Origin of the sequence: Stenotrophomonas forensis, assembly GCF_028752115.1 — a bacterium.
Taxonomy (GTDB): Bacteria; Pseudomonadota; Gammaproteobacteria; order Xanthomonadales; family Xanthomonadaceae; genus Stenotrophomonas; species Stenotrophomonas forensis.
In genome coordinates this window covers 2147619-2205141 of record NZ_CP082270.1, presented here as the reverse complement: position 1 = coordinate 2205141, position 57523 = coordinate 2147619, and the positions used below count along the sequence as shown (strand labels likewise).

At 67.5% G+C, this 57523-nt stretch carries 50 protein-coding genes (2 of these 50 only partly in view); 12 read left to right on the top strand and 38 right to left on the bottom strand.

The features are described from left to right. Both K5L94_RS10490 and K5L94_RS10485 read left to right on the top strand, forming a co-directional pair. On the top strand, positions 1-325 hold the 3' end of the coding sequence (locus K5L94_RS10490) for a TonB-dependent receptor (RefSeq protein WP_274512556.1). Its footprint begins 2819 nt before the window's first position; only the last 325 of its 3144 coding nucleotides appear in the window; the start codon falls outside the window, past its left edge; its stop codon occupies positions 323-325. Positions 326-509: 184 nt separating this feature from the next. Then, entirely contained in the window at positions 510-704 is a 195-nt protein-coding gene (locus tag K5L94_RS10485; RefSeq protein WP_053449609.1) for a heavy-metal-associated domain-containing protein, read from the top strand. A gap of 79 nt (positions 705-783) precedes the next feature. Here K5L94_RS10485 and cueR read toward each other — a convergent pair whose 3' ends face one another. From cueR to hisS, 20 genes are all read right to left on the bottom strand, one after another. After that, positions 784-1239, bottom strand: a complete 456-nt coding sequence (cueR, locus tag K5L94_RS10480; RefSeq protein WP_274512555.1) for a Cu(I)-responsive transcriptional regulator — start codon at positions 1237-1239, stop codon at positions 784-786. 15 nt (positions 1240-1254) lie between these two features. Beyond that, positions 1255-3756 carry a heavy metal translocating P-type ATPase gene (locus K5L94_RS10475; protein ID WP_274512554.1) on the bottom strand — a complete coding sequence of 834 codons (2502 nt, stop codon included), beginning with the start codon at positions 3754-3756 and terminating at the stop codon, positions 1255-1257. Positions 3757-3907: 151 nt separating this feature from the next. Then, positions 3908-6865, bottom strand: a complete 2958-nt coding sequence (locus tag K5L94_RS10470; protein WP_274512553.1) for a TonB-dependent receptor plug domain-containing protein — start codon at positions 6863-6865, stop codon at positions 3908-3910. 297 nt (positions 6866-7162) lie between these two features. Further along, on the bottom strand, positions 7163-7705 hold the full coding sequence (locus K5L94_RS10465; protein ID WP_053451294.1) for a hypothetical protein: 543 nt from the start codon (positions 7703-7705) through the stop codon (positions 7163-7165). Between the two features lie 213 nt (positions 7706-7918). Further along, a complete protein-coding gene (locus tag K5L94_RS10460) occupies positions 7919-8650 on the bottom strand; it encodes a copper homeostasis protein CutC (protein WP_053449605.1) in 732 nt (243 codons plus the stop codon). Continuing rightward, positions 8647-9645 (bottom strand): glycosylasparaginase, encoded by a 999-nt coding sequence (locus tag K5L94_RS10455; RefSeq protein ID WP_274512552.1) that lies wholly within the window; start codon positions 9643-9645, stop codon positions 8647-8649. The genes K5L94_RS10460 and K5L94_RS10455 overlap by 4 nt, the downstream gene beginning before the upstream one ends. Before the next feature lie 51 nt (positions 9646-9696). Further along, entirely contained in the window at positions 9697-10719 is a 1023-nt protein-coding gene (locus K5L94_RS10450; RefSeq protein WP_053449603.1) for a glucokinase, read from the bottom strand. Positions 10720-10803: 84 nt separating this feature from the next. Then, the gene (locus K5L94_RS10445; RefSeq protein ID WP_006436871.1) at positions 10804-11088 is read right to left on the bottom strand and encodes a hypothetical protein; all 285 of its coding nucleotides are present in this window, start codon (positions 11086-11088) and stop codon (positions 10804-10806) included. A gap of 35 nt (positions 11089-11123) precedes the next feature. Then, on the bottom strand, positions 11124-12713 hold the full coding sequence (locus K5L94_RS10440; RefSeq protein ID WP_053449602.1) for a calcineurin-like phosphoesterase C-terminal domain-containing protein: 1590 nt from the start codon (positions 12711-12713) through the stop codon (positions 11124-11126). 99 nt (positions 12714-12812) lie between these two features. Continuing rightward, positions 12813-13433 (bottom strand): bifunctional phosphoribosyl-AMP cyclohydrolase/phosphoribosyl-ATP diphosphatase HisIE, encoded by a 621-nt coding sequence (hisIE, locus tag K5L94_RS10435; protein WP_053449601.1) that lies wholly within the window; start codon positions 13431-13433, stop codon positions 12813-12815. Further along, positions 13423-14199, bottom strand: coding sequence for an imidazole glycerol phosphate synthase subunit HisF (gene hisF / locus K5L94_RS10430; protein ID WP_053449600.1), 777 nt, complete (start codon positions 14197-14199; stop codon positions 13423-13425). Before hisF ends, hisIE begins: the two co-directional genes overlap by 11 nt. Then, positions 14193-14927 (bottom strand): 1-(5-phosphoribosyl)-5-[(5-phosphoribosylamino)methylideneamino]imidazole-4-carboxamide isomerase, encoded by a 735-nt coding sequence (gene hisA, locus K5L94_RS10425; protein ID WP_053449599.1) that lies wholly within the window; start codon positions 14925-14927, stop codon positions 14193-14195. The genes hisF and hisA overlap by 7 nt, the downstream gene beginning before the upstream one ends. Next, positions 14924-15526, bottom strand: coding sequence for an imidazole glycerol phosphate synthase subunit HisH (gene hisH, locus K5L94_RS10420; protein ID WP_008268504.1), 603 nt, complete (start codon positions 15524-15526; stop codon positions 14924-14926). The genes hisA and hisH overlap by 4 nt, the downstream gene beginning before the upstream one ends. Further along, a complete protein-coding gene (gene hisB / locus K5L94_RS10415; RefSeq protein WP_053449598.1) occupies positions 15523-16596 on the bottom strand; it encodes a bifunctional histidinol-phosphatase/imidazoleglycerol-phosphate dehydratase HisB in 1074 nt (357 codons plus the stop codon). The genes hisH and hisB overlap by 4 nt, the downstream gene beginning before the upstream one ends. Continuing rightward, positions 16593-17684 carry a histidinol-phosphate transaminase gene (gene hisC / locus K5L94_RS10410; protein WP_053449597.1) on the bottom strand — a complete coding sequence of 364 codons (1092 nt, stop codon included), beginning with the start codon at positions 17682-17684 and terminating at the stop codon, positions 16593-16595. The genes hisB and hisC overlap by 4 nt, the downstream gene beginning before the upstream one ends. Then, entirely contained in the window at positions 17681-18976 is a 1296-nt protein-coding gene (gene hisD / locus K5L94_RS10405; RefSeq protein WP_274512551.1) for a histidinol dehydrogenase, read from the bottom strand. Before hisD ends, hisC begins: the two co-directional genes overlap by 4 nt. Further along, on the bottom strand, positions 18973-19884 hold the full coding sequence (hisG, locus tag K5L94_RS10400) for an ATP phosphoribosyltransferase (protein WP_274512549.1): 912 nt from the start codon (positions 19882-19884) through the stop codon (positions 18973-18975). The genes hisD and hisG overlap by 4 nt, the downstream gene beginning before the upstream one ends. Before the next feature lie 34 nt (positions 19885-19918). Continuing rightward, a complete protein-coding gene (locus tag K5L94_RS10395; RefSeq protein ID WP_008267046.1) occupies positions 19919-20227 on the bottom strand; it encodes a YerC/YecD family TrpR-related protein in 309 nt (102 codons plus the stop codon). A gap of 422 nt (positions 20228-20649) precedes the next feature. Beyond that, positions 20650-20946 (bottom strand): hypothetical protein, encoded by a 297-nt coding sequence (locus K5L94_RS10390; RefSeq protein WP_274512548.1) that lies wholly within the window; start codon positions 20944-20946, stop codon positions 20650-20652. Further along, complete coding sequence (gene hisS / locus K5L94_RS10385) at positions 20943-22340, bottom strand: histidine--tRNA ligase (protein WP_053449593.1); 1398 nt, start codon at positions 22338-22340, stop codon at positions 20943-20945. The genes K5L94_RS10390 and hisS overlap by 4 nt, the downstream gene beginning before the upstream one ends. Positions 22341-22466: 126 nt before the next feature. On the opposite strand from hisS, the gene K5L94_RS10380 reads away from it, so the two are divergent. Beyond that, positions 22467-23219 carry a Crp/Fnr family transcriptional regulator gene (locus tag K5L94_RS10380; RefSeq protein WP_006436589.1) on the top strand — a complete coding sequence of 251 codons (753 nt, stop codon included), beginning with the start codon at positions 22467-22469 and terminating at the stop codon, positions 23217-23219. A 155-nt stretch (positions 23220-23374) separates the two neighbouring features. On the opposite strand, the gene thrC is transcribed toward K5L94_RS10380, so the two are convergent. From thrC to thrA, 3 genes are read right to left on the bottom strand one after another with little or no spacing between them, the layout of a single operon-like run. Continuing rightward, complete coding sequence (gene thrC / locus K5L94_RS10375) at positions 23375-24661, bottom strand: threonine synthase (RefSeq protein ID WP_274512547.1); 1287 nt, start codon at positions 24659-24661, stop codon at positions 23375-23377. Positions 24662-24690: 29 nt separating this feature from the next. Beyond that, positions 24691-25605 carry a homoserine kinase gene (locus K5L94_RS10370; RefSeq protein WP_053449591.1) on the bottom strand — a complete coding sequence of 305 codons (915 nt, stop codon included), beginning with the start codon at positions 25603-25605 and terminating at the stop codon, positions 24691-24693. Beyond that, positions 25602-28106, bottom strand: a complete 2505-nt coding sequence (gene thrA / locus K5L94_RS10365) for a bifunctional aspartate kinase/homoserine dehydrogenase I (RefSeq protein WP_274512545.1) — start codon at positions 28104-28106, stop codon at positions 25602-25604. The genes K5L94_RS10370 and thrA overlap by 4 nt, the downstream gene beginning before the upstream one ends. Positions 28107-28133: 27 nt before the next feature. Here thrA and K5L94_RS10360 point away from each other — a divergent pair, with 27 nt between their 5' ends. Beyond that, positions 28134-28454 carry a hypothetical protein gene (locus K5L94_RS10360; RefSeq protein ID WP_187299804.1) on the top strand — a complete coding sequence of 107 codons (321 nt, stop codon included), beginning with the start codon at positions 28134-28136 and terminating at the stop codon, positions 28452-28454. Positions 28455-28463: 9 nt separating this feature from the next. On the opposite strand, the gene K5L94_RS10355 is transcribed toward K5L94_RS10360, so the two are convergent. After that, positions 28464-29414: a DMT family transporter gene (locus K5L94_RS10355; RefSeq protein WP_053449589.1), complete on the bottom strand. Its 951-nt coding sequence runs from the start codon at positions 29412-29414 to the stop codon at positions 28464-28466. Between the two features lie 158 nt (positions 29415-29572). After that, positions 29573-30271, bottom strand: a complete 699-nt coding sequence (locus tag K5L94_RS10350; RefSeq protein WP_049457207.1) for a helix-turn-helix domain-containing protein — start codon at positions 30269-30271, stop codon at positions 29573-29575. 81 nt (positions 30272-30352) lie between these two features. On the opposite strand from K5L94_RS10350, the gene K5L94_RS10345 reads away from it, so the two are divergent. Further along, positions 30353-31135, top strand: coding sequence for a DUF6491 family protein (locus K5L94_RS10345; RefSeq protein WP_053449588.1), 783 nt, complete (start codon positions 30353-30355; stop codon positions 31133-31135). Here K5L94_RS10345 and K5L94_RS10340 read toward each other — a convergent pair. The 3 genes from K5L94_RS10340 to K5L94_RS10330 form a co-directional block, all read right to left on the bottom strand. After that, entirely contained in the window at positions 31132-32184 is a 1053-nt protein-coding gene (locus K5L94_RS10340; RefSeq protein ID WP_053449587.1) for a linear amide C-N hydrolase, read from the bottom strand. The two genes, K5L94_RS10345 and K5L94_RS10340, sit on opposite strands and share 4 nt — an antisense overlap. Positions 32185-32251: 67 nt before the next feature. Beyond that, entirely contained in the window at positions 32252-32665 is a 414-nt protein-coding gene (locus tag K5L94_RS10335; protein ID WP_053449586.1) for a DUF6691 family protein, read from the bottom strand. Beyond that, the gene (locus tag K5L94_RS10330; RefSeq protein WP_053449585.1) at positions 32662-33099 is read right to left on the bottom strand and encodes a YeeE/YedE family protein; all 438 of its coding nucleotides are present in this window, start codon (positions 33097-33099) and stop codon (positions 32662-32664) included. Before K5L94_RS10330 ends, K5L94_RS10335 begins: the two co-directional genes overlap by 4 nt. An 85-nt stretch (positions 33100-33184) precedes the next feature. Between K5L94_RS10330 and K5L94_RS10325 the strand changes: the two genes are divergently transcribed. Beyond that, positions 33185-33505, top strand: a complete 321-nt coding sequence (locus tag K5L94_RS10325) for an ArsR/SmtB family transcription factor (protein ID WP_053449584.1) — start codon at positions 33185-33187, stop codon at positions 33503-33505. 3 nt (positions 33506-33508) lie between these two features. Here K5L94_RS10325 and K5L94_RS10320 read toward each other — a convergent pair whose 3' ends face one another. From K5L94_RS10320 to K5L94_RS10300, 5 genes are all read right to left on the bottom strand, one after another. Beyond that, positions 33509-33937, bottom strand: coding sequence for a BLUF domain-containing protein (locus K5L94_RS10320; RefSeq protein WP_006436202.1), 429 nt, complete (start codon positions 33935-33937; stop codon positions 33509-33511). An 83-nt stretch (positions 33938-34020) separates the two neighbouring features. Further along, positions 34021-35154 carry a hybrid sensor histidine kinase/response regulator gene (locus K5L94_RS10315; RefSeq protein ID WP_053449583.1) on the bottom strand — a complete coding sequence of 378 codons (1134 nt, stop codon included), beginning with the start codon at positions 35152-35154 and terminating at the stop codon, positions 34021-34023. Continuing rightward, positions 35151-35726, bottom strand: a complete 576-nt coding sequence (locus tag K5L94_RS10310) for a chemotaxis protein CheB (protein WP_053449582.1) — start codon at positions 35724-35726, stop codon at positions 35151-35153. Before K5L94_RS10310 ends, K5L94_RS10315 begins: the two co-directional genes overlap by 4 nt. Beyond that, on the bottom strand, positions 35726-36550 hold the full coding sequence (locus K5L94_RS10305) for a CheR family methyltransferase (protein WP_274512544.1): 825 nt from the start codon (positions 36548-36550) through the stop codon (positions 35726-35728). The genes K5L94_RS10310 and K5L94_RS10305 overlap by 1 nt, the downstream gene beginning before the upstream one ends. Then, positions 36547-39660, bottom strand: a complete 3114-nt coding sequence (locus tag K5L94_RS10300) for a response regulator (RefSeq protein WP_274512543.1) — start codon at positions 39658-39660, stop codon at positions 36547-36549. The genes K5L94_RS10305 and K5L94_RS10300 overlap by 4 nt, the downstream gene beginning before the upstream one ends. A 151-nt stretch (positions 39661-39811) precedes the next feature. Between K5L94_RS10300 and K5L94_RS10295 the strand changes: the two genes are divergently transcribed. Both K5L94_RS10295 and K5L94_RS10290 read left to right on the top strand, forming a co-directional pair. Then, complete coding sequence (locus K5L94_RS10295) at positions 39812-40975, top strand: two-component system sensor histidine kinase NtrB (RefSeq protein ID WP_164087095.1); 1164 nt, start codon at positions 39812-39814, stop codon at positions 40973-40975. Then, the gene (locus K5L94_RS10290) at positions 40965-41324 is read left to right on the top strand and encodes a response regulator (RefSeq protein ID WP_053449578.1); all 360 of its coding nucleotides are present in this window, start codon (positions 40965-40967) and stop codon (positions 41322-41324) included. Before K5L94_RS10295 ends, K5L94_RS10290 begins: the two co-directional genes overlap by 11 nt. A gap of 66 nt (positions 41325-41390) precedes the next feature. On the opposite strand, the gene K5L94_RS10285 is transcribed toward K5L94_RS10290, so the two are convergent. From K5L94_RS10285 to K5L94_RS10275, 3 genes are all read right to left on the bottom strand, one after another. Further along, positions 41391-45080: a TonB-dependent receptor gene (locus K5L94_RS10285; RefSeq protein ID WP_053449577.1), complete on the bottom strand. Its 3690-nt coding sequence runs from the start codon at positions 45078-45080 to the stop codon at positions 41391-41393. Then, positions 45077-51136, bottom strand: a complete 6060-nt coding sequence (locus K5L94_RS10280; RefSeq protein WP_274512542.1) for a CshA/CshB family fibrillar adhesin-related protein — start codon at positions 51134-51136, stop codon at positions 45077-45079. Before K5L94_RS10280 ends, K5L94_RS10285 begins: the two co-directional genes overlap by 4 nt. A gap of 453 nt (positions 51137-51589) precedes the next feature. Further along, a complete protein-coding gene (locus tag K5L94_RS10275) occupies positions 51590-52153 on the bottom strand; it encodes a TetR/AcrR family transcriptional regulator (RefSeq protein WP_274512541.1) in 564 nt (187 codons plus the stop codon). 168 nt (positions 52154-52321) lie between these two features. On the opposite strand from K5L94_RS10275, the gene K5L94_RS10270 reads away from it, so the two are divergent. Next, positions 52322-53152, top strand: a complete 831-nt coding sequence (locus K5L94_RS10270) for a universal stress protein (RefSeq protein WP_274512540.1) — start codon at positions 52322-52324, stop codon at positions 53150-53152. Here the strand turns inward: K5L94_RS10270 and K5L94_RS10265 are convergent. Further along, a complete protein-coding gene (locus K5L94_RS10265; RefSeq protein ID WP_274512539.1) occupies positions 53100-53993 on the bottom strand; it encodes a helix-turn-helix domain-containing protein in 894 nt (297 codons plus the stop codon). The genes K5L94_RS10270 and K5L94_RS10265 overlap by 53 nt on opposite strands. A gap of 97 nt (positions 53994-54090) precedes the next feature. Further along, on the bottom strand, positions 54091-54555 hold the full coding sequence (locus tag K5L94_RS10260) for a GNAT family N-acetyltransferase (protein WP_274512538.1): 465 nt from the start codon (positions 54553-54555) through the stop codon (positions 54091-54093). A 163-nt stretch (positions 54556-54718) separates the two neighbouring features. Here K5L94_RS10260 and K5L94_RS10255 point away from each other — a divergent pair, with 163 nt between their 5' ends. The 3 genes from K5L94_RS10255 to K5L94_RS10245 all read left to right on the top strand — a co-directional run. Then, the gene (locus K5L94_RS10255; RefSeq protein ID WP_274512537.1) at positions 54719-55609 is read left to right on the top strand and encodes a dihydrodipicolinate synthase family protein; all 891 of its coding nucleotides are present in this window, start codon (positions 54719-54721) and stop codon (positions 55607-55609) included. Between the two features lie 198 nt (positions 55610-55807). Beyond that, positions 55808-56833 (top strand): acyltransferase family protein, encoded by a 1026-nt coding sequence (locus K5L94_RS10250; RefSeq protein ID WP_274512536.1) that lies wholly within the window; start codon positions 55808-55810, stop codon positions 56831-56833. A 406-nt stretch (positions 56834-57239) separates the two neighbouring features. After that, positions 57240-57523 carry the 5' portion of a hypothetical protein gene (locus K5L94_RS10245; RefSeq protein ID WP_274512535.1) on the top strand. It continues 217 nt past the right edge of the window, so only the first 284 of its 501 coding nucleotides appear in the window; the start codon lies at positions 57240-57242; its stop codon lies off the right edge, out of view.

Below are 57523 nucleotides of genomic sequence, written 5' to 3'. Positions count from 1 at the left end.
GCCGCTGGTAGGCAGTGCCAAGAACCAGGCCAACTTCACCATGTTCTACGAGAACGAGAAGTTCCTGGCGCGTGCCTCGTACAACCGCCGTGGCGTGGTGGTCGGTGGTCTCAACAATGGCTTCAGCTCCTACTCCGAGCCGTACGACCAGCTGGATCTGAATGCCGCGTACAACATCCGCGAGGATCTGGCGCTGACCGCGTCGGTACTCAACGTCACCAAGTCCGAGCAGCGCGTGCATCTGGGCAACGACACCAAGGCCCGCCTGCTGTCGAACACCTACTCCGGCCGCCAGTACTACGTCGGCCTGACCTGGAAGTTCTAAGCCAACACCGGGTTGCCCGGGCCTGCCCCGGCGCAATCCACGCCCCGCTCCGGCGGGGACGTTCCTCCACGGCAGCCGCGCTGGTACAGGTGGCTGCCGTTTTCACTTCAGCCCAGCGCTTGACCCTGCCATCGTTGGAAGGTGCACACTGGCTCCACCCCCAAGAGCACCGAAGGAGCTACAGATGGAATTCCATGTCGACGGCATGACCTGCGGCGGCTGCGCACGCAGCGTGACCCGCGCCATCCAGCAGATCGATCCGAATGCCAGCGTGGTCGCCGATCCGCCGACCGGCCTGGTCAAGGTGCAGACCACCGCATCGCAGGAGCAGGTCTTCGCCGCAGTGAACGATGCCGGTTTCCCGCCGCGTACTCCCTGACCTGCCACCCTGCCCCGCAACACCAGGCCCACCGGGTGCAACTGCACCCGGCGGGCTTTTTCATGCATGCGGTGTGGGTTCAATGCTTGTGCGCGCGCCGCCGCACCGCGCCGGTCTTCGCTGCATCGACCGGCACCGGCAACTCGTCGCCGTCACCCAGCCGCTGCAGGATCGGGCACTCCGGGCGCTCGTCACCCGCGCAGCAGCTGATCAGCGACTTCAGCGTGTCGGCCATCTGCCGCATGCTTTCGATACGCTGTTCCAGGTCGGCAATGTGCTGCTCGGCCAGGCGCTTGACGTCGGCACTGTGCCGCGAGGTGTCGTTCCACAGACCCAGCAGGTCAGTGATTTCGGCCACCTGGAAGCCGAGATCGCGGGCGCGGCGGATGAAACGCAGGCGGTGGATGTCCGCCTGCGAGTACGCGCGATAGCCCGACTCGGTACGATCGGCCGCAGGAATCAGGCCGATCTGCTCGTAGTAGCGGATCATCTTCGCCGAAACACTGGAGGCCTTGGCAGCTTCACCGATGTTCATGCGGCTCTCTCCTTTTCAATGGCTCGCGGCGGGGGCGTCCGCCATCGGCGCCTGGAAGCGGCGCAGGCGCAGCGCGTTGCCCAGCACGAACACGCTGGACAAGGCCATGGCACCGGCCGCGAACACCGGCGACAGCAGCACGCCCCAGACCGGGTACAGCACACCTGCCGCGACCGGGATCAGCGCGGTGTTGTAGGCGAAGGCCCAGAACAGGTTCTGCCGGATGTTGCCCAGCGTTGCCTTCGACAGCGCAATGGCATTCGGCACGCCCTGCAGGTTGCCCGACATCAGCACCACATCGGCCGACTCCACCGCGATGTCGGTGCCGGTACCGATCGCCAGGCCGACATCGGCCTCGGCCAGCGCCGGTGCATCGTTGATGCCGTCGCCGACGAAGGCGACGTGCCCATGCGTGGCCTTGAGCCGGCGCACCGCTTCGACCTTGCCTTCCGGCAGCACCTCGGCCACCACCTCATCAATGCCCAGCTGGCGTGCGATGGCCTGCGCGGTACCGGCATTGTCGCCGGTGATCATCGCCACCTTCAGGCCCAGCTGGTGCAACGCCGCGATTGCGGCCGGCGTGCTCGGCTTGATCGGGTCGGATACCGCGATGATCGCCGCCAGGCGTCCATCGATGGCTGCATACAGCGGCGACTTGCCCTGCGTGCCGAGGTCCGCCGCCAGCGTCGAGAACGCGGTGATGTCCACGCCAAGATCGCGCATGAAGCGATCAGCACCGACCTCGACCCGGGCTCCATCGACACGGGCGCGCACGCCCATGCCGGTGACCGATTCGAAGTCGAGCAGGGTCGACAGCGCAATGCCCTGCCCGGTCGCCGCATCAACAATGGCACGGGCAATCGGGTGCTCCGAGCGTGACTCCACTGCCGCCACCGCTGCCAGCACCGTGCTGCGATCGAAACCGTCGGCGATCTCGAGATCGGTCAATCGCGGACGCCCTTCGGTCAGCGTACCGGTCTTGTCCACCGCAACCACCTGCGCATCCTTCAGCAACTGCAGCGCTTCACCCTTGCGGAACAGCACGCCCATCTCGGCGCCTCGACCGGTACCGACCATGATCGACGTCGGCGTGGCCAGCCCCATCGCGCAGGGGCAGGCGATGATCAGTACCGCCACGGCATTGACCAGCGCGAAACTCAGCGCCGGCGACGGGCCGAAGATCAACCAGACCAGGAAGGTCGCCAGTGCGGCCAGCATCACTGCCGGCACGAACCACAGCGTGACCTTGTCGACCACCGCCTGGATCGGCAGCTTCGAGCCCTGCGCCTGCTCGACCATGCGGATGATCTGCGCCAGCATGGTCTGCGCGCCTACCGCCGTGGCTCGCACGGTCAGCGCCCCCTTCTGGTTGACGGTGCCGCCGACCACGCTGCTGCCCGGCTGCTTCTCTACCGGAATCGGCTCGCCGCTGATCATCGACTCGTCGATATAGCTGCGGCCCTCGACCACTTCGCCATCGACCGGCACACGCTCGCCCGGACGCACTTCCACCACGTCGCCACTCATCACCTCGTCGACCGGGATATCGACCGCGCGGCCGTCCCGGATCACATGCGCGACCTTGGCCTGCAGGTTGACCAGGCGCTTGATCGCCTCGGACGTGCGGCCCTTGGCGCGCGCCTCAAGCAAGCGACCGAGCAGGATCAGCGCGACGATCACCGCCGCGGCTTCGTAGTAGACGTTCACCGTGCCCGCCGGCAACAGCCTCGGCGCGAAGGTCGCCACCACCGAGTAGCCGAATGCCGCAGCGGTGCCCACCGCCACCAGCGAGTTCATGTCCGGCGCAAGCCGCAGCAGTGCCGGGAAACCCTTCTGGTAGAAACGGCGGCCGGGAATGGCCAGCACCAGCAGGGTCAGTACGAACTGCAGGTACCAGCTGGCCTGCATGCCGAGGGTGGCCATCACCCAGCCGTGCATGCCGGGAATCAGGTGCGAGCCCATTTCCAGCACGAACACCGGCAGCGCCAGCGCGGCGGCCACGATCAGGTCGCGCTTCAGTTGCGCGCGCTCGGCGTCCTTCTTTTCCGTCGCTTCGTCATCCGCTTGAACCCCAGCCTCGATGGCATGGGCGGCATAGCCGACCCTGTCGATGGCCGCCACCAGCGCGGCCACGTCGGCCACGCCACGCACCGTGGCGCGCTCGGTGGCCAGGTTCACGCTGGCTTCGCTGACACCGGGCACCGCGCGCAGCGCGCGCTCGACACGACCGACGCAAGACGCGCAGGTCATGCCCTCCACCGCCAGCTCGAGGGTCGCAGCGGGCACGTCGTAGCCCACCCGCTCCACCGCCTGGATCAGCGCGGCGCGATCGACCGGACCGGACGCACGGATATCCGCACGTTCGGTGGCCAGGTTGACCGAGACGCTGCCCACGCCCTCGACCTTGGACAGCGCCGCTTCGACCCGGCCCACGCAGCTGGCGCAGGTCATGCCCTCGATGGGCAGGCTGATGGTGGGCAGGCTGGCGGGGGCTGCGGTGGCGCGGGGTGTACTCATGATCGGATTCCCATGGATTCCTTCTGGATGCGGACAGGCTAAACCTTGCCATCGTGGGAAGGTCAAATCCAGCCTGTCCGCATTTCCTGAATGGGCATCCAGGTGTCCATATCCACGCATGGCGTGGATCTACCGCCGGAGGTGGGTCTCGTCAGAAGGTGAACACATACTCCAGTGCGAACTCGCGGCCGACCGCGCCGAGCAGGCGGGTCGGGGCGAAGTCGTAGTCCAGCTTGTACGGGTCCTTGTGGTTCCAGCTGGCCGAATTGAACGCGTTGTTGACGTAGACATTGACCTTGGCGCGTTCGGTCACCTGGTAACCCACGTTGAAGTTCCAGGTGATGAACGGCCCGACCCGGCCGTAGTAGCGCGCGGTCTGCTGGCCGGCGTTCGGGTTCGGATTGGGCGAGCCGTCCGGTCGGGTCGCCGGCTCCAGGCAGTTCAGCGACGGACTGTCACTGGGCACGTAACCATCGGCGAACGGCAGGCAGCCGCCGGGGTTGTCCAGGCGGTCGGTACCCCAGTGGTAGCGCACGCCCGGCACCGAGCCGATGCGGTCGGCATAGACATTGGCGTTCCAGTTGCCACGCTGCCAGGCCAGGCTTGCGCGCAGCTTGCTGCGCAGGTCGCGGTCGCGGCGTTCCGGGTTCGGGTCGGCGGCGTAGCGCTGTTCCTTGGTCGAGATCTGGTTGGTGTAGTTCACGCCCAGCTGGAAGCTGCCCCACTGCGCGGTCTCCAGGCGGTAGCGCGCGGTCAGGTCGATGCCGCGTACCTCGCGGCTGGCCAGGTTGAACGGGCCACGCTCGATCGACACCAGGCGTCCGTTGCTGTCACGGTTCACGCGCGCCAGGATGCCCGCGCAGTACTCGCCGCCGGCCGGATTGGCCCACGGCGTGCCGTCCATGTTCTTGCCGGTCAGGCAGCCGGCCTCGCTGGCCAGCACTTCGTCGGCACCGACGTCGACGATCATGTCTTCCAGCTTGATCGCCCAGTAATCGGCGCTGACCGACAGGTTCGGCATCACGTCCCAGACGAAGCCGACCGTCCACGAATCACCGGTTTCCGAGCGCAGCAGCGGCGTGCCGCGCCGGTTCACATCGAACGTGTACCAGACGTCGGTGTTGCCCACGCCGCAGTTGTTGACCAGGTAAGCACCGCTCTGGATGCAGCGCAGGCGGTCATAGGTCTGCACTTCGGAACTGCTCGGCTGGCCCAGCAGGTAGTGCATGTCCGGCGCGTGGAAACTGGTGGCATACGAGCCGCGCACCAGCAGCGATTCGACCGGGCGCCATTCCAGCCCGACGTTCCAGGTGGTTTCCTTCTGGCTGCCGATGTTCAGGGCCTCGGCGCTGTCGTCGGCCTTGTAGCTGCCATAGCGGTCATAGCGCGCCGCCGCGGTGGCGATCACGCTGTCCAGCAGCGGGATCTTGAACTCGATGCCGGCTGAGTAGCGCGTGCGCTCGCCGCCACCGCGGTCGACGTTCTGCAGGTCGAAGTCGATGCCGGCGCGTGGATCAGGACTGAGGTGATAACCCTGCTGCGCCACTTCGGCCACGGCGGCGAACGAAATCGGACCGGCCCAGCCCTGGACCAGTTCACCGGTGATGTCCGCCGAGGCCTGGTTGACCCACGAGCTGGCGCGATTCTTCGCCACGGTCCCCATCTGCCAGTACTGATCCGGCGTCAGCGGATTCCACCAGCGCGATTCGTTCAACGCATAGATCGCTTCACCCCCGGCGGTGGTGCCCAGACGTGGGCCGAGGAAGTAGTCGTAGGACTTCTGCTTGTCCACCACGTTCTGCCGTTCTTCCACGCGGTAGTACGAGCGCCCCACCGTCGCGCTCCAGTCGAAGCGATCGGCCAGGCGACCACGCAGGCCCGCGCTCCAATCCCAGGACAGTTCGCGGTTGGTGTTGCGCAGCGTGTCCAGGCCGCCCACTTCGTTCGGAGTGAACTGGCGCACGCCGAGGATCGGGCGGTTGCGGTTCGCATCCCAGTAGTAGCCATTGTCATCGTCGATCAGCGACACGCCGGGCGGGTTGGTGCCCCAGATGGCTTCGGAGTGATACACCGCCAGGTTGGTCCACGCCTGCAGGTCATTGCTGAAATCGAAGGTGGCGTACAGGTTGCCAGAGACGTTCTCGGCGCCGCCGGTCAACAGCCAGTTGGCGTAGTCGGCGCTCATACCGCACAGGCGGCCGGTGTTGGTGATGGTGTTGGCGGCGTAGTTGTAGACCAGGCGATCGGCGGTGTAGTACTCGCCGTTGAACTTCTCGCAGGTGCCTGCCGGCGGCGCCAGGCGCTGGCCGGTGGTGGGATCGATCAGCGCCAGGCCGGCGGTGGGTCGGAAGCCGACCTTGCGCTGTTCCATGTTCCAGGAGGGATACGGCGCGTCGTCGGCATCGTCCATCTGCGGGCGATCGCGGCCGAACAACGGATCGCGCTTGGTGTACTGCAGCGCGTAGGTCACGCTCCAGGTGTCGCCGGTCTTGCCGCCGGCCCAGGACAGGTCCCAGGTATCGCGGCCGCCTTCAGTGGAAGTACCGCCGCGCACGCGTACTTCGTCGCCGTCATAGTTGGTTTTCAGGATGACGTTGACCACGCCGGCGATCGCGTCCGAGCCATAGATGGCCGAGGCACCGCCCGTCAGCACCTCGATGCGCTCGACCGCCGCAGCCGGGATGTTGCCGTAGTTGGAGAAGTTGGTTTCACCGCCATAGGGCAGCGGGTAGTCGGCCACGCGACGGCCGTTGACCAGCAGCAGCGAGCGGTTCGGGCCCATCCCGCGCAGGTTCAGGCCGCTGGCATTGGGCGTATGCGAGCCCCACTGCGACGCCGCTTCGACGGTACCGGTTGCTTCGGTGAGGGTCTTCAGCGCGTCGTACACGCTGACAAAGCCCTCCTTCTGGATCTGCGCGGCGGTGATCACGTTGACCGGCGCCGGGCCTTCGACGCTGGCGCGCTTGATGCGCGAGCCGGTAACGGTGACCGCATCGAGATCCTTGGTGGACGAACTGGAACTTTCCTGCGCGCTGGCCGCCAGGGGCAACAGGGCCAGGACCAGAGCCTGGGACAGCAGGTGACGGCGCTTGCGGACGGACTGAGCCATGGGTGGTTGCTCTTCGAAGGTGTGGACGCACGGACGGGTGGTGGCGCGGCACTACGGCTGATCCGGGCGCCTGGATCGGTCCAGGACCGATGCGGCACCCTCCCCTGTGGATCGATCCAAACTAAAGCACAGCTGAACCACATCCGGCATGCGGCGACGCAGCAACAGGCCGCGGATTGCCGCTACCGGCCGCCGTTGGCCATGACAATCAAATAGTTGTCAGACAATGCTGAGAGAACGGCCCACGGATCGATGACACGATCGCGACAACCGCGCGCGGAACGGTTTTGTCCGCCCTCAGCGGCTTCCCTCGCCCGATTGAGCCGGGACAATACGGCCATTGCGAAGCACATAGCGGCTTGAGGCCTTTCCGTCGGGCCCGCCAGCCCACCACTTGATGGTGAACCCGTTGTTCTGCCAGACCACGGAGGAAAAGTCGGACTCACTGCCGGGTCGCCCTGAATTCTGGCTATCCAGAGACAACGCCTCAAGGCAACTACTGATCAGTATCCTGCCCCGCTCGACAGGCGTGGGCGGGATCAGTTCGTAGACGAAGAGATGAATCTCGTGCCCCGCACCGCAACGGCCCATCGGATTATCGGCGTTTGAATCGAATACCTGGTACACCGCCCGAAAGCGCTGGATTCCAACCGGATGTATGCGCGTGTCGACGAACGCACCTTTCGCAGCGGGAGTCAGCGTCACCCCGTCCACGACAGCGTCGATGCGGTTTCCCTCGGGACCGGCAGCCCTCCAGATCAATACGGGTGACTGCCCCTCTTCCGCAGCTGTTACGGCGGCGGGCAGCAAACACAGAAACAGCAAGAGCAGTCGAGGCATGCAGAAGGAGAATCGTTGCCACCAAGCGTTGGGCCCACTGTCGGCACTCCCAACCAGATCGTCCATCCCAAAGTACGGATGCCCCTGCATTCCGCTGTTTGGCGGACGGCCTGGCCATCCGCACGCGTCAAAAGCGTCACTTTTCGGCAACGCGTGCGTATCCGGGTGGGGTCAGAGCCCTGCTGCGAAGGGATCCGACCCCGGGGCTTGCGATCAGCCGTCCAGCGCTTGCCGTAGTGCCGCCACGGTCGCGGTGGCGGTCTGGCTCCAGTCCGGGTCCAGGCCGCGCAGCGCCGGATTATGGAACTGCATGGCCGAGCGTCGCAGGCCCTTGGCTGAAGCATGCAGTTCGGTACAGCCGCTGCGTCGCGCGACGCCCGCGATGTTGCCCGGGGCCAGCCCCGCGCCGGCCATCACCGTGATACGGCCAGCGGCCTGCGTGACCAGGCCCGCCAGCACCTCAGCCCCGGCCTCGGCGCTGACCTGGCCACCCGAGGTCAGCACCCGCTGGCAGCCCAGACCTATCACCTGCTCCAGCGCCGCCGGCAGATCGCGGGCTGCATCAAAAGCGCGATGGAAGGTCACCTGCAACGGCCCGGCGGCCTGCACCAGTTCACGGCACAACGGCAGGTCGATGCCACCCTGCACGTCCAGCGCACCAATCACTACGCCATCGCAGCCCAGCGCGCGGCACTGCGCGATGTCACGCAGCATCAGTTCGGTTTCCAGCGCGTCGTAATGGAAGTCGCCCGGGCGTGGCCGCACCAGCACGAACAATGGAATCGACAGGCGTTCGCGGGCAATCGCGATGCTGGCGAACGACGGCGTGGTGCCGCCCTCGGCCAGGTTGTCGAACAGCTCGATGCGGTCTGCGCCGCCGGCCTGGGCGGCCAACGCCGAAGCCAGCGAGTTGCTGGCGATCTCCAGGCTCAGTCGCGTGCTCATGCCTGGGTGCTCGTGTAGATCGATGGCGAATCGCGCAGGTCATCCTGGCGCTGCGCATCGCACACCGCGTAGACGAAGCCGCGGTGCAGTGCATAGGCACCCACCTCGCCCTGCTTGTTCATCGCCAGGAAGCACACCTGCAGCGTCCTGCTCGCTTCCGGGCGCTTGCGCACAACGCGGTCGATGGCTTCGCGGCAGGCCTGCGCCGGCGAGCGCCCCTGCCGCATCAGCTCGACCACCAGGAAAGAAGCGGCGTTGCGGATCATCTCCTCACCCACGCCCGACGCGGTGGCGGCGCCGACCTCGTTGTCGACGTACAGGCCGGCACCGATGATCGGACTGTCGCCGACCCGGCCGTGCAGCTTCCAGGCCATGCCACTGGTGGTGCAGGCACCGGCCAGGTGGCCCTTGGCATCCAGCGCGAGCATGCCGATGGTGTCGTGGTTGTCGCTGTTGCCGGGGATGCCCCGGCGCTCGGCATTGATCTGCGGCTGGTACTTCTCGGTCTTCAGCCATTCGCGCCAGGCGGCTTCGGCCTGCGGCGTCAGCAGATGTCTGCGCTCGAAACCCTGCTGCATCGCGAACTGCTGCGCGCCGTCGCCCACCAGCAGCACGTGCGGGCTGTTCTCCATCACTTTGCGCGCCACCGACACCGGATGCAGGATGTCCACCAGCGCGGCCACCGCACCGCAGCGGCCGTCACCGTCCATGATGCTGGCGTCCAGGCTCAGCACGCCGTCGCGATCCGGATTGCCGCAATGACCGACGGTGGGGTTGCACAGCTCGCTCTCGGCCCAGCGTGCGCCCGCCTCGACGGCATCCAGCGCGCTGCCCCCCTGGGCCAGCACTTTCCATGCGGCCTGGTTGGCCGGCACGCCGAAATCCCAGGTGGAAACCACCTTGGCCCCACCCTGCGTACGCGCCTGCACGCCCGGCAATGCCGCCATGCTTGCGGCCAGCGCACCGGCCTGCAGGAACTGCCTGCGATCCACCATATTCCCCTCCCAGTCTGCAATGCACGACCAGCCCGATGCCGGCCCTGCCGATCAGTCGTGCGTGGGCTGCCGTGCGGCGTGCCAGACCGCTGCACCGAGCACGCCCAGCTGGCCGTGCTCCACGCGCCATACCGGCACCTGGCGCAGCACCTCGCTCAGCACGCCCTTGTTGAGGAAGCGCGCGCGGAAGCGGCCATCGGCCAGGAAATCCTGCACATGCGCGGAAATGCCACCGGCCAGGTACACCGAGCGCGCGCCGACGGCGATCGCCGCGTCGCCGGCCAGGCTGCCCAACCAGGCACAGAACACCTGCAGGGTCTCCACCGCCAACGCATCCTCGCCACTGCGGGCGGCGCCGATCAGCGCCTCGGTGCTGGTCCACACCGGAGTGGCGCCGCGCAGTTCGCACAGGCACGGATACAGGTTCATCAGGCCACTGCCGGACAACACGCGTTCGTTGTCCACGTGCGGCCAGCGCTGCAGCAGTTTGCCCAGCACCTGCAGCTCCAGCGCGTTGCCCGCGCCGAGCGCGGCATGGCCGATCTCGCTGGCCAGCACCGGGCGTTCGCCATCGGCAAAGCGCAGTGCGGCACCGAGTCCGGTGCCGGCGCCCAGTACCAGTGCCGGGAACGCCTGCGCCGGATCGGCGTCGCCGTTCAAGGGCACCAGGGTATCGGCCTGCAGGTAAGGAATGGCCAGCGCCACCGCTTCGAAATCATTGATCAGCTGCAGTTCGTGCAGCCCCGACTGCGCGCGGCTGGCCGACAGCGACACCGTCCACGGCAGGTTGGAGTTGATCAGCACATCGCCATCGAGCAGGCCAGCAATGGCCACCACCGCGGTCTGCACCGGCTGACCAAGACCTGTGATGAAGTCGGCCAGGATCGCGGCCAGGCTTGGATACTCGGCGCAGGCATAGGTGCGATGGCTGCCCAGGCGCGGCGGCTGCCCGGCCAGCGTCTCGGCCAATGCCAGGCGAGCGAAGGTGCCGCCGACATCGGCGACAACGAGACGGCGCGGAAGACCGCCGCGGGCGGAGTCGGTGGAAACCGGGGACGCTGCTGCGATGGTCACGCGGGCCTGCTTGGATCGATTGAATCGCCCCGATTCTCAGGCATCGGGGCGGCTTTGCCTAGCACGCCGGTGGTTCAGGTTGGCCTACATGCCTTCCTGCTCGGCCACCTGCACACCATCCACCAGCACGCGCAGGCGCTGCGGGCGGAAACCGGCGAACAGCAGCGGCCGGGTACGTTCGACCAGCACTTCATGGCCGGCGATGTGGCGCAGCCACGACTGTACCAGCGAGAACGAGAAATGCGTGCCCGGGTGCCACGGATGCTGCACCCAGACCTTCTCGGTGGCGCTCTGCAGCAGCATCGCGCCGGTGAACCAGTGGCGGCTGAGGGTGACCGGCGTAGTGCCGGCCATGAAACGGATATCCATGCGGGTTCCTTTCGCTGGAGCGGCACTGCCGCGGGTCAGGGCTGGGCAGTCTGCAGGCTGTAGCTGGTGGTGGCCGTGAACACCGCACCGTCGGGCTGGGTGGAACGCACCTCGACCTTGTGGCTGCCCACGGACAGGTCGGTCGGCAGCGCGCCACGCCACAGGTGCGGCGACGCGGTGGCCTCCGGCGAGCGGTCATAGCCACGCAGCGTGACGGCCAGGTCGTCGGCAACGTTCTCCACCATCAGCCGCGGATCGGGCTGGCTGACCTGTTTCATCGGCTGCCAGGCGCCACCATCGACGCGGTACTCGACCACGCTGGTATCCTCACCCATGTAGACATTGGCGTAGATGCCCCACGCCGGGTAGGCGCCCTGGCGCAGTACCTTCGGTGCATGCAGGCCGATCTGCTCGCTGGCCGGCTTGCCGGCCACGCGGTACTGCAGGCGATAGCTGCCGTTGCCAGCGACGTCGAGCAGCGCGTAGCCCTTCGGCGTGCCATCGCTCATGGTGCTGTCCGGTACCCCGGCGGCATTCTTCACCCCCGACCAGAACGCACCGCAGTTGGCACCGACGTTGTATTCGTGCAGCGGCTTGTCGCCGTTCCAGCCCTCGGCCCTGCCGTGGTAGACGTGTTGCTGGGTGTGGCTGTGGCCGCTCAGCACCAGCACGTTGCGGAAGTCCTTGAGCAGGTCGAACAGGCGCTGGCGGTCGGCGTGACGGAACGTCTCGCGCCCCGGCGCAGCGTCGAATAGCGGGATGTGCATGCCCAGCACCAGCAGGCGGTCCTTGTGCAGGCCCTTCAGGTAGCTGGCAAGGAACGTGAACTGGTCTTCGCGCAGGCCGCCGACGTACTTCGGCTTGGCCTTGGGGTCATACACCACGTCGTCGAGGAACACGAAACTGGCGCCGCCCTCTTCCACCGCATAGGTGTCCGGGCCATAGACGTTGCGCCAGCTGTCCAGCGAATGCGCGTCGCTGGCCGCATCGAAGTCGAGATCGTGGTTGCCCGGCACATGGAACCACGGCACGCCCAGCGACGTGGTGACCTTGTTGATCGCCGGGTACAGGGCCAGGTCGTCGTTGACGATGTCGCCCAGCGTGGTGCCCATGCGCGCCTTGGTCTGGCCGACCAGCGGCGCCACGATCGACTGCTGGTAGTAGCCGATGTCCTTCAGGCTGGCAGTCTGCGAATCGGTGAACACCAGCATCTGGAAGCCACGGCGGCTGTCATGGCGGTCCGCCTGCAGGGCGAAATCCCAGTTGCGGGTGACGTCACTGGTGGCGGCGATGCCGCCGTACTTCAGCGCCGGCGAACCGTTCGGGCGATAGTGCCGCCAGAACGACGGCAGGCCGTCGGCCGCCTTCGGGAAGGCGTAGGCATCGGGCTTGATCACGAACACGGTCTGGCCATCGCGCACCGGCAGGCTGTAGCTGCCGTCGGCGGCGGTCTTGACGATGGTCTCGCCGTTGGAGACCTGCACCCCGGCCAGGCCCGGATCGGTCGCGCCCCGGCCCGGCTTGCCGTCGCGCTCCAGATAGACCTTGCCGCTGACCACGGTATCCGCGGCCCAGGCCGGCGAAGTCAGCAACAGGCAGCACAGCCAGGCGGCAGGCAGTTTCATGGGACGGTCCGGGAAAGAAGAAGACCCCCTATTGTAGAGCCGAGCCATGCTCGGCTGCATTGCAGAGGTGGGTGCGGACCGTTGGTCCGCACGCCTTCCTCAACGATGGCGCTTTTCCAGCACCGCCCGCGCATCGTCCAGCGACAGCCCGCGCGCGCGCAGCAGTACCAGCAGGTGATACAGCAGATCCGAGGCCTCGCCCAACAACGCCTCATCATCCTGCGCCACCGCCGCCAGTGCGGTTTCCACGCCCTCCTCGCCCACCTTCTGTGCGATACGGCGGATGCCGCCCTCGAACAGGCTGGTCGTGTAGCTGCCCGGCGGGCGCTGCGCCTCGCGCATCGCCACCAGCTGGCCCAGCCCGCCCAGGAAGTCCTTCGGCGCCTGGTCGAAACAGCTTTCGGCACCGGTATGGCAGGTCGGTCCCGCCGGACGTGCCATCACCAGCAGCGTATCGGCGTCGCAGTCGACACGGATCGACTGCACCACCAGCACGTTGCCGGACTGCTCGCCCTTGGTCCACAAGCGCTGCTTGCTGCGGCTGAAAAAGGTCATGTGACCGATCGCCAGCGTGGCCGCCAGCGATTCGGCGCTCACATAGCCCAGCATCAGTACCTGCAGGGTATCGGCATCCTGCACCACCGCCGGCAGCAGGCCCTCGCCCTTGCGCCAGTCCAGCGCCTGCAAGGCGTCCGGTGACGGCCTTACTTCAATAGACATCCCGCACCTCGATCTGCTGTCCGCGCAGGTAGCGCTTCAATTCCGGAATGGCGATGGCGCCGCTGTGGAACACACTGGCAGCCAAAGCGCCGTCGACGTCGGCCTGGTCGAAGGCCTCGGCGAAATGCTCCATCGCACCGGCACCCCCGGAGGCGATCAGCGGCACCTGGCACAGGGCCCGTGCCTGCTGCAGCTGGGCGATATCGTAGCCACGGCGCACGCCATCGCTGTCCATGCAGTTCAGCACGATTTCGCCGGCCCCTCGCTGCTGCGCCTCCACGATCCAGTCCAGGGTGCGCACCGGCACCGCCTGGGTCTTGTCCGGGTCGCCGCTGAAACGGCGCACCCGCCACTGGCCGTCAGCTTCGCGTACCGAGTCGACACCAACCACTACGCACTGTACGCCGAACTCGTCCGCCAGCTCGGTGATCAGCTGCGGTCGGCCCAGCGCCGGCGAGTTGATCGACACCTTGTCGGCGCCGGCGAACAGCACGCGGCGCGCGGTTTCCACGCTGTCGATGCCACCGGCCACGCAGAACGGAATGTCGATCAGGCGCGCGATGCGCTCGATCCAGGCCACGTCCACCGAACGTGCCTCGGGGCTGGCGCCGATGTCATAGAACACCAGCTCGTCGGCGCCCTGGTCGCGATAGCGCTGTGCCAGCTCGGCGATGTCGCCCATGTCGACGTGATCGCGGAAGCGCACGCCCTTGACCACGCGCCCATCGCGCACATCCAGGCAGGGAATGATGCGGCGGCTCAACATGCCAGCGCCTCCGCCAGGTCCATGCGCTGCTCCAGCAAGGCCTTGCCGAGGATGGCGCCGCCGCAGCCGGCATCACGCGCCTCGCCGACATCGGCTACGTCACGGATGCCGCCTGACGCCTGCACGGCCACGCCCGGCAATAGCGCCGAGAGGTGCGCGTACAGCCCGATGTTCGGCCCGGCCAGCATGCCGTCGCGGGCGATATCGGTGCACAGCAGGTGGCGCATGCCGGCACGCGCGTAGCGCAGGGCCAGGTCATCCAGCGTCACCCCCGCGTTCTCGGTCCAGCCGTGCACCGGCAGCTGCCACTGGCCCTGTGCATTCTGCCGCGCGTCCAGCGCAATGGTGATGCGTTCGGCGCCGAACTCATCGAGCCATCCGACCACCTCATCGGGGCGGCGCACCGCCAGCGAACCGACCACCACGCGACCGGCGCCGGCATCAAGAATGCGTGCCACGTCGTCGCGGCCACGCACGCCACCGCCGGTCTGCACCTGCAGCGTCGTCTGCGCGCGGATCGCCGCCAGCAACGCTGCCAGGGTGTAGCCACCGGCACGCGCCGCATCCAGGTCAACCAGGTGCATCCACTGCGCGCCCTGCGCGGCGAAGGCCTGCGCGCGCGGCAATGGATCATCGCCATACGAGGTCTCCTGCGCGTAGTCGCCCTGGCGCAGCCGCACCACGCGGCCATCACGGATGTCCAGCGCTGGGTAGACGATGAAGCTCATGCAGCAGTGCCCTCGAGGAAGTTGCGCAGCATCAGTGAACCGGTTTCGCCCGAGCGCTCGGGATGGAACTGCGCGCCGTAATAGCGCCCCTGCTCCACCACGGCCGTGAACAGGCCCCCGTGGTCGCAGGCGGCGACGGTGTGGGTGTTGAGTGGCGCGGCATAGCTGTGCACGAAGTAGGCGCTGGCGCGCTCCGGTACGCCCTGCAGCAGCAGCGATTCGCGCAGCGGCAGCAGGCGGTTCCAGCCCATGTGCGGCACGCGGATGCCGCAGGCTGGCACCAGCTTGCGCACTACCCCGGGAATCAGCCCCAGTGTCTCCACGCCCGCTTCCTCGGAACGCTCGAACAGCAGCTGCATGCCCAGGCAGATGCCCATCAGCGGCACCTCCAGTCGCTGCAACGGCTCCACCAGCCCCTGCGCATGCAGGCGCTGCATGCCCGGGCCTGCGGCACCCACGCCCGGCAGAATCACCCGCTGCGCGCCGACCAGGCCGTCCGCATCACGCACCAGCCGTACCGTCGCCCCCAGGCGCTCGAGCGCATAGCGCACCGAGCCCAGGTTGGCGCCGCCGGCATCGATCAGCGCGACGTCGCTCACAACGCCCCCTTGGTGCTCGGCAACGCCGTACCCTGGCGGGCCAGTGCCGGGCGCAACGCGCGCGCCAGGGCCTTGAAGCAGGCCTCCACTTTGTGGTGATCGTTGTCGCCGCGCACCTGCAGGTTGAGGTTCAGGCCACTGGCATCGCACAGCGAGCGGAAGAAATGCGGTACCAGCTCGGTTGGCATGTCGCCCACCCGCTCGCGCTTGAATTCGCCCTCGAACACGAAGTACGGGCGTCCGCTGAAATCCAGCGCGGCGCTGGCCAGCGTTTCATCCATCGGCAGAGTGAAGCCGTAGCGGCCAATGCCGCGTTTGTCGCCCAGTGCTTCGCGCAGCGCCTGCCCCAGGGCAAGACCCGTGTCTTCGATGGTGTGGTGCTCGTCGATGTGCAGGTCGCCCTCGGCCTGGATGTCCAGCGCGAAGCCACCGTGCTTTCCGATCTGTTCGAGCATGTGGTCGAAGAACGGCAGGCCGGTGGCGACGCGCGCATCACCGGCACGGTCCAGATCGAGTTCAACGCGGATCTTCGTCTCTTTGGTGTTGCGCTGGACCACTGCGGTACGCGGTGCGTCGGCCAGGGCGTGGGCGATGCCCGGCCAGTCCCACTCACCACCAAATTGTTCGGTGCGCAGCTGGAAGCCACGGATGTTCAGGTTGTCGGCGAACTGCAGGTCGGTGATGCGATCGCCGACCATGCCCGAACGCGCCCAATCGATGCTGCGGTCCTGCAGGTAAGCCGTCATCAGGCCGATGCCCGGCTTGCGGGTCGGCGCATTGTCCTGCGGCCAGCTGCAGTCGATCAGGACGTCACGGAAGGTGATGCCCTGGCTTTCGAAGATCTGCAGCATCAGGTCGTTGGGACCCTCGAAGCTGGCACGCGGATAGCTCTCGCTGCCCAGGCCATCCTGGTTGGTGACGATCACGAACTGGTAGCCGGCGTCGCGCAGCTTCAGCAGCGCCGGAATCACCTGCGGCACGAAGCGCAGCTTCTCGTAGGCGTCGATCTGGAAGTCGGCCGGCTCCTCGATGAGGGTGCCGTCGCGGTCGATGAACAGGATCGGGGTCATGCCGCGGCCCTCCGCGCCGACAGGGCCGCAAGCACGCGGTCATTGTCTTCGGGGCTGCCGATGCTGATGCGCAGCGCGTCGCCCAGCTGCGGCGCGGCGCGCTGGTCACGCACCACCACCCCGGCTTCCAGCAACGTGTCGAATGCGGCCTGCGCGTCGGCGAAGCGGACCAGCAGGTAGTTGCCGGCCGAGCGGTAAACACGGCGCACGCCGGGTAGACCTGGCAAGGCGGCAAACAGGCGCTTACGCTCGCCGATGACCGTGGCCACGCGCTCGGCGGTGCGCGCCAGAGCAGCCGGTTGCAGGGCCTGCACGGCCAGTTCCGCACATGGGGTCGGCACCGGGTAAGGCGCCTGGCAACGGCGCAGCACGGCGATCAGATCCGGTGCGGCAATGAGGGCTCCGACGCGCGCCGCAGCCAGTGCATGCGCCTTGGACAACGTGCGCAGCACCGCCAGGTTGGCATGCGCGGCCAACAGCGTAGTCGCAGATGCACGCTGCGCGTACTCGACGTAGGCCTCGTCCACGACCACCAGCGCTTGCCCACGGAGTGCAGTCGCCACGCGCTCGATCTCGGCCAGGCTCATATCGCTGCCAGCCGGGTTGGAGGGCGCACACAGGAAGACCAGCCTGGCGCTCTGCTCCCGTGCCGTGCGGATGACCGCATCGAGATCGGCGCGCAAGCCATCCTCGCCATCGACCAGCGGCACATCAATCAACGGCGCACCCTGCAGTCGCGCGCAGACGGCATACATGCCGAACACCGGCGAGGTCACCAGCACGCCATCGCGACCCGGCACGCACAGGGCGCGCACCAGCAGATCGATGGCTTCGTCACTGCCACGGCCGACCAGCAGCTGCTGCGGCGTCACGCCGTACAGCGCTGCCAGGCCCTCACGCAGCGCCAACGGCTGCGGTTCCGGATAGCGCCGGCTGCTGCCTGCGGCATCGGCCGGATTGGCCCAGGCCGATTCGTTGGCGTTCAACCAGACCTCACCCTGCACCGCCGCGCTGCGCGCCGAGCTGTAGCCGGCGAAGGCCTGCAGATCCGGGCGCACCAGCGCCAGCACATCGTCAATGGCGCTCATGCCGCCACCTCCATGCGCAGCGCCACCGCACGCTCATGCGCATCCAGTCCTTCGGCACGGGCGATGATGCGCGCGCAGCCACCAATCGCTGCCAGGCCGTCGGCGCTGGCACTCTGCACGCTGATCAGGTTCTGGAAGCTGGCCACGCTGACACCACTGTAGGCACGCGCGGCACCGGCGGTAGGCAGCACGTGGTTGGTACCACTGCAGTAGTCGCCCAGTGCTTCCGGGGTGTAGTCGCCGAGGAACACCGAGCCGGCGGCCTGCACCTGGCCCAGCCAGTCGCGCGGTTCGCGCAGGGCCAGGATCAGGTGCTCGGGCGCATAGCGGTTGCTGATCGCAAAGGCCTCGTCCAACGTCTCGACCTGGATCAGCCGCGACGCCGACAATGCCTGGCGCGCGATCTGCTGCCGCGGCAGCAATGCCACCTGGCGCTCTACTTCCGCCTCAACCGCGGCCAGCATCGCCGCGTCATCGGTCAGCAGCAGCACCTGCGAATCCGGGCCGTGCTCGGCCTGCGACAACAGATCGGCAGCGACGAACGCTGGGGTGGCGCCGGCATCGGCAATCACCAGCACTTCCGACGGGCCCGCCGGCATGTCGATGGCGGCGGCGCCGCCCTGCGCGACCTGCTGCTTGGCTTCGGTGACGAAGCTGTTACCCGGCCCGAACAGCTTGTCGCAGGCCGGGATGGTGGCGGTGCCATAGGCCATCGCGGCGATCGCCTGCGCGCCGCCGAGCTTGAACACGCGCTGCACGCCGGTCAGGCGGGCGGCTACCAGCACCGCCGGATCGGCGCTGCCATCGGCACGCGGCGGCGTGCACAGCACCACCTGCGGGCACCCGGCCAGCTGTGCCGGCACGCCCAGCATCAGTGCCGTGGACGGCAGCGGCGCGCTGCCCGCCGGCACATACAGGCCGACGCGGCCGATCGGCCGCAGCATGCGTTCACAGACCACGCCCGGCGCGGTCTCCACCGCGTATCCCGTGCCCATGCCGGCGGCGTGGAAGCGCGCGATGCGCTCGGCGGCGTCCACCATCGCCTGGCGCAGTTCGGCCGGCACGGCGGCTTCGGCAGCAGCGAATTCGGCTTCGGAAACTTCAAACGAGGCCAGCTCGACACCATCGAAGCGCGCGGTGATCGCACGCAGCGCGTCGTCGCCCTGTGCACGCACCTGCGCGATCAGCGCGGCCACGGCATCGCGGGTCTGCTGCGCCACGGTCTGCACCGGGCGGGTCAATGCCGCGCTGCGGGCGGGCTCATCAAGTCGGGACCAGATCAGACGGTTCATGCCAGCGACCGCTCCACGCTCAGTACCATCAGGCCCTGCGCACCGGCGCGCTCGAGTTCTTCCATGCGCTGCCAGCTCAACGGGCCGGGGCACATGGTCTGCAGGCGCAGCGCGCCGCCATCGGCCGGCAGCCGCACCAATGGTTCGGCATCAGCCAGCAGCTGTGCCAGCGCATCGACGCGATCCTCGCTGGCGCGGAACATCAGCAGCTTGCGGTCCTGGTGCTGCACCACGCCATCGAGGCGGCGCAGCAGCATCGCGCGCAGCGAGGCGCGCGCATCGTCCGGCTCGCGCACCGCACCGGCCAGCACCGCTTCGCTGTCGAGCAGGTTGTGCACCGGGGTCAACTGGTTGGCGCGCAGCGTGGCGCCGCTGGACACCAGATCGCAGATCAGGTCGGCGGTGCCCAGGCGCGGAGCGATTTCCACCGAACCGGACAGCTCGACCACCTGTGCGTCCACGCCCTGCTCGGCCAGCCACTGCGTGAGGATGGCCGGATAGCTGGTGGCGATGCGGGTACCGGCCAGCTGCGCCGGACCCTGCCACTGCCATTCCTCGGGCACCGCCAGCATCAGCCGGCACTGGCCAAAGCCCAGCCCGCGCAGCGCCTGGTAGGCGTCGGGCAGGCCGATCTGGCGGCGTGCCGCGGCCTGTTCGTCCAGCTCGTTGCGACCGACGATGCCGAGGTCGCAGACGCCGTCGGCGATCAGGCCGGGGATGTCGTCGTCGCGCACCAGCAGCAGGTCCACCGGCAGCGATTCGCCGTAGCAGAACAGCTTGTCACGGCTCTCGCGCCAGCTCAAGCCGCAGGCGCTGAGCAGGTTGCGGGCGGGTTCGGCCAGCCGGCCACTCTTCTGGATGGCGATACGCAACCGGTCTCGTGCCGGCGCTGCCTGGGTTGCACTCATGGGGGAGGTCTCGAAGGTCGGAACGGGGCGCGGATCAGCGCGAAGCAAGGCGGTCAATGGCGGCGGCATAGCCTCGATGCCCATGTTCGAGCGTGCGCGCCACCCGTCCGGTGGTGGTCACGCTGACGCCGGTGCGCTCGTGGATCTCGCGGTACGGCACGCCCTGCTGCAGTAGGGGCACCACCTTCCAGCGGTCGGCCATGGCTTCCAGCTCGGCCGGCGTGCACAGGTCGCGCAGGAAGGCCTCGACCTGTTCTGGCTCGCGCAGCGCGGCAAAGGCCTGGGCCAGGGCCTGCAGGTCGGCCTTCGGGTCTTTGGCGGCAATCTCGGGGCGGGCTTTCACGGGGTCGTTTCCATGCATCAATGTAATAGCGCGTTAGTACATTAACGCATTCTTGCGCAGTGCGTCAAATCGTGGATTGGGGGCATGGCAGGGCTGCCGCCCTGCACCCGCAGAGGCCTGAGCAACGGCAAAAGCCGGGCTACTGAAAGCCGGGCTACTGAGGGTTGGCGGGCTGGGTCCGGTGGCAGGGGACGCCGTGAACCCGTCCATGGGGGCTTGGTCGCGGCATCCATGCCGCTCACACCCCTGCCACCGGACCCACCCCGCCTTCGACAGTTTCCCGCGATCTTTCAGAACGGCGTGGGTCGGATCGAAACCGGCTTTTGTAGAGTCGAGCCATGCTCGACTGCTGTTTGCCCTGAAACGCAGAACGCCCACCAAAGGGCGGGCGTTCCTCTTTTAAATCAGCAATTTGGAAACAATCAGGGCGAACAGCGGATCTCCGCCTGCAGCGCGCCGCGCCGCAGGCACTCGCCGAACAGGCTGCCCTGCCGGCTTGGCACGGACTGGGTGTTCTCCAGCTCACCTGCGCCCGTCGGGCACTTCCGCGAGGCCAGGGCCCGCAGGTCCTCCTCCAGCTGCGCGTGATCGATCACATGGCAACGATCGACCTGCAACCGATAGTACGCCGGCCCGATCCGCGCGCTGTGCAGCACCGGATCACTCTGGCAACCCGCCAGCAGGAGCGCACTCAACGCTCCTGCGGCGGCTCGCTTCATGCCATCGCCTTCGACTGCTCCAGCTCCACCTGCAATGTGCTGGCCAGCTCATCGCGCGACACTTCGAACTGCTGCTCGCGCAGCAGGTCCTTTACCGCCACCACGCCGCGGGCCAGCTCGTCCTCGCCCGCCAGCACCACGAAGCGGATGCCGGCCTTGGCCGCGTACTGGAACTGCTTGCCGATCTTCTTCGGCTCCATCTGCACTTCGGTGTTGATGCCACCGGCACGCAGGCGGCGGGCGATATCCAGCGACTGCGGCATGCCCTGCTCGTCCATCAGCGCGACCAGTGCCTGCACGCTGCTGCCTTCGATGCCATCGATCAGGCCAGCCTCGCGCAGCTGCCAGAACAGGCGCGACAGGCCGATGGAGATGCCCACGCCCGGTAGCTTGGACTTGCTGTAGTGGCTGGCCAGGTCTTCGTAACGGCCGCCCGAGCAGATCGAGCCGATCTGCGGGTGGTCGGTCAGCGTGGTCTCGTAGACGGTGCCGGTGTAGTAATCCAAGCCGCGGGCGATGGAGAAATTCAGGCAGTACGCGGATTCCGGCACGCCCAGCGCCTGCACCAGCTGCAGCACTTCGCGCAGCTCGGCCACGCCGGTACGCAGGGTTTCCGACGAAGCCGCACCGGCCTCCAGCGCGGCCAGCTGCGCGAGCGCATCGGCATGGCCCTGCGAACGCACGGCGACGAAGGCCAGGATCTTCTCGACCTGCTCGGCCGGAATGCCGAAGTCCTCGCCCACCAGCGTCTCGCGCACGTAGTCGGCGCCACGCTTGTCCAGCTTGTCCACTTCGCGCAGCACCGCCAGCTGGCGTTCGCCCTCGGCCACGCCCAGGCTCTCGAAGAAACCGCGCATCAGCTTGCGGTTGTTCAGCTGGATGCTGAAGTCACCGATGCGCAGTTCCGAGAACACCGCGTGGATGACCGCCAGCACTTCGGCGTCGTAACGCACGCTCAGGCTGTCCTTGCCGATCACGTCGATGTCGCACTGGTAGAACTCACGGAAACGGCCACGCTGGGCGCGCTCGCCGCGATAGACGCGCTGCATCTGGTAGCGGCGGAACGGGAACGTCAGTTCATGCTCGTGCTCGGCGACATAGCGCGCCAGCGGCACGGTGAGGTCGAAGCGCAGCGCCATTTCCGGCAGCGAGCGGTCGCCCGATTCGGCGGCATTGGCCAGCGCACCGGTGGACTGCACGAAGTACACCTGACGCTCGGTCTCGCCACCGGACTTGGTCAGCAGCACGTCGGACAGCTCGAACACCGGCGTCTCCACCGGCAGGAACCCGAAGCGCTCGTAGTTGCGGCGGATCACGTCCAGCATGCGCTGGAACGCAATCTGCTCGCGCGGCAGCAGTTCAAGGGTGCCGGGCGGGGTACGGGGCTTGATCACGGGCGGAACTCCTGCTGGAACGGGACGTGGGAGGGGGCGACATTCTAGCGCCCCCGCCTCGGGCAGGGTCGAACGGCCGCTTGAAGTATCATAAGGCCCTCCCCGACCGCGATACGCCCCCGCAACATGTCACGGCCTTCCGGCGCTCCGCCCGCCAACAACGATCCCGCCTCGCCGTCCTGCCCCACGCTGGACTGCCTGCACTGCTCGGTTCGCCACCTGGCGGTGTGCTCGGCGCTGTCGCCCGATGAAGTGCAGGCGTTGGAACAGGTCACTGTTTCACAGCAGGTCAGCATGGGCAGCACATTGGCCCGCACCGGTGAAGAGCGTGACCATGTCTATACATTGACCGCCGGGGCGCTGCGCCTGGTGCGCACCCTGGCCGACGGCCGCCGCCAGATCAATGGTTTCGTGCTGCCCGGGGACTACCTCGGCCTCAGCAGCAGCGATCATCACCGCTACGACATCGAGGCGATCGCCGACAGCCGCGTGTGCCGCGTCGCACTGCCGCAGATGAAGGTGTTGCGCAGCCGTTTCCCGCACCTGGAGCGCAAGCTGCTGCAGCGCGCCTGCCAGGAACTGGATGCCGCGCAGGACGCCGCATTGGCACTGGCGCGCCTGCAGCCGGCCGAGAAGCTGGCCGACTTCCTGCTGCGCCTGGCCGCGCGCGAGGCCCGCCTCGGCGGTGACGGCCTGCGCGTGTCGCTGCCGATGGGCCGCGGCGACATCGCCGACCATCTCGGCCTGACCATGGAAACGGTCAGCCGCACCTTCACCAAGCTGCGCCAGCAGGGCCTGATCGCCCTGCCCCACCTGAACGTGGTGGAGATCCTCGACGAGGACGGGCTGCGCGAGCTGGCCGGTGAAGGGTTGATCTGACCGCATCGCGGTTCATGGGATTGCCGGCCAGCGGCCGGCACTACCCCTGCCGCATCCATCCGGCCGTGCCGACCGCTGGCCGGCAACCGTGCCCAATCCGCGCTGCATCCCTCTGGTAGTGCCGGCCGCTGGCCGGCAACCGTGCCCCTCTCCGGTCAGCGCAGCAGCACTTCGCGCAGCGCGGCATAGTCAGCCGCGAGCGGTTCAGCGTGCGCTGGCCGCTGCAACAGCGCACCCAATGCCGGCGGCACCGCCACCGGGGCGCCGATCAACGGCTCGACCACCGCCTCGAACTTGGCCGGATGCGCGGTGGCCACCACCGCCCAGTCGCCCTTGGCGCCGCGTGCACGCAGGTCCTGCAGGACCTTGACCGCCGTGGCCGCGTGCGGGCAGAACAGCTCGCCGCTGCTGGCGTGCGCCGCAGCAATGGTGGCGCGGATGGTGACGTCGTCCACCGCGAACGCACGGAAGGCTGCGCGCAGTTCGGCATCGTCGCCGTGGTAGAGCCAGCGCAGGCGCTCGAAGTTGCTCGGCGCACCCACATCCATCGCATTGGCCACCGTGGCGACGCTGGGCTGGGGATGGTAGTCACCGCCATTGAAGTAGGCCGGCAGTACCGCATTGGCATTGGTGGCCAGCACGATCTGCCCGATCGGCACACCCAGTGCGCGCGCCAGCACCGCGGCCATCGCGTTGCCGAGGTTGCCGGTCGGCACCACCAGGTTGAGCCGGCGACGCGTCTCGGCGTGATGGGTCAGTGCCGCATGCGCGTAGTAGCTCATCTGCGGCAGCAGGCGACCCAGGCTGATGCTGTTGGCCGAGCTCAACGGCACCTGCACCTGCAGTTCGCGGTCGGCCAGCGCCTGCTTGACCATCGCCTGGCAATCGTCGAAGGCACCGGCCACCCGCAGGGCCTGGATGTTGTCGCCGAAACAGCCGAGCTGGTGCGCCTGCCGTGGCGACACGCGGCCATCCGGATACAGCACCACCACGCGCACGCCGGGTTGGCGATGGAACGCCGCTGCCACCGCTGCACCGGTATCACCGGATGTGGCAACGACAATCGTCAGGTCGCGGCCCTTGCCCGCCTGCAGCCGCGACAGCGTACCGGCGAGGAAGCGCGCACCGATGTCCTTGAACGCCGCCGTCGGCCCATGGAACAGCTCCAGCACATGGTCACCAGCGCCGAGCGGGCGCAGCGGTACCTGGAAGTCGAAGGCCTCGCGGCAGATCGCCGGAAGCGCAGCCTCAAGTGCATCGCCAGCAAAGAACGGCGCAAGCAGATCGGCGGCGGTATCGGCCAGGGTCGTCCCAGCCTGCAGTTCGCGGGCGGGCGGCAGAAGCTCGGGAACGTACAGCCCGCCATCGGGCGCCAATCCTGCGGCGATCGCCGCGCTGAGGCCAACGGCCGGGGACTGGCCGCGGGTCGAAACGAAGTGCATGGGTTCGATATCCAGTAGTAGGGAGGAATTCAGCACAGGCGGGCTCCCGGCGCATCCAGCGGCGACACCCAGGCATCACTGTCGAATCCGGCAGCGGCGAACGCGGCTTGCACGGGTGCCACCGCGGCGCGGGCCTGGTCAGCATCCTCGAACCAGGCGAACACGCTGGGGCCGGCACCGGAGATGCCCGCACCCATCGCATCGGCCGACAGCGCTGCATCGCGCGCGGCCTCGAAACCGGCGATCAGGCCCGCCCGGCGCGGCTCCACCAGCACGTCGCGCAACCCGGCGCGGACCAGCCCGGCATCGCTGCGATGGCAACCGCTGAGGACGAGCGCGAGGTTCGCGCTCTGCGCGACGAATTCGCCCAGTGCGTAACTGCCCTGCAATGCCTGGCGCGCGCGCCGGGTTTCCAGCACCGCGTGCGGATGCACCAGCAGGCTGTGCCAGCTGGCAGGCACCGGGATCGGCAGCAGGCGATCAGCCGTGCACAATGCCAGCCCCCCCAGCAGCAGCGGACCGACATTGTCACCGTGGCGGCCGCCACTGGCCACCGCCTCGCCATCCAGCGCATGCGGGTATAACGCTTCGCGTGGCAGCGGCGCATCCAGCAGCGCATTGGCCGCGACCAGCGCCGCAACACTCGACGCCGCCGAGCCGCCCATGCCGGAGCCGAACGGAATGCCCTTGTCGATCTCGACGGCGAAACCGAAGTCCAGGCCCAGCCGTTCGCGCAGCGACATCAACGCAGCACCCGCCGTGTTCCCGGCCGCGTCCAGCGGCAGTTCGACCGTGCTGCCACGGATTGCCTCGATGCGCACCACCGGTTCGTCGATCCGGCGCACGCTTACGGTATCGCCGACCCCGGCGATGGCATGACCGAGAATGTCGAATCCCACTGCCACGTTGGCCACCGAGGCGGGCGCGTACGCACGTGCGATCACAGGCGCGCTCCTTCACCCGCGGCCACGCGCAGCAGATCGGCGAACACGCCGGCCGCGGTGACTTCCGGGCCAGCCCCCGGCCCCTGCACCACGAGTGGATTGTCGCAGTAGCGGCGGGTGCGGAACTGCACCACGTTGTCGGTCAGCCGCAGGTTGGCGAAGGCGTGGTCGGCCGGCAGCTCCTGCAGGCCCACCGAGGCGCCGTCGGCGCCGAGCTTGGCGACATAGCGCAGCACGGCGCCACGCGCGCGTGCCTCCTGCAGCCGCTGCAGCAGGCTGGCATCGGACTCGCCCAGCCTTGCCATGAACGCATCCACGCTGCCGTCGCGCAGCAGGGCCGGCACCAGGCTTTCCACCTGCACCTGCTCCAGGCTGAGCGCGTGGCCGGCCTCGCGGGCGAGGATCACCAGTTTGCGCGCCACGTCCACGCCGGACAGATCATCGCGCGGGTCCGGTTCGGTGTAACCCATCGACCGTGCCTGCGCGACCAGCGCCGAGAACGGCTGGCTGCCATCGAAGCGGTTGAACAACCAGGCCAGCGTGCCAGAGAAGATGCCTTCGATCGCCAGCACCTCGTCACCGGTATCGACCAGGTCGCGCAGCGTGGTGATGACCGGCAGGCCCGCACCCACCGTGGCCTCGTAACGGAAACGCGCGCCACTGGCCGCCGCTGCGGCACGGATGCGCTGGTAGCGCGGCAGCGGCCCTGCACCGGCCTGCTTGTTCGGCGTGACCACATGGATGCCGGCGGCCAGCCAGCCCTCGTAGCGCTCGGCCACCTCGGCACTGCCACTGCAGTCGATCACCACCGCATGCGGCAGGTGCGCAGCCAGCAGATGCTCGGTGAAGCGATCCAGGTCGCTGGACTCGCCGGCTTCCTGCAATGCCTGGCGCCAATCGGCATGCAGGCCGTCCACTTCCAGGCGCATGCGCGAACGCGAGGCCAGCGCACGCAGGCGCAGGTCGACATTGGCCTTGGCCAGCAACTGCGGGCGCGCGGCCAGCAGCTGGTCCAGCAGCGCGGCACCGACATTGCCCGGCCCGATCACTCCCACCGCGAAGGTCTGCGGCGACAGCCAGAAGCCGGCATGTGCGGCGCGCAGCGCGCGGGTGGCATCGGCACTGTCCACCGCCACCGAGATGTTGCGTTCGGACGAGCCCTGCGCGATCGCCAGGATGTTCACCTGCGCACGGCCCAGCGCCTCGAACAGGCGCGCCGCCACACCGGGCTGGCCGGCCATGCCGTCACCGACCGCGGCCAGCACGCTGACCCCCTCGCTGACCTGCACGCGCTGCACCTGGCCCACCGACAACTCATGCGCGAACACATGCAGCAGGGCGTCGCGACCGCGCGCAGCTTCGGCGGCACGCACCACGCAGCAGATTGAATGTTCCGACGAACCCTGCGAGATCATCACCACCGATACCTGCGCCTGGCGCAGGGCGGCGAACACGCGCTCGGCGGTACCCGGCACGCCAATCAGGCCGGTGCCTTCCAGGTTCAGCAGGGCCAGCCCGGGGCTCAGGGTCAGGCCCTTCACCGGCCCGCGCGGCGAGCGCTCGGCGCTGATGCGCGTACCCGGATGCGCCGGCTGGAAGGTGTTGCGGATGAAGATCGGCAGCCCGAGGCGGATGGCCGGTGACATCGTCTGCGGATGCACCACCTTGGCGCCGAAATAGGCCAGTTCGCAGGCCTCGTCATAGCTCAGCGACTCAAGCTGCACCGCTTCGGGCACCAGCCGTGGGTCGGCCGACAGCACGCCATCGACGTCGGTCCAGATGTGCAGTTCATCGGCGTTGAACAGCGCGGCGAAGATCGCGCCGGAATAGTCGCTGCCGTTGCGGCCGAGCGTGGTGATGCGGTCATGGCGGTCACGCGCCACGAAACCGGTGGCGACCAGGCGCAGTTGTGGATGCTGCAGGCGCCATTTGGCCAGGCGGTCCGCACTGGCCTCCCAGTCGACATCCACGCCCAGTTCGCCATGCCCGACCACCAGCACGTCACGCGCGTCGAGCACCGCGCAGTCTTCGCCGCGCGCACGCAGATGCGTGCCCAGCAGCTGCGCGGAGAACACTTCACCCAGGCCCTGCACGCGATCGAGCACTTCACGGGGCAGCTCGCCGATCACTGCCAGCGCGGCCAGTACCTCGGCCAGCTGCTCGAAGCGCGTGTCGATCCATTCGACGGTCTCGCCCACCTGCTCGCCCAGCAGCGCCACGGCAGCGCCACGATGGCGCGCGCGCAGCGCATGCCAGGCCTCGCGCCAGCCTTCGTCACCCTTGGCGGCCAGCTGGGCCAGCTCGATCAGCGCATCGGTGACACCCTTCATCGCCGAGACGACGGTGACCTGCAGCGATTCGGGGCGGGCCAGCAGCAGGCCGGCAACATGGCGGTAGCGTTCGGCGTCGGCTACCGAGGTGCCACCGAACTTGTGCACGACGATGGACGGCGCAGCCAGGTCGGCCGGGGCAACGGAATGGGCGGGGGCGTGGGAAGACATGCAGACCTCGGTAGGAGGCCCCGTCGCATGCAGGTGTCGAGTTTCCCCGCCACCTGTATGGTGCGGGGCCGTGGTTTTCGGGAGTTACACGAAGACGACGGGCCGCACCAGGGCAGTGGTGACGGTGGTGGTGGTAATGGTGGTGGTGGCGACCGGCGCAGTCGAACGGCCCGCGGTGGCGGGGGCGTTCAGGCTGGCGTGGGCGGCATCAAGGACCATGGCGCACAGAAAACACCGCGCGCCCTGCCGCTGTCAAGTGCTGCGATGCAAAAAAACGCTGCCGCGATCATCGGCCAACGTGCCGACATTTGGTTGCATCTGAGACAAAGTAGCCATCAGCACGCTTGACGGCCGCATTCAGCCGGCATGTTCGGCGATCGCCCGCGGTGCGCGATGGGCATGCGCGCACAGCATCACCCCGGCCACCAGGAACACGATCGCCAGCGCCTCCAGCAGTGAGGGCCAGCGCTGTTGCCAGGCAAAGGCATAGAGCAGCGCGAACAGCGTCTCGAACACGATCATCTGGCCGGTGAGGGTCAATGGCAGCAGGCGGCTGGCGCGGTTCCAGAACGCGTTGCCAAGGATCGAGGCAACCACCGCCACGCCGGCGCTGATCGCCCAGAAGCCGCCCCACTGTGCCGGCGTGTGGCTGCCGGTGTGGCCGATGAAGGCCATCGGCACCAGCAGCAGGGCCAGGCCACCGGTGGTGACGCCCGTCAGCAGCGACCAGTCGTGGCTGGACAGATCGGGCCGCCGCGCCAGCCAGCGGCTGTTGCCGATCGAGTACAGCGCCCACGAGAACAACGCACCGAACGCGCACAACAGGCCGATCAGGCGCTGCCGCCAGGGTGTCGCCAGGTGTTCGGACATCAGCGCTTCCCAACCGACCAGCGCTACACCGAGCACGCACAGGCCCAGTGCCGGCAACAGCTGCTTCAGCGGCACCGCGCCTTTCTCGCGCACGCCCACCAGCGTCACCACCACCGGGATCAGGCCGACGATGAGCGAGGCCGCCGCGCCGCCTGCCCACTGTACGGCGGTCGCCAGCAGCAGGAAGTAGACCAGGTTGCCGGCCAGGCTGAGCCACAGCAGGCCCAACCATTCGGCGCGCCCCAACTGTGGCGCCAGCCGCTTCCAGCGTGGCAGCAGCAGGGCTACGGCGATCAGGCCATAGACCAGGTAGCGACCGGCGGACAGTTGCAGGGCATTGAACGACTGCAGCACGGCGGGGGCGAGGAAGACCACGCCCCATAGCGCGCCAGCGGCAACGCCATTGGCGATGCCCCGGGCCATCGGGTTGTTGCGCATTGGAATTCTTCGTGGGGGAAGAGGCCGCGCAGTGTAGTCGGTGGGCGGCGGAGCCCTCTTGACCCAGGCTACTGCCCTGCTGCTTTTGTAGCGTCGGGCCATGCTCGACTGCTTTTGCACCGGCTATCGCGCGAACGGCAGCCGGGCATGGCTCGACGCTACAGCCCTGCGCTCCTGCGCCACGCGGCCGGGGTCTGCCCACACTCGCGGCGCAGCGCACGGGTCAGTGCGCTCTGCTCGGAATAGCCTGCAGACAGCGCGATGTCACTGATCGGCGCGGTGCTGGTGCGCAGCTGGTGCTTGGCCCAGCGCAACCGGCTGGCGCTGAGCCAGGCTTGCGGGCTGAGCCCGAATTCACGCTGGAACAGCGCGTGCAGGCGGCTCTCGCTGACCCCAACGAACGCCGCCATGCGGGCCACCGGCCACGCCTGGCCCGGGTCGGCCTGCACTGCCGCACACAGCCCCTGCATGCGAGCGCCACTGCCGGCCGGTGCGAACGCCTGCAGCAACTGCGGAAGCAGGGCTGGCATCGGCCGGCCGGCCTGCACATCGGCCAGGCACCGGCGCAGCGCCAGCGGCAGGTGCAACCAGCGCTGGCGGCACAGATGCTCCTGGGTGCCGTCATCCAGCACGCCCGGCGCGCAGTCGACGATCACGAAACCGTTCGGGCCATCGGCCATCTGGTCATGGGCCTCGCCGGCAGCCACGAAAGCGCCCTGCAGCAGGTCCAGGCGGCCACCACGCCCTTCCATCTCGAACTGCAGTTCGCCCTGCAGCGGCAACACCCACTGCGCGTAGTCATGGCGGTCCAGGCCGGTGGCCTGGCCGTAGTGCCGCAGGTGGAAGATCGCGCCCATCCGGGCAGTGTGCGCGTGTAACACAGGCCGTGCAAACCGCTGCTATAGTCGGGCCGTCAACCCACGCAGGGAGTGCAGGTCATGACCCATCAGCACGCGTATTTGCTGCTCGCCGCCAGCCTCGGCCTGGCCCTCGCCGCTACCGCTTCCGCCCAGGAGCGCACGCCGCCGGCCCCGCACTGCATGGACGCGGTCGGCGTACAGGAGGTCGAGCAGGCCTCACCGCGCTCGATCGCGCTGCGCTCCGCCTCCGGCCAGGCCTATCGGATCGACTTCAACGAAGACTGCCCCGGCGTTCGCGGTGCCACCACGCTGAAACTGGAGGCACCTGCCGGCTGGGCCTGCGGTCGTCCCAGCGAGCGGGTGGTGGTGGACGGCCACAGCTGCGCCGTCAGTGCGGTTACGCCAGTGCAGAACCGTGATTACGCCAGCGTTGCGCGCGACAGTGATCGCCTGCGCACCGCCACGCTGCCAGCCCTGACCATCCGCGAGCGAAAGGAAGTCCGCCGCGGTTTCGGCGGCTCGCCCTCGTACTGCTTCGCCACCCGCAATGTGCGTGGCTGGTCGTCCGACACGCAGGGCATGCTGGTGGAAACCAATCCACGGCGCAGCGGCGGCCATCGCTTCTACCGGGTCGAACTGGGCAGCCACTGCCTCCAGCTCGACCGGTCGCCGGAATTGAGCTTCCAGTCGGGCATGCAGAATGGTCTGATCTGCGGCAACCCGGGCGATCGGGTGGTCACCGCCGATTTCGCCAGCTACGACGAGCGCAGCGACGAACTGGCGCCGCTGCCCCGCTTCAGCCGCCGCGGTGCCTGCACCATCCAGGCGGTGTACCCGGCCTCCAGCCAGGCGTCGAACTAACCGTCGACGCCGAGGAAGGTGAACGGCGCGCTGGGCACGAAGTGGCCCAGCGCATCGCCGGCGAAGGTATTGCGCTGGTCCTTGCCAAGGTCGAGCTTGAGCACCGGGCCACCGAAATCGACCTTGTTCAGATCGACCCAGAACGTGTTCGGGGTCAACGCCGACTCGAAGAAGTACAGCCGCCGCTTGTGGTCGGCCACGGTACGCCAGCGCGTGGAGGAGATGTTCGGCTCGCCCGGCGTGGTGATGCCGTACGGCACCGAGGCGTTGCGGATCACACTGAACACACTGGCCAGTGCCTCCACCGGATCTTCCGCCTTGGGAATGGCGTTGATGTAGAACGAGGCGCGGGCGAAGCGATCGGAAGAGCGGTTCGTGCCCGGCAGCATCACCGTGCCACCAATCTGCTGCCAATAGGTGTTGAGCGCCAGCTGCTGGTCGAAGATCGGCGAGTTGGTCATCACCTGGTAGCGCCGGTCATGGTGGATGACCTGGCGGCCGCCGATGTACTCGACGATGGCACTGTCACCCGTGGCATCGGACAGCGACAGATGCAGCGTCGCTTGGCGGTCCTCGCCAGGCACCTTGTCGGTGACGATCGAGTACGGCTCACGCTTCAAGGCAGCCACCGCCTCGTCCACCGTCGCAAAATTGTCGAGCACATACTGCGCCCACAGCGAGATCGCCAGGCCCGGCTTGTTGCCGCGCTGTTGCGGGTACTCCGATTCGACCAGCCACAGCAGGTTGGCGACCAGGCCCTTTTCGTTCATGCCGTCGGTGGTCGACACGTCGTAGCCGGTGGCCACCACGCTGCCGTAGCGGGCAGTCCAGGCCAGCGACTTCGGGCCAGCCTGCCCGGTGCGTGCGATGCCACGCGGCAGCACGTAGAGATTGGTGGCGACATCCACCTTCCAGTCCATCGAACGCGCGGTGATCACATCACCGTTGTCGCCCAGGTACACCGCGCGCGTGCAGGCCAGCGCCGGTGCGATCGCGGACGCCAGCGCCATGGCCAGCATCGCCCTTCCCTTCCACTTCATCCGTGCCATGTCACTGCGCTCCGTTCCCCGTGGTCCATGGATCTGACCCGATCGATCGTGACACAGGGGTGAAGCCTCAACGCACGAGGCGATCGTGCAGCCAGAAGCCCAGCACCATCGCCGGCACGAACCACAGCGCTTCACGCGATGCCACGGCAAGTCCGGCGATGGCCGGCCCCGGGCAATAGCCAGCCCATCCCCAGCCGATGCCGAACAGTGCCGCGCCCAGCAGCAGGCGAGCATCCACATCGTGTGCCGTCGGCAGCTGGAAGCGAAGGGCAAACCAGGGCTGCGCGCGACGCAGCACCCAACGCTGGCCGATTGCACTGACCAGCAGCGCCGAGCCCAGCACCCACATCAACGTGGGATCGAACGCGCCACGGATGTCGAGGAAGCCGAGCACGCGGCGTGCATCGGTCATTCCGGAAAGCGCCAGCCCGGCGCCGAACAATGCGCCCGCCACAGCGGCAGCCCAGAGGGCGCGGCTCACAACGGGGCTCCGCCGTGACGAACCACGAACGTGGTCAGCATCGCGCAGGCCATGAACACCAGCACCGCCAGCAGCGACCGTTTCGAACCGCGAGCCATGCCGCATACGCCGTGGCCACTGGTGCAGCCACTGCCCAGGCGGGTGCCGAAACCGACCAGCAGGCCGGCGCCGATCAGCTGCCAGGCGGGCAAGGCATCGCGCAGCAGTACACGTGGAGCGCTGCCGGGCACCGACTGCCACCACAGCACCAGCCCTGCCGCTGCCAGCAGGCCCATGAGGAAGGCCCAGCGCCAGCCACGCTCGCCTCTACCTGCGCGCAGGCTGCCCGCAGCGATCCCGCTGATGCCCGCAACGCGCCCGGTGGCAGCCAGCAACCACACGGCAGCCATACCGATCAACACACCGCCCGCCAGCGCGCTCCATGGCAGGTTCATGCCCCGCCTTCCTTGATGCCATGCATGGATTGCCCTCGAATTTAGATTTCTCTAAATTAGACGCCTCTAAACAAAAAGGTCAACCATGACCCACCCGCCGCTCGACACTGCCACGATGGCCGAGCACGCCACGCAGGCGGCCGCGCTGCTCAAGAGCCTGGCCCACCCTGCCCGGCTGCAGGTGCTGTGCCGGCTGGTCGAGGGTGAGGCGCCGGTGCCGGAACTGCAGGCACTGACCGGCCTCAGCGCTTCGGCGCTGTCCCAGCACCTGGCGGTGCTGCGCGGAATGCAGATCGTGGCAACCCGGCGCGAGGCGCAGGCAATCCACTACCGCATGCAGGAAGGCCCGGCGCTGGGGGTGCTGCAGGCGCTGTACACCGCCTATTGCGGAGGCGGCGTGCGCTGAATCTCAACCGGCGTGCAGTGCCGGCTGCACCACCGCATCCAGCAGGTCGACCGGGGTCGGTGCCGAACGATCTCCTTCCAGGGTCCGGCTGAAACCGGACCAGTCGCTGCTCGAAAGCTGCCGCAGCAGCGCGGCCTCCACCGGCAACGCGCGCATCGACCAGTACGGAAACTGGCGCTGGCCCAGGCGGCCGCGCGCCAGCTCGATGATGTCGATGTGGCTGCCCGCCTGCAGGATGCGCTCATACACCGAATCGATCCCGTCTGGCGGACCTTCGATGTACTGCAGGAAGCGATCACCGTCATGCAGCAGCACGCCGGTCACGCCCGCCATCTTGTTGAAACGCGCGGCATCCTCGACCAGCGCCTGCAGCCGCTCAACGGAGAGCTCCGGCAGCGCCCGGCTGACGTAGGCGATGGCGCGAAGTGGCATGGTGCTTCCTTGGCAGGGTGTGAACGCACGGTAGCAGTTGCGGACGAGTCCGTCTCATTGCGGGCGCGCGTTGCCTGAAGAATTCAGCTTGCGACGACGCCGGTACCGTCCCACCGGCGCGGGAGCCTCGCTTCGAACACCACCTGCCCCGCCTCGTTGCGCGCACCGATATGGCCGCCATGGGCCCGGACGAACTGATCGACGATGTACAGGCCCAGGCCCAGGCCCTTGCTCTGGTGGAAGCTGGCCTTGAACGGCTCGAACAGGCGCGGCAACAGCGCGTCATCGATGTGGCCGGTGTTGCTGACCCGCATCACCACCGTGCGCACATCGCGCCCATCCAGCTGCACCAGGGCCTCGCAGCCATGCGTCAGCGCGTTGCCGATCAGGTTGGCGGCGATCTGCCCCAGCCGGTCCATGTCACCCTGCAGGCGGGTATCGCCGATGGCGTCGAAACGGATGCGCTCATGACCGTGCGCGCTGCCCGCCTCGGCAATCACCGCATGGGTGACCTCGGCCAGGTCGCAGGCACTGGTCTCAAGGCGCAGGCCACCACTGCGGATACGCGAGAAATCCAGCAGCTGCTCCACCATCCGCGCCATGCGCAGCGTGCTGGCCTCGAGGTGCTGCAGCGTCTGCTGTGCCCCCGCGTTGTCCTCGGGAAGCTCCAGCGCCAGCTTGTCGGCACAGAGCAGGATCGCCGACAGCGGCGTGCGCAGATCGTGGGTCAGCACCGCGGCCATCGTCTCATTGAGCTTGAGCGCACGCTCCAGCGCTTCATTGCGCGCCTTCAGCAGCTGCCGTTGCTGGTACAGCTCGATGAAGACATTGACCTTGCTCAGGATCACCTGTGGCGCCACCGGCTTGTGCAGGAAGTCCACCGCACCGGTTTCGTAGCCCTTGAACGCACGCACCGGATCGTCCGGCGAGGCGGTCAGGAAGATGATCGGCACCGTGCGGCTGCGGTGCGAGCCGCGCATCAGCTCGGCCAGGGTAAAGCCATCGATCTCCGGCATGTGCACGTCCAGCAGGGCCAGCGCGACCTCATGCTCAAGCAGCAGCTCGAGGGCCTGCGCACCCGAGCCCGCCAGCAACAGGTTCACACCCTCGCGCTGCAGCAGGGCCTGCATGGCTACCAGGTTCTGCGGCACGTCATCGACGATCAGCAGGTTGACCGGGGTCTGCGACTGCGCAGGGTCCGGTGGCAGCAGGTTCATGCAAACAACTCCTTCAGGCGACGACACATCAATTCAAGGGGCAGCACGGCGTCGGCGCCGGCGTGCTGCAGGGCGGAGGCCGGCATCATCGATGCTTCGGCCTCCTCGGGGCATTGCAGCCAGGCACGGCCGCCCGCGGCGCGCACCGCGGCAACACCTTCGCTGCCGTCGCTGCTGGCACCGGTCAGCAACAGTGCCAGTACCTGCGCACCGAACACGGCAGCCGCGGATTCAAACAGGGGATCGATGGCCGGACGCGAGAACAACACCGGCGCGTCGACCGACAGCGCCACCGTACCGGGGTCTTCCACCAGCAGGTGGTAGTCCGGCGGTGCGAAGGTCACGGTACCCGGCTGCAGCGGCTGCTTGTCCTCCGCTTCGCGCACCGGCAGCACGCAGTACGGCGCCAGCACCTCGGCAATACGGCTGGAGCGATCGCGTGGCAGGTGCAGCACGGCCAGCACTGGCGCGGGCAACCTGGCCGGAAGCGCCCCGAGCACGGCCTGCAGCGCCGCAACGCCTCCCGCCGACGCTCCCACCACCACCACCGCAGGGCGAGCCTGCACCACCATCAGGCCACCTTCCGGTACAGGCGGTGTTCGCGCGAGCAGACGTCGAAGGCATCGTGGTGATGCCCGAACTGCAGCGATTCCTTGCTGCCCAGGCCGAGGAAACCACGGTGCACCAGCGCCTCGCGGAACAACCCGACCGCCCGGTCCTGCAGGTCGCGGTTGAAGTAGATCAGCACGTTCCGGCACGACACCAGGTGCACTTCGGAAAACACGGTGTCGGTGGCCAGGCTATGGTCGGCGAACACCACGTTGCGGCGCAGCTGGCGGTCGAACACCGCGCCATCGTAGGCGGTGGCGTAATAGTCCGACAGCGATGCCGTGCCGCCCGCCGCCAGGTAGTTGCGGCTGAACTGCGCCATGCGGTCGATGCCATACGCACCGGCTTCGGCGGTGGCCAGTGCCGCCGGATTGATGTCGGTGGCATAGACGATGCTGCGCTCAAGCAGGCCTTCCTCGTGCAGCAGGATCGCCAGCGACCACACTTCCTCGCCGGTACTGCACCCGGCCACCCACAGCTTCACCGAGGGATAGGTGCGCAGCACCGGTACCACCTGTTCGCGCAGCTCGCGGAAATAGGCCGGGTCACGGAACATCTCCGAGACCTGCACGGTGAAGAACTGCATGGCCTGGGCGAACAGCTCCGGCTCGTGCAGCAGGCGGTGCTGCAGATCGACCAGGCGATCACACTCGTAGCGCTGCATGGCCTGGCGCATGCGACGGCGCAGCGACGACACCGCGTAGCTGCGGAAATCATAGTGGTAGCGCTGGTACAGCGCCTCCAGCAGGATTTTCAGCTCCAGGTCGAACAGCGCATGCTCGTTCATTGCCGCGAGCACCAGACGCGGCACAGCGAGACCAGCTTGTCGACGTCGATGGGTTTGGCGATGTAATCGTTGGCACCGGCCTGCAGGCAGCGCTCGCGGTCGTCCGGCATCGCCTTGGCGGTCAGCGCGATGATCGGCAGGTCCTGCAGGTGGCGCTGCGCACGGATCTCGCGCATCGCCGCCAGGCCGTCCTTCTCCGGCATCATGATGTCCATCAGCACCAGGTCAACCTCGCGCTCGGCCAGGCGATCCACCGCCTCCTGGCCATTGCGCGCGATCTCCAGGCTCACGCCCAGCGGCTCAAGCACGCTGGACAGGGCAAAGATGTTGCGCACATCGTCCTCGGCCAGCAGCACGGTGCGGCCATCAAGCACGGTATCGCGGCGCCGTGCTTCGCGCAGCAGGCGCTGCTGGTCGGTCGGCAGGCTGGCCTCGACGCTGTGCAGGAACAGGGTCACTTCGTCCAGCAGGCGTTCCGGCGAACGTGCACCCTTGATGATGATGCTCTTCGAATAGCGGCGCAGGCGCTGCTCTTCCTCGCGGTTGAGCGCGCGGCCGGTGTAGACGATCACCGGCGGGAAGCCGACATCGTCGTTGCCGGCCATGTGCTCCAGCAGGTCGTAGCCGCTGCCATCGGGCAGCGACAGATCCATCACCATGCAATCGAAGGTGACGGTGCTGAGCTGTTCCAGCGCGCCGGCCAGAGTACCGACCGCGATGATCTGCAGCTGCTCGCGGCCGAGCAGCAGTTCCAGGTTGTGGCGCAGCTCGCTGTCGTCTTCGACGATCAGCAGGCGCCGCACATCGCGCTGGCTGGTCTGCTCCAGCTGCTCGATGGCCGCCACCAGCCGCTCGCGCGTGGTCGGCTTGATCGCAAAACCAATCGCACCCAGCTCACGCGCCACCTGGCCGCGGTCCATCGCCGAGACCACGTGGACCGGAATATGGCGTGTGTCGGGATTGCGCTTCAAGCGTTCCAGAACACTGAGGCCGGACACATCAGGCAGGCCGATATCGAGCAGGATGCCGTTGGGGCGCAGTTCCGCAGCCAGCGACAAGGCTTCCTCGGCCGTGGTCGCGACCACGCAGTCGAAATCCAGCTCGTGGGCCAGCACCACCAGCGCTTCGGCGAAGGTGGCGTCGTCCTCGACCGCCAGGATCAAGCGCCCGGCGCGCTGGCGGCGGCCGCGGTCATCGGCCACATTGGCGATGGCCGGCGCTGCCGCCGGGGCGACCGCAGGCGCGGCAACCGTGCGTGCGGCGACCGCTGCCACGGGCTGCGGCGAAGCCGCGGTGGACACCGGGGCCGGCACTTCAGCCGACGCCGCTACCGGCGCGCCCTGCAGCGGCAGCTCCAGGATGAAGCAGCTGCCGCGGCCCGGCTCGCTGTCGACGTGGATGCTACCGCCCATGCGCTCGGCAAGATCGCGCGAGATCGACAGGCCCAGGCCGGTGCCGCCGTAACGGCGGCGGGTACTGCCATCGGCCTGGCGGAATGCTTCGAAGATGACCTGCAGCTGCTCGCGGGCAATGCCGATGCCGGTATCGGCGACTTCGAAGCGGATGCGGCCACTGCCCGCAGCACGAACGTGCAGGCTGACCTTGCCGTGCTCGGTGAACTTCAGCGCATTGGCCAGCAGGTTCTTCAGGATCTGCTGCAGGCGCTGGCTGTCGGCCACCAGCTGGCTCGGCGCCAGCGCATCGGCCTCGATCTGCAGGGCCAGGCCCTTCTGCCGTGCCATTGGCTCGAAGGTCTCGCGCAGGCGCTGCACGACGCTGTCCACCACTACCACTTCGTCGGCCAGCTCGACGTGGCCGGCCTCGATGCGCGACAGATCCAGGATGTCGTTGATCAGCGCCAGCAGGTCATTGTTGGACGACAGGATGGCGCGCGCATATTTCACCTGCTCGTCGGTCAGGGTGCCGTCCTTGTTGTCGGCCAGCAGCTTGGCCAGGATCAGCGAGCTGTTCAGCGGAGTGCGCAGTTCGTGCGACATGTTGGCCAGGAACTCGGACTTGTAGCGCGAGGTGGCCGCCAGTTCGTTGCTGTTGCGCACCAGCTGGCCCTGCGCTACCAGCAGCGCCTGCTTCTGCGCCTCCAGCTCGTGGGTGCGCTCTTCCAGCTGGACGTTGCTCTGCTCCAGCTCGGCCTGTTGTTCTTCCAGGTGGCTCTGCGACTGCAGCAGGCTGCGGCTCTGCTCTTCCAGTTCCTCGTTGGCCACCCGCAGTTCTTCCTGCTGCGCCTGCAGTTCCTCACCCTGGCGCTGCGATTCCTCCAGCAGTACCACCAGCTGTGCACGCAGCAGCGATGCCCGCAGGGCCATGCCGATGGTCTCGCCGCAGCGTTCCAGCAGCTCGCGATCCAGGTCGCGCTGCCCGCCTGCCTGGGCGCGGCCCAGTTCGATGACCCCGACCACGGCGCCGTCGTTGCTGATCGGCGCCAGGATGCGCTCGCTCACCGGCAGCCGCCCCAGGCTCGTCTGCAGTTCAAGCACGGCGGCGTCACCGCCGTGCAGATGCCGGATGCGTTCATCCCGAGCCACCTGTCCGGCCACGCCTTCCTGCAATGCCAGCGACGCCGGCATGCCCGACGGCAACGCCATGCCACCGGTCAGCTGCAGGCGCCCACCTTCGATCCGGTACACCGCGCCAATGTCTGCCTGCAGCTGGCTGCCCAGCTGGGTAGCCGCCGCCTCGGCAATCTGCTCAGGCCCCAGGTCGCCACGCAGGCTCATTGCCACCGCGTTTTCTGCTTCCTGCAGCCACAGCGCGCGCATGGCCTGGCGCCGCGCTTCGATGGCGCGGGAGACGATCAACGCGATCATCAGGAACGCGCAACCGCCGATGCTGCGATTGACGAACGAGAACGACGAATTGTTGCTGGCCGGCGCCACGTTGAAGCCGATCACCAGCAGCACGCAGGCGACCGCGGCGACGATGAACGGCACCCGTGCGCTGCGCTGGAACACCGTCACGCCTACCGCGAGGAAATAGGCCAGCCAAACCGCATAGCCCAGCGGCACCACCAGCTCAAGGGCGATGGTGGCTGCCAGCAGTACAGCGGAGGTCATCCAGATCCAGCGGTCACGCGTGGTCGCACCAGGACGCATGCAGGTCGGCTCCAGAGGGCAAAGGGTGGGTGATGGTACTCCGTGTCGCATTCAGCCGCACAGGACCTTTGGCACGTGCCGCACCTGCACGCATCCTTCACACTTCAATGCCTAGCTTCACGTCCCTCACAGGGGTAACACTTATTTCCACGTGGACGCTGCAGCCTCTACGACGTCCGTACTGACGGACCCTTCCCGACAACTGCGACTGCTGATTGACAGCGTGCGCGATCATGCGCTGTACCTGCTTGATCCCGAAGGCATCGTCTGCAGCTGGAACCCGGGCGCCGAACGCATCAAGGGCTATTCAGCCAACGAAGTGGTGGGAACGCATTTCGGTCGTTTCTACCTGCCGGCCGAGCGCGATGCCGGTGAGCCGCAACGCCTGCTTCGCCTCGCGGCGCAGCACGGCCATGTCGCCAGCGAGGGCTGGCGGGTGCGCCATGACGGCTCTTCGTTCCGCGCCAGCGTGGTCATCGAACCGGTCATCGAGGGCGGCGAACTGCTCGGGTTCGTCAAGATCACCCGCGACATCACCGAGCAATGGCAGGCACAGCGCCTGCTGCGCGATGCCCAGCGTGCACTGCGCAACACACAGCAGTTCGAGACGGTCGGCCGGCTCAGCCGTGGCCTGTCGCACGAGTTCAACAACCTGCTGACCACCATCGGCAACGCGCTGGACCTGCTGTCACTGCGCGTAAGCGGTGACGACCTGCGCGCCGCCGAACTGCTCGATGCCGCCCAGGCCGCGACCGACCGCGGCGCCCTGCTGACCCGCCAGCTGCTGGCCTTCAGCACCGGCCAGACCCTGATCCGCGAGCCCTTGGACATGAACGCGCTGGTGCGGCAGTGGTTGCCGGATCTGCAGCGTGCCTGCCCGCCCACGGTGACCCTGGACGCGCGCCTCACTCCGGGCCTGCCGCCGGTAAGCACCGATGCGCTGCAGCTGCAGACCGCGCTGGCCAACCTGGTGGCCAATGCCGTGGAGGCCACCGTCGATGGCGGCCGCATCCTGATCGGCACGGCACTGGAACACCGCCTCGACCCGGATGCGGACACCACGCTGCAACGCGGTTATGTCACCCTCAGCGTCTGCGATGAAGGCCACGGCATGGCCGCCGACATCGCCGAGCGGGCGACCGAACCGTTTTTCACCACCAAGGACATCGGCAAGGGCAGCGGCCTGGGCCTGAGCCAGGTGTTCGGATTCACTACCCAGAGCGGCGGCTTCGTCGACGTGTCCACCACCCCCGGTGTTGGCACCACGGTCAGCCTGCTGCTCCCCGCAACAGAGGAAGCACCCGATGACCGATGACCCGATCCGCGTACTGATGGTGGAGGACCAGACCGATCTTCGCGAGATGATCGGCCTGGCCCTGCGCGACTTCGGCATCGAGGTGGCCACCACCGCCGATGGCCACGAGGCCGCGGAGCTGCTCAAGGGCGAAGCGCGCTTCGATGTGGTGTTCAGCGACGTCAGCATGCCCAACGGCATGTCCGGTATCGAGCTGAGCGAGCACGTGGCGCGCGAACAGCCGCAGGCACGGATGATCCTCTCGTCCGGCTACGCGCGCTCGCAGCTTCCGCCGCTGCCGGAGAAGGTCGAGTTCCTGCCCAAGCCCTACCGCCTGCGCCAGCTGGTGCAGCTGCTGAAGCAGGATTGAGAATCCGCCGGGCTTGGCCCGGCGCATCCGTTCCTGTAGCGCCGAGTCCATGCTCGGCAGCGGTGCTCAGTAACGCCCCACCAGGTTCAGGTACCACCCGCGATGGGTGTAGTCGAACCTGGTCAGGTCGTCGCTGAAATCGGTGAAGTTGTAGCCCACGCCGACGCGGAAATTACGCCCGATATCGCGGTCGACACCGGCCAGCCAACCCTGGCGGGTACCGCCGTCGCGCACGTCCAGCAGGCGGTACTCCAGCAGCCCATGCCACTGGTAGTACAGGTCGTAACGCAGCTGGCCGGAGGCGAAGTTGGTGGCCGAGTCGAACCACGGACCGGTACCGCGCCCATAGCGCACTTCGCCTTCGCGGCGGGCCGCCTTCGCCGCCACTTCCCAGCGCTGGTCGATGCGATACACGCCCTCAAGTGACAGCACCTGGGTGCGCTGGTCGTAGTCGACACCGTTGACCTGCCCCATCGTCGACAGGTCATACAGGTAGCTGTAACGGCCGAACAGCGCCCAGCGATCGTTGTCCCACGGGCGATAGGCGAAGCCGAGGTTGCCCTCGATGAAGCGCGCGCCCGCCACCGGATTGATCGCATCATCGGTGTCGGCGTAGTTGAAGCGCGCCGCGATCCGCCAGCTGTCGTTGAGGCGATGGCTCAGCCGGTTGGTGCTGACCCACTGCGTGCGCCGCTCCGCGCCCGTGTCACGGCGCCACTCCAGCTTGCTCTGCCATTCGGTGCCCGGCGAGGTCCGCCCGCCGGACAGGCTCACCGCCTTGCGATCGACCTGCCCGGTGCTGGCGTCGAGCTTGCCATTGCTCAGCGTGAAGCCGGCATTCCAGCCCACCGCCGGATAGAAATCCATGCCGAAGGTGTGCGCCAACCCGGACTCCTGCCCGGATTTGAGGAACTGGCTTTCGTTGAACACATTGACCTGGTCGGACAACCGCCAGCGCTGGCCCAGCGTCCAGCCATCCTGCGCGTTGGGGCTGAACAGCGGGTCGTACTCGCTGCGGTCGGTCGACTGGGTGAATGCACCATAGAAGCTGTGCTGTGGGGTCAGCCGGTACTCGGCATTGACCTGCGCGGCCGTGCCACGGTCGCCATCGCTCACCTCTGCACCGACAGTGGACAGGTTGGCGAAGGTCCAGGTGCCGCCGGCCACCACCGCATCGTTGTCGGCATAGCGGCCATGGTCGTCGTCCACGGTCAGCTGGCCGCCACCGTAGACATCCAGCGACGTGCCGATGCGGTGGGTGTAGCGTGCTGCAGCCAGCACGCCGGCCACGTTGCTGCCACTGCCGCGGTCCTCCTGCACCCGGCGCAGCTCGGCCGACAGGCGGTCGTTCTCACCGATCCGCCATTCGGCGGTGGCCTGTGCCTGGATCAGCGACTGCGCACCGCGACGTGCCTCGCTGTAGCGTGCGTACAGACTGAAGTCGTCGGTCACATAACCGAGCAGCTCGGCGCCCTGTTCGCGCACCCGCTGACCGGTATCGAAGCGCCCGACCGAATAGCCACCGTCCACCTGCCGCCACCAGGCACCCGCGCTCCAGTCGCGCTGGGTCCAGCCCAGCTCACGCAGGTTGACGCGTGCCTCGACAGCAGTCGCCTCGCCTTCGCGCGGCCCTTCCGGATTCAGGCGGCTGAAGCTGAGGCCGCCATTGTCGGAGAAGAACACCGGTGCACTGGTCGCCTCGCTGCGACTGTGTTCGACCTTCAGATAGGTGCCACGGCCGGCCTGCAACGTCAGGTCCGCGCCCTTCAGCGAATAGTCCTGGCCGGCGCGCTGCTCGTCCACATAGGTGGCACCCACCGCGACATGATCGCCAAACCAGTGCTTGCCACGCACGCCCGCGGTGATGTCATCGCTGTCGAACCCGGTCGGCACCCACTCGTAATCCACGATCAGGCGCTGTTCGTAACCATCCAGCGGCACATCGCGGCTGATCCGGCGCAGGTTCTCGCGGCTGACCTGCGCCAATGGGCGGGTCAGCAGGATGCGGCCCTGCAGGGCGTCGATCTCGTAGTCGGCACCGCGCACCATCGGTACACGCTGCTCCACGCGCCCGGTGGTGCGGTCACGGATTTCCAGCACCACCTGGTCCGAGCCACTGAGGATGCTGGCGTGCCGCAGGTAGTACAGGCTGCCACCGGTACCGATGAACTCGCTGTGGCCGGGCGCGGTCTCGGCCTGCGAGCCGAACAGGCGCAGCTCGCTGCGCGCGTCGCCCCAGGCGTTGGCACCGCGCGAGCGCCACGACAACGCCGCACCGTACAGCGATCGCACGTACTGCGCATATTCGGTGCCGGTCAGCCCGGTGTTGTAGTTGCCCCACAACGCCTGGTTCTTGTCCCAGTCCATGCGCAGGTAGAAGCGCCCCATGCTGTCGACATCGCGCTGGGTCAGCGAATCATCGCCGTAGGTCGGGTAATACAGGTCCGGATCGAGGCTGCGGAACAGGTCGCGCGGATCGGCGGTGGTAAAGCCGGTGAACAGCTCGTCCAGCGGGCGATTCTGGGTATCGGCCTGCGCGGTCAGCAGGTAGCGGCCACGGGTCTTGGCCTTCAGGTAGAAGGCCAGGCGCCCATCGCTGAGAACATCGTCGTTGCGCTCGCCACGGGCCAGGTCCTGCCCTGCCCCGCTGGCCTTGTTCTGGTACACGGTGATGTCGGCCAGGCCGACACCGAACAGGTACTGGCCACTGACATCGACCTGCAGCGTGCGCGCGATGGCCGGTGCATCCGGCCGCTCGACACGCACATCGAAGGCGTGGTGGCCGATCGGCATCAGGTACTCGGCGGCGAACTTGCGATCCTGGTCCAGTGGATAGCTGTCGCCGTTGATCTTCAACGAGGCACCCAGCGGCAGGTCGCGGCCACGCAGGCGCACCCGCGAGCCGTACACCGGAATGTTCTGCTGGCGCAGGCCGTTGCTGTCGAACACCTGCTGCAGCAGCGACAGTGATGCCGCCTGATTGGCATCGACAGCGGTGCCGCGGCGGTCTTCCAGCGCATCGCGCAGCTGCTGGTTGCCCCGCTCGAACTCCGCCGGAGTGACCAGCTGCATCGACTGCGCGGTGGTTTCATCGACATTGCCCTCGGCGTCGAAGGCACGCAGCACGTAGACCAGGCGGTCACCGCGACGCAGCGGTGTCGATGCCGGCAGGGTGCCATCCCAGGTGCCCTGTGCAACGGCGGCCACCGGCAGTTCAAACGTCGCCAGCGGCGCCACCCGGTCGGAGTCGCTGCCGCGGTAGACACTGACTTCCAGGCGCTGGATGAAGGCGGTGTAGTTGCCGCGCACGTAGAACTCGACCGGACGCACGATGCGCCCCTCGTCGAAGGCCACCATGCCCGGCGCTGACACCGACAGTTCCGGCTGCCCCATCGTGGGGTCCTCGGTGGCCCAGATCGCGCCGCCTTCCGGCAGGCGGATCATGAACTCGCCACGCACGGTCGCCTTGCCCGGCTCATCGATGGCCACGCTGACCCGGCGATCCGGCTGCAACGCCTGCGAGCTGGAACGCGTGGACATTCCCTCGGTCACCGGCTCGTCGTAGCTGCGCGAGCGCAGGCTGAACAACAGTTCTCCCTCGGCATTGCACTGGGTGCCATCACACCGGATCGGCGCCGGATCGGCGGCGGGCGGGGCGGCTTGGGCGGTAGCGGCCAGGCCCAGCAGCAGCGCCTGGTACAGCGCGGCACGTGGCAGGCGGGCCGCACGACGGGCGGTAGAGTGATGCGCGCTCATCGGCGGGCCTCCTGTTGGCGGGCGGCCGCACGGGTAGCGGCGCTCTCCTCGTTGCGGACGCGCAGGCGCTGCTGCACGGCGGGGCTGAGCTGGCTGCGCAGCGCCTCGAACACGGCGCTGGCACGGCGCAGGCCCAGTGCCTGGTTGTAGGCATGGCTGCCGCGCACATCGGTGTGCCCGACCAGGCTGACCTGACCACCGCCCATCTTCTCCAGGCGCGCGGCGATCGCCGCCAGCAACGGCTTGAACTCCTCACGCACGGTGGCCTTGTCAGTGTCGAACAGGACGTTGCCCAGCAACGCGCCATTCGCATCGACACCGGCCAGCAGCGAATGCGGGTCCTGCACATCGGTGCGCAACTGCACGGTCAGGCCAGCGCGCGCGCTTTCGGCCACTTCGGTCTGCAGCGCATCGCGCACCACTGCGGCACGGGCGAAGGCCAGCGCCTGGCTTTCGCCGTTGGCCGCGATCACCACGTCACCGCCCTGGTAGCGGTTCACCACCTCGGCCATCTTCACCAGAACCGGGCGGTAGTCGGCACGCAGCTCGCTGCTGCCCGGGGCAAACAGCACTTCGCCCAGGGCCAGCTCCATGCGCTCGGCCGGCGCCTGTGGCGACGGCGGCAGGCGCACGCCGAAGCTGAAGCGTGTCGGCACGCCCTGGGTCACCCGCCGCAGCAGCGGATTTTCGGTCGTCAGCTCCGCACCGGCCGGCACCGTGGCCGGGTCCAGCTTGATGATGAAGTTGCGGCCCAGGCGCGCATCACCGCCGTGGACGTCGGCAAGGTGGTAGCGGCCGAACGGATCGGTCTCCACCAACAGGCCCTCCACCGTGGCCAGGCGCACGCCCGGGATGCCCTGCTCCTGGATGCCCTCGTTGCCGATCACATAGGCCACTTCATAGCCCTCGGAAACGCGCGCGATCTCGCGGCGCACGGTCGGCTCGGCGGCGGTCAGGCCCTTGCCGGCCTCACCACTGCGCTGCACGTCCGTGCCGCCCTGTGCGTCCATTCGCAGGCGGTGACCCTGCGCGCTTTCCAGCACGAAGTCATCGGTGAAAGCCAGTTCGCGCAAGCGCTGCCGCACCACCACCTGATGTGCCTCGGCGCTGTCGGACGTCGACGCGCGGCCGTGCACCGTGCCGATCTGCACGCCGTGCAGCAGCGGTGCGCTGGCATCGGCCAGCGGTTGCGGGCCATCGCCGCGATCCAGCGTGGTCGAGCCGGCCACATAGGCCGCCGCGGCGAAACCACCCTGCACGCGCACGCCGGTCAGCTCGGCACTGTCCTGCCAGCCGTCACCATCGCGGTCATCGAACACGGTACCGAACACCAGGCTGTCTTCCAGCAGCGGGTCGGCATCCATCGCCACTTCGGCGGTGGCGATGTTCGACAGCGGGCTGCCATCATCGGCCGTCGCCACGGCCTGGTTCACGTGATTGCCACCGCGTACGCCAGCGCCGACGCGCAGCAGATAGGTGATGGTCGCACTGCGGCCGACCGCGATATCCACCGCGCCGATGCGCAGCGGCGACTGGCTGCTGGCCAGCGAGAACGCGCCGTCATCGTCGGCCACGCGCATCGAACCGTCGACGTAGCTGAAGCCCGGCGGCGGCGTATCGACCACCACGCCATCGCGCCAGTGGCTGCTGCCCACGTTCTCGACCACCAGCTGGTAGCGCACCAGATCGCCCACCTTCACCCGGCGCGGGCTCGCGGTCTTGGTGATGCGCAGCGCGAAGTCGGACACCACCTTGTGGCGCGTCTCGCAGGTCGTGCACTCGGGCGGCGGCGAGCCATCCGGGTACTGCCCGCGCAGGCGGTTCAGCACTTCGGTACGCGCTTCCTGATTGACGATCGCCTGGTAGACCCATTCGTGGCGGCCAACCGCGGTTCCCGCCGGCAGCGTGCACACGATGTCCGTTCCCTGCTGCACGCATCCGGCCGGCAGGCTCTCGATGCTCAGTCCGGCATCGGGCGTGTCCACCAGCTGCAGCGGCTTGCGCAGGGACGCGCGCTCGACCGTGGCGACCAGGGTATAGCGCAGCCTGTCGCCAGGACGCACCTCGGTGCCACTGGCCGGGCCGGCCTGCTTCTCCAGCACCACGCGCGGTTCTGCAAGCGCGTGCTCGGTGCTGCAGTCGCCGCTGCAGGTGGGCGTGTCACCGCCGCTGCCCAGCACTGCATTGCGCACACTGCCACTGGCCTGTGCATTGACCAGCGCGCGATAACCCAGCGTGTAGGTGCCCGGCACGGTGCCGGCCGGCAGCGAGCAGACCAGCGGATTGCTGGCGTTGCAGGTGAACGGTCCCGGCTGGGTGACCGACTGCAGGTCCAGGCCCACGCCCAGCGTGTCGGTCAGTACCAGCGTATCGGTGGTCTGCGAGTTCGCGACGGTCACTTCAACGCTGTAGTCGACCGCATCGCCGACGCCAACCGGCGCAACGGTGGAGGACTGCTTGCGGTAGGTCACCACCGCTGCCAGCACCGGGGTGGTGGTGCTGCAGTTGCTCGTACAGGTATTGGTACCAGGACCGCCACCCAGCACTGCGTTGTTCACGCTGCCCTTGGCCTGCGCGTTCACCTTCGCGGTGTAGTCCACCGTATACGTGCCCGGCGCGGTCCCGGCCGGCAGCGTGCACACCAGCGGATTGGCGGCATTGCAGCTGAAGCCCTGGCTGGCGGTCACCGCGCCGAAGTCCAGGCCGGGGCCCATCGTATCGGTCAGGGTGAACACCGCCGTGGTGCGCGAGTGGCTGACGACGGCGGTCAACGTGTAGGCGATGCTGTCACCGACCTTGACCGGACCCGCCGCTGCCGAAGTCTTGCGATAGTCGATCTCACTGCCGGTGACCGGCGTGGTGGTATCGCAGTTGGCGGTACAGGAGGGATTGTCGCCGCCGCTGCCCAGCACGGCATTGGTGACCTGGCCGCTGGCCTGCGCGTTCACCACCGCGGTGTAGGACAGGCTGTAGCTGCCCGGCACGGTCCCCGCAGGCAGGGTGCAGACCAGCGGATTGGCCGCGTTGCAGCTGTAGGCGCCCGCACTGGTCACGGCGCCGAAGTCCAGGCCCGTACCCAGGGTGTCGGTCAGGGTCACCACATCGGTGGTGCGCGAGTTGGTCACCACCGTGGTCAGCGTGTAGGTCAGGCGATCGCCCACCGAGACCGGGCCGGTGCCGCTCACCGACTTGGCATAGCTCACGCCGGGTGCCGCCACCGGGGTGGTGGTGTCACAGTTGGCACTGCACGACGGATTGTCGGTGCCGCTGCCAAGCACGGCGTTGCGGACACTGACGCTGGCCTGCGCATTGACGGTGGCGCGGTAGGTCAGGCTGTAGGTGCCCGGCACGGTGCCAGCCGGCAGCGTGCACACCAGTGGCTGGGTGCCATTGCAGGTGAAGATGCCGGCGCTGCTGACGCCGCCGAAGTCCAGGCCACTGCCCAGGGTATCGGTCAAGGTGACCACGCCGGTGGTGCGCGCACGCGTGACGGTCGCACTCAGCGTGTAGTCGATGACGTCGCCGATCCGCACCGGACCACCGGTGGACGCCTGCTTGGCATACACCACCAGCGCGCTGGCCATCGGCGTGGTGGTATCGCAGCTGCCCACGCAGGAGGGATTGTCGGTGCCGCTGGGCACCACCGCGTTGCGCACCTGGCCGCTGGCCTGTGCATTGACGATGCCGGTATAGGAGAACGCATAGCTGCCCGGAACGGTACCCGCCGGCAGCGTGCAGACCAGGGGATTGCCCGGCGCGCAGCTGAAAGCACCTGCGCTGGTGATGCCACCGAAATCCAGGCCAGCGCCCAGCGTATCGGTCAGCGTGGTCACCGCGCGGGTACGCGCGTCAGCCACCACGACCGTCACGGTATAGGCCACCGCATCACCGATCGCGACCGGGCCGGCGGTGCCACTGGCCTTGGACACCGAGATCCTCGGCGCGGCCACGGGCGTGGTGGTGGTGCAGTTGCTGCTGCAGGTGGGGGTATCGGTGCCGGTGCCGACCACGGTGTTGACCACCTGGCCGCTGGCCTGCGCATTGACGGTGGCCGTATAGCTCACGCTGTAGGTGCCAGGCACGGTACCGGCCGGCAGCGTGCACACCAGAGGATTGGCCGCGTTGCAGGTGAACGCACCGGCGTTGCTGACACTGGCGAAATCCAGGCCGGTGCCCAGGGTATCGGTCAGCGTCAGCACGTCGCGGGTGTTGCCATCGGCCACGGTGACATCGACGGTGTAGCTCACCGTCGTGCCCACCGCGACCGGGCCGGCCGTGTTGGAGCGCTTGGCATAGCCCACACGCGTCACCGGCACGGTCACATCGCTGCGCGTGCAGTGGTCGGCATCGGTGCAGCTGGCGCCCGGTGCGGGCGCATTGCCGCTGTTGAAGGGGTCGTAGCCACCGCCGACACTGGCGTGATTGGTCAGAACGCCGGTCGCCGCTGCAGTGACGGTCACCGGCAGGGTGAACACCGAACTGGACCCGGCGCTGCCTGCCGCTGCAAGGACCTGAGTGCTGGTGCAGGTGACGTCCTGGCCGCTGGCGGTGCAGCTCCAGTTGCCACTGACATGCGTGCCGCTCCAGTTCGGCGCGATACCGGCCGGCAGCTGGTCACGCACGGTGATCGTGCCCGCCGCCACATTCGGCGGATTGCCGGTGGGCACGTCGCTGGTGTTGCTCACCGTCAGCGTGTACTCGGTGCCGGCCTGGCCATAGTTCCAGACGCCGCCGGTGGCATTATTGCTCTTCACCACCTTCAGCGACGGCGCGGTGATGGTGATCCGGTGGTCCTCAACCTCGCCGTCGTCGGCCACGCCGGTCGGGTTCTGGATCTGGACCGCGTTGGTGGAGTAGCGCAGGCGCACGTAACTGGTACCCGCCAGTACCTGGGCGGGCACGGTCCAGGTCAGGTTCGCCTGGCCACCACTACAGGCCGCGATACCGCTGCGCTCGTTGGCATCGAACACGCCATTGCGATTGAAGTCGATCCAGCCGGCCACGCTGCCATTGCCCACGCAGGCGACCGGTTGGTTGATCTGGGTACCGGCCTGCATCACCGTCAGGCGGTAGCTGGTCGGCCAGGCATCCTCTTCGCGGCTTCCCACCTGCGGGAAGTTGTCATCGCCCAGCGCATCCAGGCTGTAGCTGCTGCGCTGCTCGGTATCCGGGCCGAGGCTGCCGAGGAAGTCGGTCAACGGCGGCGCCAGACCGCCCGGCGTGTAGCCTGCGGTGTTGATGTTGAAGTTGCTGGCTCCCTGCGGGATGCCGTCGGAACGGAACTGCAGATCGTCCACCACGTGCATGGCATCGCCATAGCTCTGCGGCGCGTCGCCGAAGTCGGCGTAGGGCACCAGCAGGCCGATCGCGATCGCGGTGGTGCCGCCGCCGCGCATCGAGAAGCCCATGTTCACTGCCAGGTTGCCCGGCGCGTGTGCGGCGTTGTCAAAACTGAGGAAGGTGACCGCGGCCGTGTTGTCGTCGTTGCCGGGGCCGAAGCGGATGACCTGATTGGCACCGCTGGTCGACTTGTTGACCAGGTATGGCGTGGCGTTGGACAGGTTCTTGCGGACCTCGACCACGTTCCACGTGCCCTGCGCGCTGGCCTCGACGAATTCGCCGCTGTTGTTGATCGACTCGGCGTCGGCCATCACCACGCCGCGCAGGCGATACGGGGCGCCGCCCAGGGTCGACGTACAGGTGATGCTGAAGGTGGAGGTGCCGCTGGCACGTGCGATACCGGCGATCAGCTGGTTGCTGGTGCCAGTGCCGCCGATGTTGTAGAGGTCGTCAAGGCTGTCGCCACCGAAGTTGCCGGGACGATAGCTGCGCAGCACATTGGTCTCGGCCGTATTCAACCGGCAATCGACGCGCAGGTTCACCCCGGCCGCGACCGGCATGTCGATGGACGACATCGCGCCATCGTTGAGCGCGACGTTGTTCACGCCATTGGCACCGCCACCCCAGGTCAACCACAGCACGGTGTTGCGGTACGGGCTGCTGCCGCCAGTGGCGTAGGCGGCGGCCCAGGCCAGCGACGGCATCGTCAGCGACAACAGGGCCAGCAGGCCGGCCCTCAGCCATCCGCTGGATCGCCCTGTCCGGGCACGTTTTTTGGGATGAACGCATCCACCGCCCGCGCTTTCGCGCGACGTCGTCGACTGCCACATGGTTGATTTCCCCGTCGTCGACCCTTGCCGGGCCGAAGGTCAGTGGGTGACCAGCAACGAATTCCCCGGTACGGCGGTACACATGACTGCGTGTTCCGCCGGGTCCGTGGCGATCAGCTTCGTCCCTTGTCCCCGGTTGGTCAGGCACATATAACTGTGACGACCATAACATATTGCAAACAATTATGTGATGAAGATCACATTCACATTTGCAGAGTCTGGCGTCAGCTCCACGCGTCCAGTTATAGCGGGCACACAGCTTCGGGCCGGGCACGATTCCGGCAGCCGCCGCCTACTTTCCGGCAAAACACCACGCAGATTCGGCAGCGGTATAGGGCCTCAGGGCTGCTTCGCGCCTCGCAGGAAGGACGCCAGCAGCGTCGACGCTGCCATCGCCGGCGCCAACCGGCCGCGCGCCAGTGACCAGGTGGTGCCGTAGAAGCAGGTCCAGTAGAAGTCGGCCAGCCACACGGCGGTGAATCCGAGATTGAACACGCCGGATTTCTGGCCGCGCAGGAAAAAAGCCTCGAAACGCTCGCCAATCGGCGCCCAGCGCCCGGGCAGCAGATGCAGATCGCCCTGGCGCTGCTGCTCTTCCATCATGCGCGCGAACAGCAGCGTCACCAGCTCCCAATCGGCCAGCAGCGCCTCGGTCACCCGCTCCAGCACCTGCATCGCATCGGCATCCGCGTCGAGCCAGGAGGCCGCCGCCTCCAGCCGTTCAAACCCGGCCGCAAACAACGCCTCGTCGATCGCTTCGCGGGTGGGCGCGAACCGGTACAGCGTCGCCCGGCTGATACCGGCACCGCTGGCCAGTTCGCTGAGCGTGCAGCGCGGGTGGCTGACCAGCGTGGCTGCGAGGGCATGGTGCAGGTCGCGGCGGGAACGTGCGGCAGGACGCATGGAGGCACCGGATTCGGGATGCCCTCACGCTAGCATGAATCATCAATTAATGAACTGAATCACAGATGATTCATCCGAATCAAGAGTGCGCTAAAAATGGCGTGCGTCCGGTGCACCCGGGTCGGTGCACGCAGGGATCGCGTCACAGGCATCGAAGGAGACAACGCCATGCTGCATCCGCTACGCGACATTGCCGTGCTGTTCGATGCCAGCGACACCGGGCACCGGGTCCTGAACATCGCCGCCCGGCTGGCGCAGGTCCAGCAGTCCCACCTGATCGCGGTCTCCACCGCCCAGCACCCCAGCGACATCGCCAGCGGCTTCGCCCGTGGTGCCGGCATTGCCGCTGCACTCGACCATGAAGCACGTGCCGATGCCGCCTGCACCGCGCAGCTGATGCAGAACCTGCGCGCCGCCGCCGAGCCGCTGCGGATCAGCACCGAGCTGCGCATCGTTTCGGACTATCTGGGCGGCGCTGATCTCTCCCTGCAATCTCTGTACTGCGACCTGATCATCGCCGGCTATCCACACACGCCGGGTGCGCCCAGCGGCTGGCACCCCCTCGGCACGCTACGCCAGACCGGTGTGCCGATGCTGCTGGTGCCGCCGCACTGGCGCGGCGAACAGGTCGGCCAGCGCATCGTGGTCGCCTGGAATGCCAGCAAGCAGGCACGCCGCGCGGTGGCCGATGCGCTTCCCCTGCTCGCCCGCGCGCAGGCCGTGCACCTGCTGATGGTCGACACCCCCAAGGCGGAGGCCGCACCGGGCGCCGAAATGGCCCAGCACCTGGCCCGGCATGGTGTCGAGGTCGAGATCCAGGCGGTCAATTCCACACAGGGCGGCGTTGCCGCGACCATCCGCCAGCATGTACTCGATGCCGAAGCGGACCTGCTGGTGCTGGGCCCCTACAGCCGCAGCCGGGTGGTGGAACGCGTGCTCGGCGGGGTCACCGAGAACCTGCTGGCCGAGGTTCCCGCACCGCTGTTCGTATCCCACTAGCGAGGCCCTGCCCCGCGCGGCGGTAGGCGGTCAACGATTGCCCGGTATGCCGCCGGAAATAGCGGCACAGGTAGGACGCATCCTCGAAGCACAGGCGCTCGGCGATGCGTCCGATCGGCAGCTCGCTGTAGCTCAGCCATGCCTTGATCTCCAGCACCACCTGATGGTCGATCAACGCCTTCGGCGTTTGGCCGAAGCACTCGCGGGTCAGCTGTGACAGATAGAACGGGGTGATGCACAGCGCCTCGGCGTAGGACTGCACGTCACGCTGGCGCGTGCTGCGCTGGCCGACCAGCTCCCAGAAGTTCCAGGCCAGGCGCTCACGCCGGCTGAGCTGCGCTGTGGGCGCGCCCTTCGCCGGCAGCAGCGTGGCCAATTTGAGAAAGAAGATCTGCAGCAGAGAGCGCAGCATCACATGCCGGTACCGGCCTCCCGTGTGGTGTGCGTCCATCAACTGCTGCAGCCAGCCCTGCAGCAACGGCACCTCCAGCGGTGACGGCGTGCAATGAGGCTGCTGATGCAGAAACTTGAACAGCGCGTTGGGCAGTACATAGCCCACTTCGGACGCCAGCGCCTTCGGCATCAGGCAGACCACCGCAAGGAAGCCGCGCGAGCGCTGCCGCAACAGCGCCAGCGTGTCCTCGGCCAGCACCAGCACGTCGTGCGGCTGCACTACCCCCTCACGGAAGTTGAGGGCGAAGCGCGCACGCCCCGACACACAGACCAGCAGCGCCAGGCGGGCGTGCCCGAACGACAGCGGGACGCCCTGGCCATCGGCCAGCGTGCTGACCTCCAGGCGCATCGATTCGTCCTGATCCAGAAGCTGGGGTATGCGGTCCATGAACCGATCCGGCTGGATTCCGGCACCCAGCATACGGGGCCCGGTCAGCCTGTTGTGAAAAGTGCCGAAGGCATCAAGGCCCGTCACCCGGCGCCCGTCATCCGCCAGCGCGCTGCATGAACAGCAGATCCGGCGTCGAGGCATCGTCCACGGGCCGGAATCCGAGGTCGCGATACAGCGCCACCGCCGCGGGATTGTCCCGATAGACCCGCAGGGTCAGGCGCTGTACGCCCGGTGATTGCAGGGCCTCGGCGATCATCAGCTGCATCAGCACGCGCCCCAGCCCGCGCCCCCGCGCCTGCGGCGAAACGATGATCCGGCCCAGATGAGCCGTGCCAGGCTCGCTCAACCAGTACTGGCCGAAGCCTACGCAGTCGCCCTGCCCGTCCAGCAGCACCCGCCCCGGGCGAGTGCCCAGCCCAAGCACCTGCGCGAACGCTCCGGCCGGCACAGGGAATGCGACACCCGGGCCGGCCCAGCGCTGCGTGGCTGCGGCCGAATCGAGCCAACGGGCGATGCGCGCGTAGTGCGAAGGCTGGACCGGCTGCAGCTGCGTGGGCATGGCGATACGTGCATGACGTGGACGTCCATTGTGCGTGCTCCAGGACGCGCCGTCACACCGCAGCACAGCTCTTGAATTTTGTCCTAGGACAATAAAGAATTCCGGGCGTCCACACGCCTGCCGCCCAACGGCAGCCTGTCTCTTTCTCACTCCCGGGTATCCCATGTTCAGAGGCCTCAGCGCGTTTCCGCTTACTCCGCTCAGTGGAGATGACATCGACACCCGCGCTTTTGCCGCACTGGTCGAGCGCCTGGCCGCGTCCGGGGTGGACTCGATGGGCATTCTTGGCTCCACCGGCAGCTATGCCTATCTGGAGAAAGCCGAGCGCAAGCGCGTGCTGCGCGAGGCCCTCGCCCATGCCGCCGGCGTACCGGTGATCGTCGGCGTCGGTGCGTTGCGCAGCCGCGACGTGCTGGAACTGGCCAGGGATGCCGAAGATGCCGGCGCTGCCGGCCTGCTGCTGGCACCGGTGTCCTACCAGCTGTTGAAGGAACATGAGGTCTACACACTCTTCGAATCGGTGAGCATGGCAGTGCACACCCCGATCTGCGTGTACGACAATCCCGGCACCACCCGCTTCCAGTTCTCCGATGAACTGCATGGGCGGATCGCCGCGCTGCCCAACATCGGCTCGATCAAGATCCCCCGCCTCTCCGACAATCCGGTGGAAGCGGCAGCAAGGGTCGCAATGTTGCGCGCCCACCTTCCTGCGCATGTCACGCTGGGGATCAGTGGTGACGCCGCCGCCGTGCGCGGACTGGCCGCGGGCTGCGATGCCTGGTATTCGGTAGTCGCTGGCCTGTTCCCCGAGGTAGCGCTGCGGATCACCCAGGCAGCGCGCAGCGGTGACATGGCCTCGGCCGAAGCGGCCTCTGCGCAATTGGCACCGCTCTGGGCGCTGTACGATCGCTTCGGCGGCATCCGCGTCATGGCATGCGCTGCCGCGCTGATGGGCCTGTGTAGTGACGACTGCCTGCCGCGACCGCTGCTTGGGCTGCAGGGCAATGACCGGGCGCAGGTGGCCGAAGTGCTGGAAGGTCTGGGGCTGCGCTAGACGCGGGGAACGGGTGCGAAAGTGGTCGCGCAGGTGGTTGGGCGACCTCGCTCTCGAGAAGAGGCTTGCATGGCTCAGTACGTTCATCCTGCGGGACGCGCGTGACCGGATCGGAACCAACGGTCATCTTCCAGCCCTAGGAGGGACCCGGGTAGCGGCCAGTGGCACAATAAGCCTCGATGCCATGGAGGGGAGTCCATGCGATACAACCCTGCGCTGGACGGCCTGCGAGCAATCGCTGTAGCGCTTGTGCTGGCCTTCCACGCGCGATTGTTCGGTGGATTCGGCGGCTTCTTCGGCGTGGACGTCTTCTTCGTCCTGTCCGGCTACTTGATCACGCGCATTCTTGCCGATCAGCACGTAGAGACAGGATCGCTGCGCATTGGCACCTTCTACGTGCGCCGCCTGCGCCGGCTCTACCCAGCCCTTCTACTACTGCTGGCCGTTTACCTGGCCGCTGCGCCATGGGTGTTCCCGGAACACGCCAACCACCTGCGTGACGCAGCTGTTGCCGGGCTCTATCTCTCGGACTATGGCTTCGCCCTCTGGCGGGTGCCGTGGTATCTGCAGCACACCTGGAGCCTGTCCGTTGAGGAACACTTCTACCTTGTGTGGCCGATGGTGCTGATGGTGGTGTTCCGGCTGCCAAGGCACTGGTGGGCACCCGCCGTTTTCCTCCTGGCAATCGCAGCCACACTCTGGCGTTGGCACGTGGCGCTGAACGACGACGCCTGGTATCAGCCCTACTACCGGTTCGACACCCGGCTGTCCGGGATCCTGCTCGGCGCCGCAGCTGGCCTGTGGAACCCGTCCGTACCCAAGGCAGCTGCTCCAATGGGTGCGCTGCTGCTTGGGATCGCCGTGACCCAGGCGCACGTGAAGGAAATGGCGGCCCTCACATCATGGATGGCCATGGCAGAGATCGGCGCGGCATTGCTGGTCCTGGGGGCCCACCACGTGCGTGCACTTTGCTGGACCCCACTGGTATGGGTCGGAAAGCTGTCCTATGGCATCTACCTCTGGCATTTCCCAATCATGTATTGGCTGCGCGGGCAGGACATTACGGGCTGGAGCAGCATGCTCATCGGATCCGGCGCGGCAGCCCTCTGCGCGGCGGCCTCCTACTACACGGTCGAACGTTTCAGCCGGTCAGGCCGCGCCCACACTGCAGGAACCGCGCGGGTTGATCAGGTTGGCACGCTCGGCCGCGATACAGGCACCTGATAGCGCGCTGGCGCGCAGGTAAACGAGGTTCATTCTGCCGGAGAATGGTTCAATTCTCTGGATATGCGGGAGGTCGTGGGAAATGACGTTGTTCTAGCAACTTCCAAACCATTGATTCATGGCAGCTCCGACCCGATTCGGGCGGGCGACCAGGGCATGATTGCCCTAGACGGCAAGAGGGGAGTGATGCCCTTCTTGTTGTACTTGCAGTTTTACCTGCAGATCCCGTTCCATTTTGAAACGGTAGTTGTCCGAAGCGGTGAGAATTGTGGTCGACGGCGCGACCTCACAGTACCAATGCCGACCGGGCAAAGGCCGACATTCGCAGGCCAGTTTACAGGACATACCCTGAGACCAATAATTCTGCCGAAGCCGGGCATTCCTGGCTCACGCTACGGAGGGCTGTATGGAACTGAGTGGATTTCTGCTGATCCTCGGCATGGCCGCCGAGCCGGGGAACCCGGCTGCACCGAAAGCTCCGGCAAGTGAAGAGGTCACTGCGGCGATTGCGGAGGCAACAGAAGCGGCTGACACCTTCGCGGACTGCGCAGGATGGTGGGATTTCATGTCGACCTGGGAAATGAAAGCCGGGCGCTCCGCATCCGCAGAGCAGTTCAGGAACATGGGCAACGGAGCGCAGGCTGCGGCGCTGTGGCTGCATGCACAGGCATACGCATTGACCGCAACCAA

Bases quoted from the DNA above. Each gene is read 5' to 3' on its own strand.
- K5L94_RS10485 (WP_053449609.1), top strand. From the start codon at position 510: ATGGAATTCCATGTCGACGGCATGACCTGCGGCGGCTGCGCACGCAGC.
- cueR (WP_274512555.1), bottom strand. From the start codon at position 1,239: ATGAACATCGGTGAAGCTGCCAAGGCCTCCAGTGTTTCGGCGAAGATG.
- K5L94_RS10475 (WP_274512554.1), bottom strand. From the start codon at position 3,756: ATGAGTACACCCCGCGCCACCGCAGCCCCCGCCAGCCTGCCCACCATC.
- K5L94_RS10470 (WP_274512553.1), bottom strand. From the start codon at position 6,865: ATGGCTCAGTCCGTCCGCAAGCGCCGTCACCTGCTGTCCCAGGCTCTG.
- K5L94_RS10465 (WP_053451294.1), bottom strand. From the start codon at position 7,705: ATGCCTCGACTGCTCTTGCTGTTTCTGTGTTTGCTGCCCGCCGCCGTA.
- K5L94_RS10460 (WP_053449605.1), bottom strand. From the start codon at position 8,650: ATGAGCACGCGACTGAGCCTGGAGATCGCCAGCAACTCGCTGGCTTCG.
- K5L94_RS10455 (WP_274512552.1), bottom strand. From the start codon at position 9,645: ATGGTGGATCGCAGGCAGTTCCTGCAGGCCGGTGCGCTGGCCGCAAGC.
- K5L94_RS10445 (WP_006436871.1), bottom strand. From the start codon at position 11,088: ATGGATATCCGTTTCATGGCCGGCACTACGCCGGTCACCCTCAGCCGC.
- K5L94_RS10440 (WP_053449602.1), bottom strand. From the start codon at position 12,713: ATGAAACTGCCTGCCGCCTGGCTGTGCTGCCTGTTGCTGACTTCGCCG.
- hisIE (WP_053449601.1), bottom strand. From the start codon at position 13,433: ATGTCTATTGAAGTAAGGCCGTCACCGGACGCCTTGCAGGCGCTGGAC.
- hisF (WP_053449600.1), bottom strand. From the start codon at position 14,199: ATGTTGAGCCGCCGCATCATTCCCTGCCTGGATGTGCGCGATGGGCGC.
- hisA (WP_053449599.1), bottom strand. From the start codon at position 14,927: ATGAGCTTCATCGTCTACCCAGCGCTGGACATCCGTGATGGCCGCGTG.
- hisB (WP_053449598.1), bottom strand. From the start codon at position 16,596: ATGACCCCGATCCTGTTCATCGACCGCGACGGCACCCTCATCGAGGAG.
- hisC (WP_053449597.1), bottom strand. From the start codon at position 17,684: ATGAGCGCCATTGACGATGTGCTGGCGCTGGTGCGCCCGGATCTGCAG.
- hisD (WP_274512551.1), bottom strand. From the start codon at position 18,976: ATGAACCGTCTGATCTGGTCCCGACTTGATGAGCCCGCCCGCAGCGCG.
- hisG (WP_274512549.1), bottom strand. From the start codon at position 19,884: ATGAGTGCAACCCAGGCAGCGCCGGCACGAGACCGGTTGCGTATCGCC.
- K5L94_RS10390 (WP_274512548.1), bottom strand. From the start codon at position 20,946: ATGAAGCGAGCCGCCGCAGGAGCGTTGAGTGCGCTCCTGCTGGCGGGT.
- K5L94_RS10380 (WP_006436589.1), top strand. From the start codon at position 22,467: ATGTCACGGCCTTCCGGCGCTCCGCCCGCCAACAACGATCCCGCCTCG.
- thrC (WP_274512547.1), bottom strand. From the start codon at position 24,661: ATGCACTTCGTTTCGACCCGCGGCCAGTCCCCGGCCGTTGGCCTCAGC.
- thrA (WP_274512545.1), bottom strand. From the start codon at position 28,106: ATGTCTTCCCACGCCCCCGCCCATTCCGTTGCCCCGGCCGACCTGGCT.
- K5L94_RS10360 (WP_187299804.1), top strand. From the start codon at position 28,134: ATGCAGGTGTCGAGTTTCCCCGCCACCTGTATGGTGCGGGGCCGTGGT.
- K5L94_RS10355 (WP_053449589.1), bottom strand. From the start codon at position 29,414: ATGCGCAACAACCCGATGGCCCGGGGCATCGCCAATGGCGTTGCCGCT.
- K5L94_RS10350 (WP_049457207.1), bottom strand. From the start codon at position 30,271: ATGGGCGCGATCTTCCACCTGCGGCACTACGGCCAGGCCACCGGCCTG.
- K5L94_RS10345 (WP_053449588.1), top strand. From the start codon at position 30,353: ATGACCCATCAGCACGCGTATTTGCTGCTCGCCGCCAGCCTCGGCCTG.
- K5L94_RS10340 (WP_053449587.1), bottom strand. From the start codon at position 32,184: ATGGCACGGATGAAGTGGAAGGGAAGGGCGATGCTGGCCATGGCGCTG.
- K5L94_RS10330 (WP_053449585.1), bottom strand. From the start codon at position 33,099: ATGAACCTGCCATGGAGCGCGCTGGCGGGCGGTGTGTTGATCGGTATG.
- K5L94_RS10325 (WP_053449584.1), top strand. From the start codon at position 33,185: ATGACCCACCCGCCGCTCGACACTGCCACGATGGCCGAGCACGCCACG.
- K5L94_RS10320 (WP_006436202.1), bottom strand. From the start codon at position 33,937: ATGCCACTTCGCGCCATCGCCTACGTCAGCCGGGCGCTGCCGGAGCTC.
- K5L94_RS10315 (WP_053449583.1), bottom strand. From the start codon at position 35,154: ATGAACCTGCTGCCACCGGACCCTGCGCAGTCGCAGACCCCGGTCAAC.
- K5L94_RS10310 (WP_053449582.1), bottom strand. From the start codon at position 35,726: ATGGTGGTGCAGGCTCGCCCTGCGGTGGTGGTGGTGGGAGCGTCGGCG.
- K5L94_RS10305 (WP_274512544.1), bottom strand. From the start codon at position 36,550: ATGAACGAGCATGCGCTGTTCGACCTGGAGCTGAAAATCCTGCTGGAG.
- K5L94_RS10300 (WP_274512543.1), bottom strand. From the start codon at position 39,660: ATGCGTCCTGGTGCGACCACGCGTGACCGCTGGATCTGGATGACCTCC.
- K5L94_RS10290 (WP_053449578.1), top strand. From the start codon at position 40,965: ATGACCGATGACCCGATCCGCGTACTGATGGTGGAGGACCAGACCGAT.
- K5L94_RS10285 (WP_053449577.1), bottom strand. From the start codon at position 45,080: ATGAGCGCGCATCACTCTACCGCCCGTCGTGCGGCCCGCCTGCCACGT.
- K5L94_RS10275 (WP_274512541.1), bottom strand. From the start codon at position 52,153: ATGCGTCCTGCCGCACGTTCCCGCCGCGACCTGCACCATGCCCTCGCA.
- K5L94_RS10270 (WP_274512540.1), top strand. From the start codon at position 52,322: ATGCTGCATCCGCTACGCGACATTGCCGTGCTGTTCGATGCCAGCGAC.
- K5L94_RS10265 (WP_274512539.1), bottom strand. From the start codon at position 53,993: ATGGACCGCATACCCCAGCTTCTGGATCAGGACGAATCGATGCGCCTG.
- K5L94_RS10260 (WP_274512538.1), bottom strand. From the start codon at position 54,555: ATGCCCACGCAGCTGCAGCCGGTCCAGCCTTCGCACTACGCGCGCATC.
- K5L94_RS10255 (WP_274512537.1), top strand. From the start codon at position 54,719: ATGTTCAGAGGCCTCAGCGCGTTTCCGCTTACTCCGCTCAGTGGAGAT.
- K5L94_RS10250 (WP_274512536.1), top strand. From the start codon at position 55,808: ATGCGATACAACCCTGCGCTGGACGGCCTGCGAGCAATCGCTGTAGCG.